Origin of the sequence: Pseudescherichia vulneris NBRC 102420 (genome assembly GCF_000759795.1) — a bacterium.
Taxonomy (GTDB): Bacteria; Pseudomonadota; Gammaproteobacteria; order Enterobacterales; family Enterobacteriaceae; genus Pseudescherichia; species Pseudescherichia vulneris.
On record NZ_BBMZ01000021.1, the window covers coordinates 57672 to 114404 of the forward strand.

A 56733-nucleotide genomic window follows, 5' to 3' on the forward strand; every position below is an offset into this window, starting at 1 on the left:
GCCCTCGGCCTGGAGCTGATCGACGTAAGAGTCCATTCGCCCTGCCGTGGTTGGGCCGAGTGAGCCAGAGGCGTAACCGTCTGGCGTTTTCGCCGGGCCGGCGTAGTAGATCGGGTGATCTTTGACGTACTGCGGCAGGCCTTCGCCACGATCCATCCGCTCTTTCAGCTTGGCGTGGGCGATGTCGCGGGCCACGATGATGGTGCCACTCAGCGACAGCCGGGTCGATACCGGATACTGAGAGAGCTGCTGCAGGATGTCACGCATCGGACGGTTAAGATCGACGCGCACCGCTTCTCCCTCGCCCGCCTGGCGCAGCGATTCCGGAATGTATTTCCCCGGATTCTGCTCCAGCTTCTCGATCCAGATCCCGTCGCGGTTGATTTTGGCTTTGATATTGCGGTCCGCCGAGCAGGAGACGCCCATCCCCACCGGGCAGGATGCGCCGTGGCGCGGCAGGCGGATCACCCGTACGTCGTGGGCAAAGTATTTGCCGCCGAACTGAGCTCCGAGACCGAGATCCTGCGCGGCACGCAGCAGCTCGTTCTCCAGCGCCACGTCGCGAAACGCCTGGCCGTGCTCGTTGCCTTCCGTAGGCAGCCCGTCGTAATACTTGGTTGAGGCAAGCTTCACCGTCTTCAGGGTCGCCTCGGCCGAGGTGCCACCGATCACGAAAGCAATATGGTAAGGCGGGCATGCCGCCGTCCCCAGGGTGCGCATCTTATCGACCAGGTAATCCTTCAGCTTGCCCGGCGTCAGCAGCGCCTTGGTCTCCTGATAGAGATAGGTCTTATTGGCCGAGCCACCGCCCTTAGCGATGCAGAGAAATTTATACTCGTCACCATCAACGCTGTAGAGATCGATCTGCGCCGGCAGGTTGGTGCCGGTGTTGACCTCGCGATACATATCCAGCGCCGCGTTCTGCGAGTAGCGCAGGTTATCTTCGATATAGGTGTTATACACTCCGCGTGCCAGAGCAGCTTCATCACCGCCGCCGGTCCAGACCCGCTGGCCCTTCTTGCCGCTGATGATGGCCGTACCGGTATCCTGGCAGGTCGGGAGGATCCCCTTTGCCGCGATGTCGGAGTTGCGTAAAAATTGCAGCGCCACGTAGCGATCGTTCTCGCTGGCCTCCGGGTCGGCGAGGATGTCCGCCACCTGCTGCTGGTGCGCTGGGCGCAGCATAAACGAGGCGTCGTGGAAGGCCTGCTGCGCCAGCAGGGTCAGCGCCTGCGGTTCAACCTTGAGGATTTCGTGGCCTTCAAATTCCGTTACGGAGACGTGGTCTCGGGTAAGGAGATAGTATTCGGTATCATCCTTTTTGAGGGGAAAAGGATCCTGATAGTGAAAAGGTTTTGTCGACATTTTGCTCTCACTTACTGCGCGGTCTGGTTATGGTCTGGGCAAACGTTCCGTTGCCCTGCTTAAAAGCGAGTCTGCATATCCTACACAATTTTTTAACAAAAACTGAGATAAGGACGACTTTTTGAGTTTAGTGATTACTTACCATGGGTTTATTGGTTTAATACACGCAGATCATTCAACACAGTGCAGGGCTTGATAATGCAAAAACTCATTAACTCAGTGCAGAACTATGCCTGGGGAAGTAAAACTGCGTTAACGGAACTCTATGGGATCGCCAACCCCAACGGTCTGCCGATGGCAGAGCTGTGGATGGGCGCGCATCCGAAGAGCAGCTCAAAAATCGAGAACGCGTCTGGTCAGCCGCAGTCGCTGCGAGAGGTGATTGACCAGGATAAAACGGCGCTTTTAGGCCAGGCGGTCGCAGAGCGCTTTGGCGAGCTGCCGTTCCTGTTTAAGGTGCTGTGCGCCGACCAGCCCCTCTCTATTCAGGTTCACCCTAATAAGCAAGCCTCGGAGATCGGCTTTGCCAAAGAGAACGCGGCAGGTATTCCCCTGGATGCGGCCGAGCGCAACTATAAAGATCCTAACCATAAACCCGAGCTGGTATTTGCCCTGACGCCGTTCCTGGCGATGAACGCTTTTCGCGAATTCAGCGATATCATCTCCCTGCTCCAGCCGGTCGCAGGTGCGCATCAGGCTATCGCCCACTTCCTGGCGCAGCCGGATGCCGACAGCTTAAGCCAGCTCTTTGCCAGCCTGCTCAATATGCAGGGCGAGGAGAAATCACACGCTCTGGCAGTGCTGAAGGCCACGCTGGCAAGCCAGAAGGGCGAGCCGTGGGAGACCATCCGCTTTATCTCTGAGTTCTACCCGGACGACAGCGGTCTCTTCTCCCCTCTGCTGCTTAACGTGGTTAAGCTCAACCCAGGCGAAGCGATGTTCCTGTTCGCTGAGACCCCGCATGCCTACCTGAAAGGCGTGGCGCTGGAGGTGATGGCTAACTCCGATAACGTCCTGCGCGCGGGCCTGACGCCAAAATACATTGATATCCCTGAACTGGTGGCCAACGTGAAGTTTGTGCCGAAGCCAGCGGCAGAGTTGCTTACTGCGCCAGAACAGCGCGGTGCCGAGCTGGACTTCCCTATTCCGGTCGCCGACTTTGCTTTCTCCCTGCATGACCTCTCCACTACGGCGTCAACGCTTGCGCAGTCGAGCGCGGCGATCCTCTTCTGCGTTGAGGGCGAGGCGGTGCTGAGCAAAGGCGAACAGCAGCTGGTGCTTAAGCCGGGCGAATCCGCCTTTGTCAGCGCTGAGGAATCCCCTATTGAGGCGAGCGGCATTGGCCGCCTGGCTCGGGTGTACAATAAAGTGAACTAAGTACTGACCTTTTTGCACCTTATTGCTAAGCTTAGCAAGACCTTACGACTCTCCAGGCGGCCTCTTCCGCCTGGTTTCATTTTTAGGGATAATCGCTATGAAGAAAACGCTTGTCGCTGCGGGCATTATTGTTGCACTGGGCGTCGTCTGGACGGGAACCGCCTGGTACACGGGTAAACAGCTGGAAAAACACCTTGCCGACATGGTTGCACAGGCTAACGCCGAGCTTAAGCGCAGCGCGCCGGGCGCAAACCTGGAGGTGTCCTCGCAGAACTACGAGCGTGGCATCTTTAAAAGCCATCTCCAGCTGCTGGTCAAACCGGTCGCAGGTGGCGAGAACGCCTGGCTGAAGCCTGGACAGAGCGTGGTGCTGAACGAGACGGTGGATCACGGTCCGTTCCCGTTTGCACAGCTTAAATCGTTTAATCTGATCCCGGCCATGGCATCGGTGAAAACCACCCTGGTGAATAACGATGTCTCTAAGCCGCTGTTCGATATGGCTAAAGGCGAGTCGCCGGTAGAGGTGAATACCCGCATCGGCTACGGCGGTGATACCGGCTCCCATATCGCGTTTAAGCCGTTAAGCTATGAGAACGAAGGTGAAAAAGTTGCCTTCAGCGGCGGTGAATTCCAGCTTGATGCCGATAAAGACGGCAACGCTATCTCCCTTAAGGGCGAGGCGCAGAGCGGCCTGGTTAATACCGTTAACGAGTATGGTCAGCATGTGCAGGTCACCTTCAACAACCTGAAAACCGACGGCGACAGCAAGCGCGCGCAGTTTGATGAGCACCTGGGCAACCAGAAGCTGAGCGTTGAGAAGCTGGCCGTTGCCGTAGAAAACAAAGAGATCGCAGTGATGGAAGGCACTGAGCTGAACGTCAAAAACGATCTCGTCAACGACGGCAAAAACATCAACAGCCAGATCGACTACTCGGTTAACAGCCTGAAGATCCAGAGCCAGGATATGGGTAGCGGCAAGCTGACCATGAAGATTGGCCAGATTGACGGTCAGGCATGGCACCAGTTCCGCCAGCAGTACAATGCGCAAAACCAGGCCCTGCTCTCTCAGCCTGAAGTGATGAAAGATCCGGCCATCTACCAGCAAAAATCCACCGAGGCGTTCTTTGGCGCCCTGCCGATGCTGTTAAAAGGTGAGCCGGTGATCACCGTTGCCCCGCTGAGCTGGAAAAACAGCAAAGGCGAGACCACGTTTAACCTGTCGCTGTTCATGAAAGATCCTGCTGCTACCCCTGCCGCCCCTGCACCGCAGACCCTGGCGCAGGAGGTGGATCGCAGCGTGAAGTCGCTGGAGAGCAAGCTGACCATTCCAATGGATATGGCCACCGAGTTTATGACTCAGATCGCTAAGCTACAGGGCTACCAGCAGGCAGATGCCGAAAAACTGGCGAACCAGCAGGTGAAAGGCCTGGCGGCGATGGGCCAGATGTTCCGCATCACCACGGTAGCGGATAACGCCATCAGCACCAGCCTGCAGTACGCTAACGGTCAGATCGTCCTGAACGGGCAGAAGATGAGCCTTGATGAGTTTGTCGGCATGTTTGGTATGCCTGAGCTGGGTATGCCTCAGGCGGCACCTGCGCCTGCGCCGGTCCCTGCTCCTGCTCCGCAGGCAGTACCAGAAGCTGCCCCGGCTCCTGCTCCGCAGGCAGCACCGGAAGCGGCTCCAGTCCCTGCTCCGCAGGCGGCTCCGGAAGCGGCTCCCGCTCCTGCTCCGCAGGCGGCTCCGGAAGCTACGCCACCGGCAGCTGTGCCTCAGCAGTAATCCACAAGCCCCTCTCCGGAGGGGCTATTTTTTGACAATGAGTCGGGCCTTGAGGGTCTGGCTGCGAGCAAGACTGTCCTCCTTCGCAATACGCTGCATGATCCGTTCCGCCAGGGTATATCCCATCTCCCGTGCAGGCGTTGTCACCCAGATAATCGGCAGTTCATCCAGCGCGCTCTCCGCGACGTCCGCAAAGGCGGCCAGCGTCACCTGCTGCTCAAAGTAGCTGTCCATCCCTGCCTCACCGCTCTGACGTCCCGCACGCATTAAGCCGAACCAGGCCCCCCGAGCAATAACGTCGTTGTAACAGACCACCGCGCTGATGGTGGGATTATGCCGTAGCAGCGCAGCGACCGCTTCAGCGCTCTGCTTCTGGCTGGTGTCGCACTCCACGACCCATTCACTGTGAAAGGGTAAGCCATATTTCAGCAGGGTGGCGCAGTAGCCGCCTACTCTCTCGGCCCGCGTTAGCGAGGCGCTGTTGCCCCCCAGCCAGGCAATACGCTGATGACCGCGCTGAATCAGATACTCGGTGAGCATCTGGGCCGCCTGCATGTTATCCGGCCTGACGCAGTCAGCATCATCCAGATAGCTGGCGCGAGAGGCAAACACCAGCGGAATGCCCTGCTCTGCGGCGCACGCCTGCAGCTCGCCACTGACCCCCGCGCCTCCGGCGATGACGACGCCGTCCACCCCCTGTGCTAGCAGGGTGTTAAAGCGCTGGAGGAGCTGGTCGCCGCCGTCGCCACCGTGCAGGAGAAACACCATCCGTCCCTGGGCTTCAAGCGCCTCCGTCAGCCCTGCCGTCAGTTCGGCATAAAACGGTGAAGAGAGGTTGCGTACGATCAGGCCAATCACGCCGCTCTGCCCGCCGCGCAGGGCGGAAGCCTGGCGGTTACGGACAAAGCCCAGTCGCTCGATAGTTTGGTTCACGCGCTCGCCGGTGGCCGTAGAGATACGGCCCTTGCCGCTGAGCACCAGCGAAACGGTGCTAACGGAAACCCCGGCCGCGACGGCCACATCGTTAATGGTTATTTTTTTTGGCGTCATCATAAAAAAGCAAATCCCTGGTACTGGCTTAGATAAAACGATTTATCTATAGGACATATTTATACACTGAGTTATCGCTCAGCATTGTGATTTGTAGCGCATAAAATTTAGGTAAAACGTTTTATCTTTCTCGCACAACAACCTCATCTGCATCTCTTTTCGACAAGGAGTCGTTTATGACGACGAAAACCGTACAGAAAATTACGCTGTGGGAATTTTTCCAGCAGTTGGGCAAAACCTTCATGCTGCCCGTCGCGTTACTCTCCTTTTGCGGGATCATGTTAGGCATCGGCAGCTCGCTAAGCAGCCGTGACGTCATGACCCTGATCCCTGTTCTGGGCAATCCGGTGTTGCAGGCTATCTTCATCTGGATGAGTAAAATCGGCTCCTTCGCCTTTAGTTTCCTGCCGGTGATGTTCTGCATCGCCATTCCGCTAGGGCTGGCGCGTGAGAATAAAGGCATCGCTGCCTTTGCCGGTTTTGTCGGCTATGCGGTGATGAACCTGGCCGTTAACTTCTGGCTGACGGCAAAAGGTATTCTGCCCACCACCGATGCGGCGCTGCTGAAGGCCTACAACATTCAGAACGTGCTGGGGATCCAGTCCATTGATACCGGGATCCTCGGCGCGGTGATTGCCGGGGTGATTGTCTGGCTGCTGCATGAACGTTTTCACACCATCAGGCTACCCGACGCGCTCGCCTTTTTTGGCGGCACCCGCTTCGTTCCGATTATTACCACCGTGGCGATGGGACTGGTTGGCCTGGTGATCCCACTCATCTGGCCCGTCTTCGCCATGGGGATCCGTGGCCTGGGCCAGATCATTAACAGCGCGGGTGATTTTGGGCCGATGATCTTCGGTACCGGCGAGCGTCTGCTGCTGCCGTTTGGCTTACAGCATATTCTGGTTGCCCTGATCCGTTTCACCGACGCAGGCGGCACCCAGGAGGTCTGCGGTCATACCGTCAGCGGCGCGCTGACCATCTTCCAGGCCCAGCTGAGCTGCCCGACCACCCACGGCTTTTCTGAAAGCGCCACGCGCTTCCTCTCTCAGGGAAAAATGCCTGCCTTCCTGGGCGGCCTGCCTGGCGCGGCGCTGGCAATGTACCACTGCGCCCGCCCGGAGAACCGTCATAAAATTAAGGGCCTGTTGATTTCCGGCCTGATTGCCTGCGTTGTTGGCGGCACCACGGAACCGTTAGAGTTCCTGTTCCTGTTCGTCGCCCCGGTGCTCTACCTGATTCACGCCCTGCTCACCGGCCTCGGCTTTACGGTGATGGCCGTACTTGGCGTCACCATCGGCAACACCGACGGCAACGTGATTGATTTTGTGGTATTCGGCATGCTGCACGGTCTGGCCACCAAGTGGTATCTTGTGCCGGTGGTTGCCGCCGTCTGGTTTGCGGTGTACTACATCATCTTCCGCTTCGCTATCCTGCATTTTAATTTGAAAACGCCGGGCCGGGATATCGAAACGGCCACCACCGTGGAGAAGACAATGGCAGGCGCGCTGGGACGCTCCGGCTATAACGTTCCGGCCATCCTCGCCGCGCTGGGCGGAAGTGAAAATATTGTCAGCCTTGATAACTGCATCACCCGTCTGCGGCTGTCCGTTAATGATATGTCGCGGGTGAATGTGCAGGCGCTTAAGGACAATCGCGCCATTGGCGTGGTCCAGCTCAACCAGCACAACTTACAGGTGGTGATTGGGCCGCAGGTCCAGTCGGTAAAAGATGAGATGGAAGCCCTGATGAACTCGGTGCAGGCATAAAGGATAAGGCTATGTTTGATTTTTCAACGGCGATCGATCGGCATGGAACATGGTGTACGCAGTGGGATTACGTGGCCGATCGCTTTGGCGTGGCTGACCTGCTGCCCTTCACTATTTCAGATATGGATTTTGCGACCGCCCCCTGCATTCTTGACGCCATCCAGCAGCGGCTGGCGCACGGCGTGCTGGGCTACAGCCGCTGGAAGAATGAGGATTTCCTTGGGGCGGTGTGCCACTGGTATGGGACCCGCTTTGCCACTGAGATCGATCCCGAGACCCTCGTCTACGGGCCGTCGGTGATCTACATGGCCTCGGAGCTGATCCGCCAGTGGTCCGCGCCGGGAGACGCGGTCGCCATCCACACTCCGGCCTACGATGCGTTTTACAAAGCCATTGAGGGAAACCAGCGTCGCGTCCTAAGCGTGCCGCTGGAAAAAACTGCTACCGGCTGGGTAAGCGATTTAGCGGCCCTGGAGGCCGTGCTCTCCCTGCCGGAGACGAAAATCCTGCTGCTGTGCAGCCCGCATAATCCGACGGGTAAAGTGTGGACGCGTGAAGAGCTGGAGGCGATGGCTATGCTCTGCGAGCGTCATGGCGTCCGGGTGATTAGTGACGAGATCCATATGGATATGGTATGGGGCGAGAAGACGCACACGCCCTGGTGTCAGGTGGGACGAGGCGAGTGGGCGCTGCTCACCTCCGGGTCGAAAAGCTTCAATATTCCGGCCCTCACCGGGGCGTACGGCATTATCAGCGACGCGCGACGCCGTGACGACTACCTCGCTGCGCTCAAGGGCCGGGACGGACTCTCCTCCCCGGCGGTGCTTTCGCTCTGCGCACATATTGCCGCCTACCGGGAAGGTGCCCCCTGGCTGGAAGCGCTTCGCACCTACCTGCAGGATAATATGGCGGCCATCGCCAGCCAGCTGAATCAGGCGTTTCCCCAGCTTAATTGGCAGCCACCCGAGGCAAGCTATCTGGCGTGGATTGACCTGCGCCCGCTTAATCTCGACGATCGTGCGTTGCAGGATGTCCTTATCCACCAGCAGAAAGTGGCGATTATGCCGGGGTACACCTATGGTCCCGAAGGGAACGGGTTTGTCCGGCTGAATGCGGGCTGCCCAAGGGCGAAGCTGGATGAAGGGCTGGGCAGATTGATTGCAGGGGTCAATGCCTTGCTATAACTTTTGCTGCGCAAGGCAAAGTGGCGGAAGACCTTACCACCAGCTTGCCTTGCGCAAATGAATTACATACTGAGCCTCGCTGTTTCAGCGTTGTTATGCCATCAGCGCTGATTAAAACATGGTCCAGAGCAAGGCAGATAGCGTCGCCAGCCCGCCCAGAATGACCAGCCATACCGTCACGCCGCGAAGCTGCGCCAGCACGGGGCGGGTGTATATGAGGTAAGCGGGGATAAGGAACAGGATCACCGCAATCAGAGGTCCACAGAACGTTTCAATCAGGTTGAGCACATCTGGATCCGCGTAAACGATACCAAAGGTCAGCAGGAATAGCGCCAGAGAGGCCATGCGCTTGCTGATGCTCGCCTTTTTACCGGACACGCTGGCGGCCAACTGGCCGAAGGTCTCTGCGACCGACAGACCCACGCCCAGGAAGGATTTCGTCATACCGATGATAGCGATGAGCGGGGCAACATGGTACATCAGGTTGAAATCACCGTTCCCCTTCATCACTGACAGCACATTCAAGTTCTCCGCCTTCGCCCGCAAAAAGCTGTCATGCGGGATACTCAGCACGCAACTCAGCACGAAAAAGATGATACTGGTGAAGATGGCTATATAGGCGATGCGGATCACGAATAACGCCTTGCTTTCACCCTCCGATTTCTTTTCCCTGTAGCTGGCGCTCAGCGGGGACACCATAGGCGCGCAGCAAAACGAGAAGGTAATGAGCGGCAGTGTCAGCCAGATATTTTTCAGCGTCACCGGCAGCGGCGTGGCTTTCATATCAGCGGCCGCGCCGGTCAGGTTTGACAGATGCCAGTGCGGGATGAGCGATACGGCGATCAGCAGCACAGATGCAGCGAATGGCAGCGCCAGCGCACTCATGATGGCCACGACTCTGTCTCGCCCCTTGCTCAGCACCACATACAGGGCAGCGACCACGATAAACGACAACGGCCCACGGTTGATGGCGGTAATGTGCAGATGTTCAACCAGGAAATTATCAAGCGCATTAATCAGCGCGACCCCGTAAACCAGGGTTACCGGGAAGAATGTCACGCAGTAGAATAGCGTGATCAGTTTTGCACCACGACCGCTGAAGAAAGAGCCAAAGATCGGCAGCGTGCCTTTTTCGGTCTGCTCCTCGCGCATGTACACACGGCACAGGAGCAAATGCGGCATCAGGGATAACGGCAGGCCCAGCAGGAGCATTACCAGGAAGATCACCGGGCCGCGCGTGCCGATTTCCACGGGCAGGAACAGCGTTCCCGCCCCGACCGCTGTGCCATACAGGCCCAGCGTCCAAAGGTTGTCCTGCCAGTGCCAGCGACGGTGTGGTGTAATGTTGTCTGGGATAGTTGTGACTTTATTCATCATGTTTTACCGCGTTGATAGTGAGGGCGACGGCGACGTTTCTTAAGGGTTTGTCTTCTTGTAGTCGTCGTTTTGCCATCACATCGCTGGCGGAAAGGATTTGCTTTCGCATACCGTAAACCTTATGAGTATGCCTGCAAACAATTATCGTTATTAGTTGATTATGCTTTAACAGGCGGTTAATTAGGAAAGGCATTTGTTGAATTAACGAAAAAAATAACGCCTGACTTTCCCTGCCTGCACGCCTGTTAATTAAAAAATAAATACCTTTCTTATTAATTACCATAAGCAACAGTGAGAGTGTTACTAAAGGGCGCGCTTATTCGATCATTTTATAGTGAGTGGTAATGTACCTCCCTGCACGGCATTAAAAAAACAGAGTCAAAACAATTCTATAACCCACACGTATCTTTATTATACGCTGCGCCTGATCGGTTAAATGTCCTGTGCCTGAAACGTTGTTCAGGCACAGGACGTTAAGAGGCGGGTAATAGGAGGAATGCCCTGAGTTTATTTATAATGTTCCAGATTGGTTTCAGGACCTGTTTTGGCAATTTCCTGTGCTTTGCCAAAACTTTCAATCAGGCACTTATACTCCGGACATACATGCTCTGCAAGGATCTCGGCGAAGCGGGAGCCTTCAGCACGGTTCCACGTTCTCATTAATTCAGCGACAATGGCAAACGTATCTGTCGGAATCGCGCCAGCCTGCGCCACGCGCGCAATGGTCGTGTCGGTCGCGATTTTAGACCAGTTGCCCGAGGCATCCACAACACAGTAAACCTTATACCCCTCCTGAACTGCGCTAACCGCAGGGAACGCCATGCAAACGCTGGTGAGTGTGCCGGCAATAATCAGGGTCTTTCGGCCTGTCTTTTCGACTTCTTTCACAAACGCCGGATTGTCCCACGTATTAATCTGTCCGGTACGCGGAACATAAACGGCGTGGGGAGCATACTGGTGAATCTCTGGGATCAGCGGACCATTGGGACCGTCAGGAACAGAGGCCGTTGTGATCACCGGGATATTTAACAGTGTGGCAGTCTTGGCAATCGCTGTAACATAATTGCGCAGGTCAGGGACAGGCATATCACGTACCGTATTGAATAATCCACTCTGATGATCAATGAGTAAAATTACAGCATCATCAGCATCAATCATACCGTTGGTTGCAGCCATATTTATATCCTCATTATTACTGTTTAAATGCCGTCAGCTATCCCGGCACCGTGGTTAAATATCCCTTCACCAGGCCTTTAATCCATTGATATACCAAAATTAATAGTAGCCTGATTCAGAAAAAATGCAGCCTATTATCAGGGCAATGTCTGTCATGATATTTCCTGTGTTGCTGACCATCATCGCAGACTGGACGGTTCGGCATAAAAGTTCAGGAGGCAGAAGAGGAGACTGCAAAGCATGTCCATTATAGGTATCCCGCGTTACTGTCCGCTATGTGCCAGAAGTAGGCGTTTCAGTAAGAACCCCATCGGTGCCGTCTTAGAAAGATGACGTATGATGTTTATTTTTGTATGGTAACTGACGATTTCAACAACACTGCGGGAGTAACATGGGTAGTATTCATGGAAGGTTAAAAATCGCAGCAGGACAGTTTGCTCCGATTCGCGGCTGTATTGAAGAAAATCTGCATTATCACGAATTACTGATTACGTCAGCAGCATCGGCTGGCGTTAACCTTATCTTTTTTCCGGAGCTCTCTTTAACGGGTTATGAACCAGAGATGGCTGAAAGCCTGGCTCTTGCTGATGAGGCCTGCCTCCGGCCACTGCAGGCGTTAGCTGAGAGGCATAATATGGCGATTATTGCGGGTGCGCCTTTGAACGTTGAAGGCAGTAAGCCAGCCATTGGCGCATGCGTAATTTCTTCGAAGCACCCTATTTCCTTTTACCGAAAAATGCATCTTCACCCTGGAGAGTCTGATTACTTTTCAGCCGGTGACGAGGAGTGTGTTTTTACGGCACACACGTTTAACGTTGGCGTGGCTATATGCGCAGATGCAGGACAGCCGATGCATGCAGAAAGAACGGTGCATCTGGGGGCAGAAATTTATCTTAATTCAGTTTTGAGCGCAGGTGGCTATGAGAAAGATGCCGGCCTGCTGAAAAGTTATGCTAAACGTTACGCAATGCCTACGCTGATGGCGAATTACTGTGGCCCGTCAGGCGGCTGGAAGCCGGTCGGGAAAAGCGCTGCATGGAATGAAAAAGGTGAACTTATTGCTCAGGCGCCAGAGGATCGTGCCGCCCTGGTCATCATGGATTTACAGGATGGTAAGTGCTCCGGGCAAGTGATCTGCCTCAGTAAATAAAAAAGTTTGGGCCATTGATGTTTATGGGATCGTCAGTTGATCTTTATACTGATCAAATACGGCAATTAAATGATCTGCGACAGCCCTGACTCGCCGTGAGCCCGCTAAATCTGAATGCATAACCAGCCATAACGTTTGGTCCACACCGGTTTCAGGCTGGACGCATTGCAGGCCGCTGGCCCTCGCCATAAAGTGTGGCAGGATACCTAAACCCAGACCGGATGAAACTGCGGAAACCTGTGCGCCTAGCGTATTGGCTTCAACTCGGCATGGTCTACCCCGAAGCATCTTCGTGACCCAGCGCGCAGCAGGTAAGTGCTGGTGCGACTCAGACCACCCTACATACTGAGCATTGTTTAGCGCCAAACCCGCGGGTACGCCTCCCAGCTCATCGATATACGTTTTTGCGCCATAGACACCAAAACCTACCGTTCCCAGTCGCTTTAACGTCAGATTACCGCTGTCTGGCTTTACCATGCGGATTGCCATATCTGCATCTCTACGATGCAGATTGACTGACTGCACACCGCTTAATATCTCTACCCGCAGGTCGGGATAGGTATCCAGGATCCCTTTCAGGGAAGGAAGTATAAAATGCGTGGCCAGATTATCCGATGTGGCGAGTCGGACAAGCCCGGCCACATTGCCTTGTAGATTCGCCGTCTCGCCAAAAGCAAGGCCAGCATATTCCAGCGCCTCTGCCCGCTCCAGCAGGGCTTCGCCATCATCTGTTAGCCGATATCCGCTCTGATGCCTGCTAAAAAGCGGTACTCCCAGCGATTGCTCAAGCCGATCTAACCTTCTGGAAATGGTTGCAACCCCAATACTCATTGCCTCAGCGGCGCCACTCAGCGTACCCGAACGGGCGATCGCCAGGAAAACACGCGTGTCATCCCAATTGAACTCAGTTTTCATCTTATTTCCGATTATGGAAAACGACTCTCCGTTTTCAGCTCTTTTTTATCACTTTCGTAAGGATGATACTTCAATCCACACAAGGCGATAAACATGCAAACATCTTATCTCGGGTGTTTCAGACCGTTTTCCGCAAGATCGTCCACCCTTTTTGAAGAGTATTAATTTATGAATGACACCGTTTTACATGTAAGCCCGGTGCCCACCCGCGCCTGGCTGGCAGTCGCTGCGCTCGGGATAAGCGCATTTTCGATTGTGACCAGCGAGCTTGCTCCCGTTGGCATGCTGAGTACGCTTGCCAGCGATCTGAATCAGACTGAGTCTGGGGCGGGTCTTGTCGTGACAGCATATGGATGGGTTGGCGCGCTTGCAGCGCTTCTTTCCGGAGTCATACCGGCGCGCATTTCCCGTAAGGCTCTGCTTGTGAGCCTGATGCTGATCCTTGCCCTTTCCTGTATGGTGGCGGCCCTTTCCCACTCAATGACCGCATTTATGGGTGCGCGCATGGCAGGGGCACTGGCACACGGTGCTTTCTGGGCATTAATTGGTGTGGTGGCGGCACAGATTGTTCCAGCAGAGAAGCTTGGCCTGGCTACATCAGTCATTTTTGGCGGGGTGTCGGCTGCCAGCGTTCTTGGTGTGCCCCTGTCCAGCTTTATTGCAAATATGGCCGGATGGCGTAGTGCGTTTGCAGTGATCTCCCTGCTGTCGCTTGTCACCGCCTGTGCTTTATTCTGGACGCTCCCCACGCTGGCGGCGCCTCAGCCTCCAGGACTGCGTGCTTACTGTGGGATATTTAAAAACCCGGTGATCCTTTCCCTCTATGGTGCCACGGCCTGCATTATTTCAGCTCACTTCGCGGCATTTACCTACGTTGAACCGCTGCTGACGAAGGCACAGGGCGTGCCGACGGCGTCCATTTCTGGTCTGCTGCTGACATCAGGACTTTCCGGTCTGGTGGGAAACATCATTGCCGGTAAGCTGATAGATCGTCATGTAAAAGGGTTGATACTCATCTCTCTGCTACTGAGTACGGGCGCGCTCGGCATCTTTGGGACAAAGAGCATCGCCCCCCTTCCTGTTTGGTTGTCAGGCATGCTGCTTGCTATATGGGGTGCGGGTATCGCCATTGTATTCGTTGGGTTGCAGACATGGCTGCTTCGTAGCGCCGGAGATGCTGCACAACCGGCGTCAGCCATATACGTTGCCATTTTCAACGCAGCCATCGGTACCGGTGCGCTTGCCGGAGGTCAGGCGCTCACTGTATTAGGTTTTCAGGGCATAGCCGTACTGGCTGCAGGCATCATTGGGTGCAGCATCATCCTTGTCGCAGTGCTTAAAAGCCCTGGACGCGTTGCAGGAGAAGTTCGCTCATAACCTCGATTTGATTAGAACACTGTAAAGCAAGTTCAAGAGCAAGCTAACGAAGCCTGCATTGATGTCCGCTTTGTACCAGAGGCGGACGTTTCCTGGATTGTGTAATAATCATTTTCTTGATAATGTTAATGCATGTGGTTAACTTCTACACTCCCGCAATATGGCGCGTATCTATTTTTAACTGCTTACGCCATATCCGATTATGTAATGCCAGGACTATTGACCGGTAGAAAATTGAAGAATTCATCCACATCACATTGAGGCATAAAAATCCCAATCCTAAAGCAGACGTTATTTGCGGCGTGTAATTATCAATAGAGCCGAATACGAATAAAGACCAAGCATAGATAAAATAAACAACAGCTATCATTCCTGTTAAAGCAATAATCGCAAGGTATAATTTATATCCGATCAATGAACCGCGCGCGGTTAGTAGCATAGCACTCATAATCACTACACAATAAACAACCGCCGCAAAAAACACGCCCATCAATACCTTATACTCGGGTAGATTTAACCAACTAAATAGCAGCATCCAGACAGAAACCTGTGGCATTGCATAGCAAGCTACTGCAAGTATCATACTGATACCTAAAGGAATTCCCGTCATATATATTCCAACAGGTGCGCCGAGTCGGCTTTTTAACCGATCTTTTAGTAACTCAAGCCGTTGCAACTCGTTAGTCGCCATTTTTTTTGTTATGACAGCACTTAACGCAAGACTCTTTTTGATATATCTCATCATAACCAGTCACTAATTTCCTATAAGTGAGAAAGACTGAATTAAACCAAAAACGTATTTGCCGGATTGAGTGATGTTCTGAGGATTCCTGATATTTCCCGAAATAGCACTGCCGACAAATGCGGAAGAGTTAGCAACAGCATTCATCAGTTCACGTTGTAAAAGTAATTGTAATCCTTCCGAAGGATAGCGCTTAGGGTAAATGCCAGATTTCATCGCCGCTTTAATACCTGAGTTGGAGATTCCAGGATTTTGAATGCGAATGATTTCCTCTGTCATGCGTGTGCGATCGGCTCGGCTCATTTTTTGTAATAAGGAAAGTATACTCTCAGAGGTTGAGCGATTAAGCAGGCGGTAGGTTAACGAAGCGCTTTTTAAACCTGCAGCCGCTCCGGCAAGTGAAATTGCATCAAGGGCAGTATTGGTTGCCGTGTACCATTCCTGAGAATCTATCCATATGACATAGTCATCATGATTCATAGCAATTAGTGAAAGCCGACCAAGCCCGTTTGCACATTGTATTCCTGTGGCTACACCACCAGCGATAATCATAGCGGCAACGGTAGAGGAAGTACCGGCGGTGACAGGAATGGCCATACCTGCTCCCGCAGCAAGTACAACAGTAAGAATTGCGGCCCCGCAGGAAATCGCCGTTGAGCCAATTTCAGTCGCTAATGAAGGCGACTGAATCGTATTAGTTGTCGCTTGAACAGCATTATTTGATGAAGCATTGACTTTTGTTACTACCACATGGCTGACCGAGCTTTCGTTTGGTGTCGCGATCCGCCTTGAGGGCCTTACTAGCCACTGACGCGCACCGTCTGAGTAAATAATCCCGACCTGACTAAAGTTTCGACTACAATCCAACTGATTAGCAAGAGCAGTAAAATCAATATCGTCGCCAGAGGCTAAACCAAGACTTCGGGCAAATGCGTAATCGGGAAGATATTTTGAGTTCTGTCCTAAGAATGTCATTTTATCCCTCTTATGTATAAATTGTTATATCATTGAGAAGTCAAGAGTAAATGCCTTAAGATTTTAGAAAGTTAGGAAAATTCCGAATAATATCCACTTGTGTCATGTAGCGGGAAAAGTGTAACCGATACTACATTTACCCGATTGATACCTTTATTTTTTCGCCTCTATTGCCAATAAGCAAGTGCTTTACTCGTAACGAACCATGGCATAAGCATATGACCTCTCCTTTCTTACATATGCCAACTCAGAGTGGCAGATGCCTCATAAGAGAAGCTCGCTCATAGCCTCGCCACTGATTTCCGGAATCAATGCTTTATGATGATTTATATTGCGCAAAACAAATTTTCCTTGCGCAATATAGCTTTCCGTAGCGTTTTATTTTTATAATGCTCTGCACTTTATCTAAAAAAGAGTGCAACCATGATTGACGCTAACCTTCCTTTGACCGACATTCACCGCCACCTTGATGGCAACATCCGGGCGCAAACCATTCTTGACCTTGGCCGTGAGTTTTCCCTTACCCTGCCCGCCGACTCGCTTGAATCGCTGCGCCCGCACGTCCAGGTGACCGCTAACGAACCGGATCTGGTGAGCTTCCTCGCGAAGCTGGACTGGGGCGTCAAGGTGCTGGCCTCGCTGGACGCCTGCCGCCGCGTGGCGTTTGAGAATATGGAAGATGCCGCACGCAACGGGCTGCACTATGTTGAGCTGCGCTTCTCCCCCCGCTATATGGCAATGACCCACGGCCTGCCGGTCGCGGGCGTCGTTGAAGCGGTCATTGAGGGCGTGCGCCAGGGCAGCGAGGCCTTTAACGTCCAGGCTCGCCTGATCGGTATTCTGAGCCGCACCTTCGGTGAAGACGCCTGCGTTGAGGAGCTGGAGGCGCTGCTGGCTCATCGCGATGCCATCACCGGGCTGGATCTGGCCGGTGACGAGCTGGGCTTCCCCGGTAGCCTGTTCCTGACCCACTTTAACCGTGGCCGTGACGCAGGCTGGCACATTACCGTTCACGCCGGTGAAGCCGCCGGGCCGGAGAGCATCTGGCAGGCGATTCGTGAGCTAGGCGCGGAGCGTATCGGCCACGGGGTGAAAGCCATTGAGGATCGGGCCCTGATGGATTTCCTCGCCGAGCAGCGCATCGGCATTGAGTCCTGTCTGACCTCCAACATCCAGACCAGCACCGTCGCATCGCTGGAGGTGCATCCGCTGAAAACCTTCCTTGAGCACGGCATTCTGGCGACCATCAATACCGACGATCCGGCGGTTCAGGGCGTAGATATTATTCATGAATATCGCGTGGCGGCCCCGCAGGCAGGCCTGAGCCAGGCGCAGATCCGCCAGGCGCAAATTAACGGTCTCGAGGTCGCGTTCCTCAGTGCGGCAGAGAAGCAGGCGTTAAAAGATAGCCTGCGCACCGCGTAAAAAAATGCCGCCCAGGCGGGCGGCACATTCGTTACGTCGGTTACGTCAGACAGCGTTATGCCAGGCAGAGCGTCGAGCGGTGCTTAGCCGACTCCATGCCTAACTCAATCAGCTCCATAATCTGAATCGCCTGGCTGGCGGGAACCGGGTTCTCGCCCACGCCGTTCAGCGCATCGCGAATGCCGGCATAGTAAGCCGGATAGTTCCCCGGTACGGTGAGCCAGCTCTCCTCGACCACCTCCTCACCCTGCACCCGAGTCAACACGCCGTCGCGCATATCATAGCCCCAATCCTCCTGCGGCAGTCGCTCGCCGTTTTTCAGCCGCTCCTCCTGCGGGTCGAGGCCATACTTGACGTAGCTTCCGCGAGTGCCGTGCACGATATAACGCGCCGACTCGGCCGCCGCCAGTAGCGTTCCGTGCAGCACGATACGGCGCTGGGGATAGCTCAGCACCGCATGGAAGTAGTCCGTGGCCTGCGCACCTGGACGCAGCTGGGCCAGATCGACGGTCAAACTCACCGGCAGGCCAAACAGGTTTACCGCCTGATCGAGCAGGTGCGGGCCCAGATCGTACCAGATGCCGCTGCCCGGCCCGGCCAGCTCGCGCCAGCGGTTACGCACCTGCGGACGGAAGCGATCGAAATGAGACTCAAAATAGGTCACCTCACCCAGCGCGCCGTCGGCCAGCAGCGCCTTCACCGTCAGGAAATCACTGTCCCAGCGGCGGTTGTGGAACACCGAAAGCACCCGCCCCAGCGATTTCGCCAGCGCATCAAGCTCACGAGCCTGTGACAGTGTCACGGTGAAGGGTTTATCCACCACCACATGCTTGCCCGCCTCCAGCGCCGCCTTAGCAAGCGGAAAGTGGGTATCGTTGGGCGTCGGGATGACAATCAGATCGAGAGTCGGATCGTTGAAAAGGTGTTTAGGTTCGGAGACGACCGGCACCGTTGGCCAGTCCGCCTTCACTTTCGCCTCATCGCTGCTGGAGATCGCGGCCAGCTCCATACCCGATGTGCCGTCAATCAGCGGGGCGTGAAATGTCTTGCTGGCGTAACCGTAGCCAATTAATCCGACCCGAATTTTATCATTCATCGTGCTGCCTCTCATCAGTGCGTGGAGATATTTCAATCCTAAAACATACTGTTCACAATAATATGCATTTTATAACTTATCTAAAACATCCTGTAGCACACTTTAACGTTCCAATTGCGAATAGGCCGAAAATATGGTTTGTTACTTGCTGAGGCTTTTTTGCATCGATACTATGCCATTTCTATATACAGGGAGAAATAGAAAAGTATGTCTGGAATAATGAACCGAATCATTGAATTAGCTGGGTGGGTTGTGCTGGGCGTGAGCGCCATACTGCTGGGGGTTGCCAGCCATATTGATAACTACCAGCCGCCGGAACCTGCTGCTACCGTTCAGGCAAAATAGCGCACGCCCGCGTTATTTTTAAACGCTTGCCGCGGCGGTGATTTGTCGCCGAGTGCGGTAGGAAATAGCGCGGGTAGCATTCGCTGTATAATCCTTTATACTCTCGCCCTGCAAAAGAGATTGAGCCACGCCAGGGGAGAGAATGATATGACCGCAACGCCTGTTGAACGCCCTGCTGAACGCATTGGTGGATGGTTGCTCGCCCCGCTCGCATGGCTGCTGGTCTCTTTGCTGGGAACGCTGCTGGTGGTAGCGCGATTTTCCGCTGTGCTGCTGACGCCTGAGATGGCGGCCGTGCTGAATGCCCAAAGCGCCGGAGATAAAACGCTGTGGTATACCTCGTTTATCTTTGCTATCGCCATGGGCGGTTACACCCTGTGGCTGACCGTCGCGTTCTTTAAACGCCGTCGGCTGGTGCCGAAGCACTATATTATCTGGCTGCTCATCACCATTCTGCTGGCGCTGAAGGCGTTTGCATTTTCGCCGGTTTCGGATACCCTGGCGCTGCGCCAGCTGCTGTTTCCGCTGCTGGCTGCCGCGCTGATCGTGCCCTATTTCAAGCGATCGCAGCGGGTCAAGAAGACCTTCGTAAACCCGTAATTAACCCTATTCGTTGTACTGTTGTCGCCCGGATCGATTTATCCGATAATAGGCGGCTACTCTTTTTCAGGCTGAATAATGACTGATTACCTGTTGCTGTTTGTCGGAACCGTACTGGTTAATAACTTCGTGCTGGTTAAGTTCCTGGGCCTCTGTCCGTTTATGGGAGTCTCCAAAAAGCTGGAGACGGCCATGGGGATGGGGCTGGCGACGACCTTTGTGCTCACGCTGGCCTCTATTTGCGCTTGGCTGATCGACACCTTTGTTCTTATTCCGCTGGATCTCATCTACCTGCGCACCCTGGCCTTTATTCTGGTCATCGCCGTGGTGGTGCAGTTCACCGAGATGGTGGTACGCAAAACCAGCCCGGCGCTCTATCGCCTGCTGGGGATCTTCCTGCCCCTGATCACCACTAACTGTGCGGTGCTGGGCGTGGCGCTGTTGAATATCAACCTCGGTCATAACTTTTTACAGTCGGCGCTGTACGGTTTTTCTGCTGCCGTCGGCTTCTCGCTGGTGATGGTTCTGTTTGCCGCTATTCGCGAACGTTTGGCGGTGGCGGACGTACCGGCACCGTTCCGCGGTAACGCCATCGCGCTGATTACCGCGGGTTTAATGTCTCTGGCCTTTATGGGCTTTAGTGGTCTGGTGAAGCTGTAATGTCTGCTATCTGGATAGCCATTGCGGCCCTGAGCGTGCTCGGGCTGATCTTTGGCCTGATTCTCGGCTACGCCTCGCGCCGTTTTGCGGTGGAGGACGATCCGGTCGTCGAAAAAATTGATAACCTGCTGCCGCAAAGCCAGTGTGGCCAGTGCGGCTACCCCGGCTGTCGCCCCTATGCCGAGGCCGTAGGCAGTCAGGGCGAGAAGATCAACCGCTGTGCGCCAGGCGGCGAAGCGGTGATGCTTAAAATCGCCACGCTGTTGAACGTCGACCCGCAGCCCATTGGTGACGATGCCGAAGCCGCTGAGCCAGTACGTATGCTGGCAGTCATTGACGAGCCTAACTGCATTGGCTGCACCAAGTGCATCCAGGCCTGTCCGGTTGATGCCATCGTCGGCGCAACCCGCGCCATGCACACGGTAATCAGCGATCTCTGCACCGGCTGTAATCTCTGTGTTGCTCCGTGCCCGACGCAGTGTATCGACCTGCGTCCCGTAGCGACAACGACTGAAAGCTGGAAATGGGATCTGCAAACCATTCCGGTACGCATTATTCCTGTGGAACAACATGCTTAAGCTATTCTCCGCGTTTAAAAAAGATAAGCTCTGGGATTTCAACGGCGGCATCCATCCGCCGGAGATGAAAACTCAGTCAAACGGTACGCCGCTGCGCCAGATCCCGCTCGCGGGGCGTTTCGTCATTCCTTTGAAGCAGCACATCGGTGCCGAGGGCGAGCTGTGCGTCGCCGTGGGCGATCGCGTCCTGCGCGGCCAGCCGCTGACCCACGGTCGCGGACGTATGCTGCCGGTACACGCCCCCACCTCAGGAACGGTTGTGGCGATTGCCCCCCACTCTACCGCGCATCCGTCGGCGCTGGCCGAGCTGAGCGTCATCATTGATGCTGATGGCGAAGACCGCTGGATCGAGCGCGACGGCTGGAGCGACTATCGCTCCCGCTCCCGCGCCGAGCTGATTGAGCGTATCCACCAGTTTGGCGTAGCGGGCCTCGGCGGCGCAGGCTTCCCGACCGGCAATAAACTGCAGGGCGGCGGGGATAAAATCGAAACGCTGATTATTAACGCCGCCGAGTGCGAGCCGTATATCACCGCCGACGATCGCCTAATGCAGGACTGCGCCGCGCAGATCGTTGAGGGCATTCGGATCCTTGCGCATATTCTTCAACCGCGTCAGGTACTGATTGGTATTGAAGATAACAAGCCGCAGGCTATCTCGATGCTGCGGGCGGTGCTGGCGAATGCGCACGACATCATGCTGCGCGTTGTCCCCACCAAATACCCCTCCGGCGGCGCGAAACAGCTTACGCAGATCCTTACCGGCAAGCAGGTTCCACACGGCGGCCGTTCGTCAGACATCGGCGTGCTGATGCAAAACGTGGGAACCGCCTTTGCCGTTAAGCGTGCGGTTGTCGATGGCGAACCCCTGACCGAGCGCGTTGTGACCCTGACCGGCGAAGCCGTTGCGCAGCCGGGTAACGTCTGGGCGCGCCTGGGCACGCCGGTGCGCCACCTGCTTGATGCCGCCGGTTTTTGCCCCTCCGGTGAACAGCTGGTGATCATGGGCGGGCCGCTGATGGGCTTCACCCTGCCGTGGCTGGACGTGCCGGTGGTCAAAATTACCAACTGCCTGCTGGCCCCTTCGGCCAGCGAAATGGGCGAGACGCAGGAAGAGAAAGGCTGCATTCGCTGTAGCGCCTGCGCCGACGCCTGCCCGGCGGATCTGCTCCCGCAGCAGCTCTACTGGTTTAGTAAAGGCCAGCAGCACGATAAAGCCACCGCCCATAACCTGGCGGACTGTATCGAGTGCGGGGCCTGCGCCTGGGTCTGCCCAAGCAATATTCCGCTGGTGCAGTATTTCCGCCAGGAGAAGGCCGAGATCTACGCTATCACCCAGGAAGAGAAGCGTGCCGCCGAGGCGAAGATCCGTTTTGAAGCGCGTCAGGCCCGTCTGGAGCGCGAGAAAGCGGCACGTCTTGAGCGTCATAAGAAATCCGCTGCTCAGCCAGCCGCCAAAGATAAGGATGCGGTGAATGCTGCCCTGGCCCGCGTGCGTGAGAAACAGCAGCGCGCCACCCAGCCGGTGGTGGTCCAGGCCGGTGCCGAGCCGGATAACAGCGCGATGATTGCCGCGCGCGAAGCCCGCAAGGCCGAGGCCCGTGCGCGTCAGGCTGAAAAAGCCCAGCAGCCAGCCGCAGAGACCACAGCCGAGCCCGTCGATCCGCGTAAAGCGGCGGTCGAGGCCGCTATCGCTCGTGCCAAAGCGCGTAAAGCCGCCCAGACAGCTGTGCCGGAAGCGGCGCCTGAACCCGCCGCCGTTGAGCCAGCCGCCGCGGTCGATCCGCGTAAAGCCGCGGTTGAAGCCGCTATCGCTCGAGCGAAAGCGCGTAAGGCACAGCAGCAGGCTGCCGAGAAGGTCGTGAATAAAATAGTAGATACCCCGGCAGCCAATGACGATCCGCGTAAAGCGGCCGTCGCTGCGGCGATTGCCAGGGCTCAGGCTAAGAAAGCCGCAAAACAGGCTGTTAACGAGGAATAGATGGTTTTTCGAATCGCAAGCTCCCCCTATACGCACAATCAGCGCCAGACATCACGGATTATGATGCTGGTTCTGCTCGCGGCCCTGCCCGGTATCGCCGTGCAGACGTGGTTCTTTGGCTGGGGGACGCTGGTGCAGATCGTACTGGCAGGCATCAGCGCCCTCGTCGCTGAAGGGCTAGTTCTTACGCTGCGTAAACAAAATGCAGGCGCCATCCTCAAGGATAACTCTGCTCTGCTGACCGGCCTGCTGCTGGCGATCAGTATTCCGCCGTTTGCCCCCTGGTGGTTGGTGGTGCTGGGCACCGTTTTTGCCGTGATTATTGCCAAGCAGCTCTACGGCGGCCTTGGGCATAACCCCTTTAACCCGGCGATGATCGGCTACGTCGTGCTGCTGATCTCCTTCCCGGTGCAGATGACCAGCTGGCTGCCGCCGCATGAGATTGCCGCCAACGTGCCCGGTTTCATGGATGCGCTTCAGGTTATCTTCACCGGCCACAGCGCGGGCGGTGCCAATATGGACACCCTGCGAATGGGCATCGACGGGGTTAGCCAGGCTACTCCGCTGGACACCTTTAAAACCTCGCTGCACGCCGGTCACAGCGTCGATCAGATTATGCAGTACCCCATCTACAGCGGCGTGCTGGCTGGCGCGGGCTGGCAGTGGGTCAACCTTGCCTATCTGCTCGGCGGGGTGTTCCTGCTGGGAAAAGGCGCTATTCGCTGGCATATTCCGGTTAGCTTCCTTGTGGCGCTGACCCTCTGCGCCACGCTGGGCTGGCTGTTCTCGCCGGAGAGCCTCGCCTCGCCGACGCTGCATCTCTTCTCCGGCGCGACCATGCTTGGGGCCTTCTTTATCCTCACCGATCCGGTCACCGCCTCGACAACCAACAAAGGCCGCCTGATCTTTGGCGCGTTGACCGGGGTGCTGGTGTGGCTGATCCGCAGCTTTGGCGGCTACCCGGACGGCGTGGCCTTTGCGGTGCTGCTGGCGAATATCACCGTGCCGTTAATTGACTACTATACGCGTCCGCGCGCGTATGGCCATCGCTGAGGAGCCGCCATGTTAAAGACCATGCAAAAACACGGCGTAACGCTGGCCCTTTTCGCCGCCTGCTCTACCGGCCTGACGGCAGCTATCGCCCAATTGACCAAATCCACCATTGCCGAACAGGCCGCGATCCAGCAGAAGGCGCTGTTTGATCAGGTGGTGCCGGACAATATCTATAATAACGATCTCAGCCAGAGCTGTTTTCTGGTAAACGCCCCGGAGCTGGGCAAGGGCGAACGGCGGGTTTACATTGCCCGTCAGGACGACAAGCCCGTGGCGGCGGTGATGGAAGCTACCGCACCGGACGGTTACTCCGGCGCTATTCAGCTGCTGGTTGGCGCAGACTTTAACGGCACGGTGCTGGGGACGCGGGTTACCGAGCATCACGAGACGCCGGGACTGGGCGACAAGATAGAACTGCGCCTCTCCAACTGGATCACCTCTTTCAGCGGCAAGACGATTGCCGGCGCGTCTGATAGCCACTGGGCGGTGAAGAAGGACGGCGGTGATTTTGACCAGTTTACCGGCGCGACCATTACCCCCAGGGCGGTGGTGAACGCTGTTAAACGTGCTGGCCTGTATGCGCAAACCCTGCCCGCCCAGCTTAATTCCTTACCGTCTTGCGGAGAGTAGACCATGAGCGAAATTAAAGACGTTATTGTTCAGGGATTGTGGAAAAACAACTCGGCGCTGGTGCAGCTGCTGGGCCTCTGCCCGCTCTTGGCTGTCACCTCCACCGCCACTAACGCCCTGGGCCTTGGTCTGGCAACCACCTTCGTGTTAACCCTGACTAACCTGGCCGTTTCCATGCTACGCCGCTGGACGCCCCCGGAGATCCGTATCCCGATCTACGTCATGATCATCGCCTCGGTGGTGAGCGCGGTGCAGATGCTGATCAACGCCTATGCCTTTGGTCTCTATCAGTCGCTGGGGATCTTTATCCCGCTGATCGTCACCAACTGCATCGTGGTAGGCCGTGCGGAAGCCTTTGCGGCGAAAAAAGGCCCGGCGCTCTCGGCGCTGGACGGCTTCTCTATCGGCATGGGGGCCACCTGCGCCATGTTCGTACTCGGCTCCCTGCGCGAGGTGCTGGGTAACGGCACGCTGTTTGACGGCGCGGATGGCTTGCTGGGCAACTGGGCGAAGGTGTTACGCATTGAGGTGTTCCATACCGATTCACCTTTCCTGCTGGCGATGCTGCCTCCAGGCGCGTTTATTGGCTTGGGCATGATGCTGGCAGTAAAATACCTCATCGATGAGCGGACTAAAAAACGTCAGGCAGCCGCCGCCGCTTCTTCTGCCGTCGATACTGCTAATGTAGAGACCCCTGCCACGCCCGGGAAGGCCTGATGAACAAAGTAAAACGTCTGGAGATTTTGACCCGTCTTCGGGACAACAATCCGCACCCCACCACCGAGCTGAACTTTAACTCACCGTTTGAGCTGCTGATTGCGGTTCTGCTCTCGGCCCAGGCCACTGACGTCAGCGTCAACAAGGCGACGGCGAAGCTCTATCCTGTCGCCAACACGCCAGAGGCAATGCTCTCCCTTGGCGTAGAGGGAGTGAAGTCCTATATCAAGACCATCGGCCTGTTTAACAGCAAGGCGGAGAACGTTATTAAAACCTGCCGGATCCTGCTGGAGCAGCACGGCGGCGAGGTGCCGGAGGATCGTGCCGCGCTGGAGGCGCTGCCAGGCGTTGGACGCAAAACCGCCAACGTGGTGCTGAATACCGCCTTTGGCTGGCCGACCATTGCCGTCGATACGCATATTTTCCGCGTCAGTAACCGGACGCAGTTCGCGCCGGGTAAGAACGTTGAGCAGGTGGAAGAGAAGCTGCTGAAGGTCGTCCCGACGGAATTCAAGGTTGACTGCCACCACTGGCTGATCCTCCATGGCCGCTACACCTGTATTGCCCGTAAGCCCCGCTGCGGCTCCTGCATTATTGAAGATCTCTGCGAGTACCGGGAGAAGGTTTACGAGTGATCTTTTCCCCGCCCTGCTTTTCCTCCATATAACGCCAGCTTATGTTTTCATGCCGACACAGGGCGTGATAAAACTCGGCTGGTTATTACTTTTTAAGGTTAATCGTTTTTTTAATACAAAAAATTTCTATACATTTGTGATAGAGATCACTCTACCCGCCAAACGTTATAAAAATGTTTCAATAGTGAGACCCGCACCTGCACCAGCCTGCATCCCATAAGCAATCAGCGGTAGATTAAACCACTGTTTTTAGCAATAGCGGGCCATTACGCTGCTTATAGCGCAAAATAGCAGAACATATCGCCATAGCCCCGGTGGCGCCCATTTTTCTTAGTGGAAAAAACTATCAAAATGCTAAAGCCGAAATTTAACGCTGAATAACATTCTTCCAACTGGCGCTTTATAGCGATCGGTTTATATGTAACAGATTATTACAAAGGTATTGCCTCAGCGTGCTGGATAGGGAACATTACCCGCCGTTTCCCCTCCCTTATAACTATAAGCTCGATGGACTCTGGCCATCGCGCACTGAACACCCCCGTTAATATGGGATGTAAAAAAAGAGGTATATGTGTCGACTGCAAACAACAAACCAACTGAGAGCGTCAGCCTGAACGCTTTCAAACAGCCCAAGGCGTTTTACCTGATCTTCTCCATTGAGCTGTGGGAGCGTTTCGGTTTCTACGGCCTGCAAGGGATCATGGCGGTGTACCTGGTGAAACAGCTGGGTATGTCAGAATCCGACTCAATTACGCTGTTCTCCTCCTTCAGCGCCCTGGTATACGGCCTGGTGGCCATCGGCGGCTGGCTGGGTGATAAGATCCTCGGTACCAAACGCGTTATCCTGCTGGGCGCGATTGTGCTGGCGATCGGCTATGCGCTGGTGGCCTGGTCCGGCCATGATGCGGCCGTTGTCTATATGGGTATGGCGACCATTGCGGTAGGTAACGGCCTGTTCAAGGCGAACCCCTCTTCGCTGCTCTCTACCTGCTACGCGAAAGACGATCCGCGTCTTGATGGCGCTTTCACCATGTACTATATGTCCATCAACATCGGCTCATTCTTCTCCATGCTGGCGACGCCGTGGCTGGCAGCGAAGTTTGGCTGGAGCGTGGCCTTCTCGCTGAGCGTGGTCGGGATGCTGATCACCGTCGTAAACTTTTTATTCTGTAAGCGTTGGGTAAAACAGTACGGATCGAAGCCGGACTTTGAACCGCTGCGCGTCGGTAGCCTGCTGGCCACTATCGCTGGGGTTGTCGTCCTGATCGCCGCTGCCACCTGGCTGCTGCACAACCAGGGTATCGCCCGTATGGTACTGGCGGTCGTGGCGCTGGGTATCGTGATTATCTTTGCCAAAGAGACCTTCTCAATGCACGGCGCGGCGCGTCGTAAGATGATCGTGGCCTTCATTCTGATGCTGCAGGCGATTGTGTTCTTCGTCCTCTACAGCCAGATGCCGACCTCGCTGAACTTCTTTGCCATCCGCAACGTTGAGCACTCTATTCTGGGTATCGCCTTCGAGCCGGAGCAGTATCAGGCCCTGAACCCGTTCTGGATCATCATTGGTAGCCCGATTCTGGCCGCTATCTATACCAAGATGGGCGACACGCTGCCGATGCCGTTTAAGTTTGCCTTCGGGATGGTGCTCTGCTCAGCCGCGTTCCTGATCCTGCCGCTGGGCGCTAAATTTGCCAGCGACGCCGGGATCGTCTCCGTGAGCTGGCTGATCGCGAGCTACGCCTTCCAGAGCATCGGTGAACTGATGATCTCCGGCCTTGGTCTGGCAATGGTGGCCCAGCTGGTTCCACAGCGTCTGATGGGCTTTATCATGGGTAGCTGGTTCCTGACCACCGCAGGGGCAAACCTGATCGCGGGCTACGTGGCTAACATGATGGCTATCCCGGAAAACGTGACCGATCCGCTGATGTCGCTGGACGTCTATGGCCGCGTGTTCCTGCAGATTGGTATGGTGACCGCCGTTATTGCGGTGCTGATGCTGCTCGCCGCGTCGAAGCTGAACCGTATGACGCAGATGGATGAGAAAGACTTAGCCGAGTCTGAAGCAGCCTCCGCGTAACGGTACTGGGAAACGCAAGCCAACAAAAAAACCGCTGAGAAATCAGCGGCTTTTTTTGTTTAAGCTGCAACGCCGGGCGGCACGTTGTTTGCCCGGCCTACATTTAAGCCCGGTTATACTTCTACAGCGCGGAACAGATGTTCGGGGCGGGCGATGCGATCCTGGGCAGCCACCACCTGCAGCTCATACTCCCCCATCTCTTTGGTGGTGAGCATGATTTCATACACCGCCGCCGTCACGTGCTCCAGCGCATCGCGCAGGGATGTCCCCTGAAGGAGTTTAACCAGCAGCAGACCGCTGGTGACGTCGCCCACGCCGACCGGCTGACGCATACCGAAATCCACCAGCGGACGGCTAATGTGCCAGGCTTCGCGCTGCGTAACCAACAGCATCTCAAAGCTCTCCATACTTTTAGCAGCACGCGCCAGGTGCTTAACGAGGACAATCTCCGGCCCCTGCGCAATCAGCTCGCGGGCGGCGGAAACGGCCTCGCTGATGCTGTTAACCGGGTGGCCGCAGAGCATTTCCAGCTCAATCAGGTTTGGGGCAATGATATCGCTGGCAGGCAGAGCATAGCGCGCGTGAAACTCCGCGACGCCGGGCGCAACGATGCATCCCTTCTCCGGGTGGCCCATCACCGGATCGCAAAAGTATTTCGCCTGCGGATTGGCGGCTTTAACCTGGCGCACAATGCCAAGAATATGCTCGCCCTGCTCGGCAGAGCCGAGGTAGCCGGTTAACACCGCGTCGCAGGTCTTCAGCTTGTCGATATCGGCAATGCCCTGCACGATCTCGGTCAGATGTGCGGGCGGCATTACGCAGCCGGTCCACTTGCCGTATTGAGTGTGGTTAGAGAACTGAACCGTATTCAGCGGCCAGACGTTGGCACCAAGGCGGCGCATCGGGAACTCAGCGGCGCTGTTACCGGCATGACCAAAGACGACGTGAGACTGGATGGCGAGGATATTCTTCATTTTCTTACCCGGACATAAAAATAAGGGAGTGATTTCTCACTCCCTGTGCTTAGTGCATTACTTCCAGCAGATCAGACAGTAATTTTTCTTACCACGACGCAGCAGCGTATAGCGACCAAACAGACGATCGCTGTCGGTAAAGGTGTATTCCGCGTCGGACTGTTTTTCACCATTGATGGTGACGGCGTTAGAGGCGATGGTCTTGCGTGCCTGACCACGAGACGGCTGAAGATCGGAATCTACCAGCGCCTGCATCAGATCCGCGCCCTTCTCCATTTCAACCATTGGGACGCCGTCCTGGGCCAGCTGCTCGAAGTCAGCTTCGCTCAGATCGCTCAGGGTACCGTTGAACAGGCTGGCGGTGATGCGTTTCGCCGCTTCCAGTCCCTCTTCGCCGTGTACCAGACGGGTCACCTGCTCGGCCAGCACATACTGGGCGCGCGGTGCTTTACCGCTGTTCTTGTCTTCCTCTTCCAGGGCGTTGATCTCCGCGATATCCATAAAGGTAAAGAACTTCAGGAAGCGGTAGACGTCGGCATCGGCGGTGTTGATCCAGAACTGGTAGAACTTATACGGGCTGGTTTTCTTCGGATCGAGCCAGACCGCGCCACCCTCGGTTTTACCAAACTTGGTGCCGTCGGCTTTGGTGATCAGCGGAACGGTCAGGCCGAAGACCTGGTTCTGATGCAGACGGCGGGTCAGGTCGATACCGGAGGTGATGTTACCCCACTGATCGGAGCCACCAATCTGCAGCGCCACGCCGTGCAGCTCGTTCAGGCAGGCAAAATCGTAGCCCTGCAGCAGGTTATAGGAGAACTCGGTAAAAGAGATGCCCTGATCGTCACGGTTAAGACGCTGCTTTACCGCCTCTTTGTTGATCATCTGGTTGACAGAGAAGTGCTTCCCGATATCGCGCAGGAAGGTCAGCACGTTCATGCCGCCAAACCAGTCGTAGTTGTTTGCCGCAATGGCGGAGTTGTCACCGCAGTCAAAGTCGAGGAAAGGCGCAACCTGTTTGCGGATCTTATCTACCCACTCCTGGACAGTGTCTTCCGTGTTAAGTTTACGCTCGGCGGCTTTGAAGCTCGGATCGCCAATCAGGCCCGTTGCGCCACCCACCAGCGCCACAGGCTTGTGGCCTGCCTGCTGGAAGCGTTTCAGGCATAACAATGGAACCAGATGCCCCAAATGCAAGCTGTCGGCGGTGGGATCGAAGCCGCAATAGAGCGCGATCGGGCCTTGCGCCAGTCGCTCTGCTAACGCATTTTCGTCCGTCACCTGGGCCACGAGGCCCCGCTCTTGCAATTGTTTAATCAAGTTACCGCTTGCCATCAAATTCTCCATGTATCTAACGCTGCACCTCTGCCGGTACACGACTTTTCGCTCGTTACGAAAGAGGGATAGAATAAAGCGCTGGAACCCGGAGTACCAGCGCTTAAATCAACATTTTTCAGCCATTAAGGCGCGAGACGATCGATTTTCCAGCCGCTATTTTCACGCTGGTATAAAAAACGATCGTGAAGGCGGTGTTGCCCCCCCTGCCAGAACTCCATCTGCTCGATGCTGACGCGGAATCCACCCCAAAAGCTCGGCAATGGCACTTCGCCCTGCTGAAACTTCTGCTTAAGCTCAAGGAACTTGCTTTCAAGGACGCCACGGGCGGAGATGCGGCTGGACTGCTGCGAGACCCATGCGCCGATCTGGCTGTCGCGTGGGCGGCTGTGGAAATACTTCACCACTTCCAGCGTCGAAAGACGCTCTGCTTTGCCAATGACCATCACCTGGCGCTCCAGCATGTGCCAGGGAAACAGCAGGCTGAGCTGCGGGTTATTTTCAATATGATGCGCCTTGCGGCTACCGAGGTTGGTATAGAACACCAGCCCCTTTTCATCATAGTGTTTGAGCAGAACGATACGCTGATAAGGCTGGCCTTTCTCATCCACCGTCGCCACGACCATCGCCGTGGGATCGGCAAGACGGGCCTCGCAGGCCTGGGCGAGCCAGCGTTCAAAGAGGTCTAGCGGTTGAGCAGGAAGATCGGCGCGGCGCAGGCCGCCTTTGATGTACTCGCGGCGCAGGTGCGCAATGTGCTGCAGATCGCTGTTATTTGCATCGTGGTTGTCTGACATGGCGTTCGCTACGTGAATGTTCAGGTGGCGCTATTGTGCGCCGCCTGGGTAAAAATCTCAACGCTGCGGGGTTTGTAGCTGGCAGTTATTCAAGATAATGCGATCGTGCTTGTAAACCGTGGCGTTATCCCCTTTAGACCAGAAGACGTAGATCCCGTCGGTATAGCGCGCGCCAGAGGCGGAAAGACCCTGCTGTAACGTTAGCGGCGTATCTTCTAGCGTGAAGCTGACCTCTTGACGCGTCTGGTTGAGCTTAACCGTCAGCGGTTTTTCATCATCGCACTGATAGGCCAGCGTGTCGGTGTGCATACGCTCCATAAACTGGTTATAGGTCGTACATCCGGCAAGCATCACGGGTAATAAAGCAATCAATAATCTTTTCATGATCCGTCCTAAAACATATCCCGGGGCAGATCGTATCACGGCTCTGCCCCTGTTTTGTTTCAGTCTAACGTCTCGTTACAAAACAGAATTTAGGTTATGTCTGATTATGTCGTGGATTCGCGGGAAAGATAGCCCCGAGCACGCTGGGCTGCGAGGCTCCCGTCACGGAGGGGAGATTGCCGGGCAGACCGGCAATGGTGCGCCACGCCAGCCAGGCGAAGGCCAGCGCTTCCATATCGTCCCCGCTGATGCCCGCCTCATCGGTGGTGCCGACCTCAATGCCCGGCAGCAGGCTGGCGAGCCGCGCCATCACCAGCGGATTTCGTCCCCCGCCGCCGCAAATCATCAGACGCTCGCAGCCGCCGCTCAACAGCACCTGCTCAGCAATGCTGACCGCCGTCAGCTCTGCCAGGGTCGCCTGCACATCGCTGCCTGAGAGTCCGGGGAAATGGGCGAGCTGACGCTCCAGCCAGCCGTAGTTAAAGTACTCCCGTCCGGTGCTTTTCGGTGCGGGGCGGGCAAACCACGGATCGCTAAGCATCTGCTGCAGCAGCGGCCGGATAACGTTACCGGCTTTTGCCCACCGGGCGTCCTTATCGTAGGGCTGGCCCTTCTGCCGCCAGATCCACGCGTCCATCAGCATATTGCCCGGACCGGTGTCGTAGCCTCTGACCGGCTGGCCAGGAAAGAGCAGAGAGAGGTTGGCAATGCCGCCAATGTTGAGCACCATGCGCCGCTCTACCGGATGCGCCAGCAGCGCCTGATGGAACGCAGGCACCAGCGGTGCGCCCTGCCCGCCGAGGGCGATATCCCGGCGGCGGAAATCGCCTACCACCGTAATGCCCGTGCGGGCGACGATCTGGTTGTTGTCGCCAATCTGTAGCGTATGCGGCGCATCGCCCAAGGGCTCATGCCAGACAGTTTGGCCGTGGCAGCCGATGGCGACAATCTCCTGCGGTCGCAGGTTCTCCTGCTTTAGCAGCGCCAGCACGGCATCGGCAAACAGTTTGCCCAGCCGGCTGTCCAGCTGCCCCAGCTGAGAGAGGGTCAGCTGCTGGCCCTGGCAGATAGCGAGAATGGCCTCTTTCAGCGACACGGGAATAGGCCAGCTCAGGCTTGCCTGCTGCGCCACCATGCGATCGTCAATTGCCGCGAGGACAACATCTACCCCATCCAGGCTGGTGCCTGACATGACGCCAATATAGCGACCCGATTTCATATGCCGTCCTTATCTGTCTGCGTGGCTTTAGTTCACTACACCACCTTAAAGCGGTTGCCCAGGATATGTGTAGTGCTATTTTGTTTTTTCAGTCCGAATTTGTACCGGTTAGGTTGTCCATTTTTGGCTTGTTTAAGTAAAGTTAAGCTCTGCAACCGTACTATTTTCGCATTGTTTTGGCGGAAGGTGTGACCTGTTATCTTTAAATGCCATATAATTTAAAGATGACGGATGCTCGTCCGAGCGTTTTAGGTGAACAGGAGATTCATAGATGATTTTACGTACACTGGCAGTTTCCCTGATTGGTTTCACTCTGGCGGGCTGTGCGAATGACAGCACCCTTTCAGGCGACGTTTACAGCGCATCCGAAGCTAAACAGGTGCAAAATGTCACTTACGGAACCATTGTCAACGTGCGTCAGGTGCAGATTCAGGGCGGCGATGACAATAACGTGATTGGTGCGCTGGGCGGTGCGGTACTGGGTGGTTTCCTTGGTAACACCGTGGGCGGTGGCGCGGGCCGATCGCTGGCTACTGCCGCAGGTGCCGTAGCAGGTGGCGTGGCCGGTCAGGGCGTACAGGGCGCGGTGAATAAAAGCCAGGGTGTAGAGCTGGAGATCCGCAAAGACGACGGCAATACCATTATGGTGGTGCAGAAACAGGGTAATACCCGCTTCGCGGCTGGTCAGCGTGTGGTTATGGCCAGCAACGGCAGCCAGGTCACCGTCTCTCCACGCTAAGTCTTCTTACAGGGGCCGCTACAGCGGCCCTTTTTCTTGCTATCCAAAACGTCCCGCCATAAAAAAAGCCCTGCTTTCGCAAGGCCCTTGTCAGCGTCAGTCACGCGATTGTAATTCAATAATATTATGCTCAAGGCGACCCACCAGGCTGATGAGCTGCTCCAGCTCGCTGGCAGAGATACCCGCGAGGATCTCCCCCCGGGTTTTGTTGATGACGGACTCCATCTCATCAATGATCGGAGCGGCCTTCTCGGTGAGCTTGATACGTTTTGCACGCCGATCGCTGGCACAGGTTTGACGGGAGATAAGCCCCTTCTCTTCCAGCTGATCCAGCGTACGCACCAGCGACGGCTGTTCAATGCCGATCGCTTTTGCCAGTTGAATTTGCGACTGTTCGGGCGGCAACTGATGAATATTATGCAGCGTTACCCAGTGAGTCTGCGTCAATTCCAGAGGTTTTAGGCGATGGTCAATCAGTGCACGCCAGATACGTACTAAACGTGCTAGATCAGAACCCAATGGCGATTCCAATTTCATCTCCTTATAATTAGCTTGCTAAGTTATTATGCTGATTTTAGAATAGTGTGCAATATTTATATTTTCAAAACAAACGTATTGCCGGTTTTCCTTATAGCTGACGCGATCAGCTTAGAGCAGAAAAGGAGTGCGTTGCCGAGGTTTTTGCTAAACCTATAAACAATGATAGTTAATGCAAAGGATTACGATTTGTGACGCTTACGCTTAATGCAACAGGATTGCCCTTACAGGATCTGGTGATCGGCGCATCTCTCTATTTCCCCCCATTTTTCAAGGCGTTCGCCTGCGGATTCATTATCTGGCTTGTGGCGCATCGTCTGTTGCGCGACTGGATCTATTCGGGGGAAATATGGCATCCCCTGCTGATGGATCTGTCGATCTTTACCCTTTGCGTCTGCCTAAGTTTCGTATTTCTGGTTGCGTGGTGAGTATGTCGCTAAAAACAATTAAATATTTTTCAACCATTGCGATCGCCGTCGTCGCGGTGCTGGCAGGATGGTGGTTGTGGAACTACTACATGCAGTCCCCATGGACTCGCGACGGCAAAGTTCGCGCGGAGCAGGTGAGCATTACGCCCCAGGTTTCCGGCAGCATTACCCAGCTCACGATTAAAGATAATCAGTTCGTCAACGCTGGCGATCTGCTGCTGAGTATAGATAGAACGCCTTTTAACATAGCGGTACTTAATGCGCAAGCCGAGCTGGCTAAAGCGCGATCGGACCTCGCAAAAGCCACTAACGAAGCCAAGCGCCGCCAGCATTTGTCGCGCAACTATATCTCCGCGGAGGATATGGATACCGCGAATCTGAATGTAAAAGCGGCTCAGGCCACCGTTGAGGCAGCCGAGGCGGCGTTAAAAAACGCACAGTGGCAGCTTGCGCAGACTGACGTTCGCGCCCCGGTGGCAGGCTGGGTAACCAATCTTTCAACCCGTACAGGGGACTACGCCACCACAGGCCAGCCGTTGTTCGCCCTCGTCGACAGCCACTCTTTTTATGTAATGGGTTATTTTGAAGAGACAAAGCTGCGCCATATTCGTGAAGGTGCACCGGCCGTTATTACGCTATACAGCGGTAACGTAAAGTTACAGGGTCACGTCTCCAGCATTGGTCGCGCCATCTACGATCAAAGCGTAGAGAGCGATTCGGGCCTGGTACCCGACATTAAGCCCAATGTTCCCTGGGTACGCCTGGCGCAGCGCGTGCCGGTGCGAATAGCGTTCGACTCGCTTCCTCGGGATGTCACGCTAATTTCCGGTACGACCTGCAGCGTTGCGATTGGTCAGCGCTAATGAATGTTTCGTCGTTGGGATGGCGTAATACGCCCTGGTTTAAGGCGACAGCCGGGCAATGGCGATATGCATTACGTAACGCCATTGCCATGTGCCTTGCCCTAACGCTTGCCTACTGCTTTAACCTGGATGAGCCCTACTGGGCAATGACCTCCGCTGCCGTGGTGAGCTTTCCAACGGTGGGCGGCGTCATCAGCAAGAGTCTTGGCCGTATTGCCGGCAGCCTGCTGGGCGCTACGGCGGCGTTGATCATTGCAGGTCATACCTTAAATGAGCCGTGGCTCTTCTTAGTCAGCATGGCGGCCTGGCTCGGCCTGTGTACCTGGGCCTGCGCCTACTTTACCAATAACGTCGCTTATGCTTTTCAACTGTCGGGCTATACCGCCGCCATTATTGCCTTCCCGACCGTTAATCTCATTGATACCGTCCAGCTGTGGGATATTGCTCAAGCCCGCGTTTGTGAGGTCGTGCTCGGTATACTTTGCGGCGGAGTGATGATGATGATCCTGCCCAGCACCTCGGATGGCACCACCCTGCTCACCGCGTTGAAAAACATGCATGCACGCTTGCTGGAACACGCCAGTCTGCTCTGGCAGCCTGAAACCAACGATGCCATACGGTCCGCGCATGAAGGGGTCATCAACCAGATCCTGACGATGAATCTGCTACGCATTCAGGCGTTCTGGAGTCATTACCGCTTTCGTCGCCAGAATGCCCTGCTCAACGCGCTGCTGCACCACCAGCTGCGGCTGACCAGCGTTATCTCCAGCCTTCGGCGCCTGCTGCTGAACTGGCCCAACCCGCCTGCGCAAGCCCGTGAGATCATAGAACAGCTGCTCTCTGCGCTGGCCAGTCCCGGTACGGACGCTTATCACATCGCACGCATTATCGCCCCGCTACGTCCCTACGATGATAGCGACTATCACCACTTCGCCTTCTGGCAACGGCTACGCTATTTCTGCGCGCTCTATCTGCAAAGTAGTCGCTGGCTGCGCGCACTGGAAAACGGCGCGCCCGTCTCGTTGCAAACCGCCAGTCGTCGCTCAGGCCTGGCGCGTCATACCGATAGTATGGAAGCCTTATGGAGCGGTACGCGGACCTTCTGCACATTAATGATGGTGGGTGCATGGAGTATTGGCACCCAGTGGGAGTCCGGTGCGAGTGCGCTATCGCTGGCGGCGATAAGCTGCGTGCTCTACTCCATCGTCGCTACCCCGTTTAAATCGCTCACCTTACTGATGCGTACCCTCGTGCTGCTCTCATTGTTCAGCTTTGTGGTGAAGTTTGGCCTGATGGTGCAAATAACCGACCTCTGGCAATTTTTGCTGTTTCTTTTTCCCCTGCTGACTACCATGCAGTTACTAAAGCTGCAAATGACGAAGCTGGCGGGGTTGTGGGGGCAGCTGATTGTTTTTATGGGATCGTTTATCGCCGTGACCAACCCGCCCGTATATGACTTTGCCGATTTTCTTAATGATAACTCGGCAAAAATTGTCGGGGTGGCGCTTTCGTGGCTGGCGTTCGCTATTCTGCGCCCCGGCTCGGACGCCCGTAAAAGCCGCCGCCGCATACGTGCTCTGCGCCGTGACTTCGTCGATCAGCTCAGCCAGCGCCCATCGTATAGCGAATATGAGTTTGAATCGCTGGCCTATCATCACATTAGCCAGCTGAGTAATAGTCAGGATGCGCTCGCGCGCCGCTGGCTATTACGTTGGGGAGTGGTACTGCTCAACTGCTCGCATGTGGTCTGGCAGCTTCGTGAGTGGGAAACCCGCTCCGATCCCCTTTCCCGGGTCAGAGACATTTGCATAGCTCATTTACGCAACGTGATGAGCGAGCGGGGAGTCAACCAACGTCAATTGGCCAATACGTTGCAGCAGCTACAGCGTATCTGCGACACCTTATCGCATCACCATCAGCCCGCCGCCCGCGAGCTGGCGGCGCTTGTTTGGCGGCTACAGATCTCACTGTCGCAGCTTGTACAAGCGCCACCGCCGGGGATGCTAACGTAATGAATTAATAACAGTTAGTGAATCACGCCACAGGCGTAGCGTGCTCCACCGCCGCCTAACGGCTCTGGTTTGTCGGCGTAGTTGTCGCCCCCGACGTGGATCATCAGGGATCTGTTTTTCACCTCATCCAGCTTTTTCAGACGCGGAGAAACCACGGGCTGGGTGGCTTTGCCGTCGTTATTGACCTGAAGCACCGGCAGATCCCCCGTATGGCCTGCGCCCTCTGGCCCTTCATGTTTGCCCGTGGTGTGCGGATCGAGGTGCCCACCGGCTGCTTCAGCCGCCGAGGCTTTGCCGTCCTTCATGGCAGGCTCACAGGTTCCCTTAGCGTGAACATGAAAACCGTGATCGCCAGGGGGAAGCGCTTTCAGATCGGGCGCAAATTCCAGCCCCTTATCCGTTTCAGTGATCTTCACCGTCCCGATGGACTGACCCACGCCCTGAGAAGTGACAAGGTTCATTTCAACCTCTTCACTGGCAGCCTGCGCACCGGTGCAGGCTAACAGTGTTAATACGGCCAGGCTTAATCGCTTCATATGATCTCCGGTTATTGGCTGTTATCCCTGAAGTTTAAACCAGAGATGCAGATACCACCGGAGAATCAGATAATCAGCTATCAGGGTACGTCGTACCCAAGCGCGGCTTTGCGGATGCGGAACCATTGTTGGCGGGAAAGCGTGAGCGCTTCAGCGGCAATGGCCGCACGCACGCGCTCGATTTTGCCGGAGCCGATAATCGGCAGCGGCTTCGACGGCAGCGCCATCACCCAGGCATAAACCACCTGTTCAATGGTTTCAGCACTGATCTCCTGAGCAACCTGAGCCAGCTCGTCGCGCAGTGGCTGGAAAGCCTCATCGCTAAACAACCGCCCACCGCCGAGGCAGGACCATGCCATCGGGCGAATGCGCAGCTGCTGAAGCTGGTCGAGCGTGCCGTCAAGCAGCAGCGGCTGATGCACCGGGGAGATCTCAACCTGATTAGTCGCGAGGGTGAACGGCAGACGCGACTGCAACAGCGCAAACTGTGCTGGCGTAAAGTTAGAGACGCCGAAGTGGCGCACCTTACCGCTCTGGTGGAGCTGAAGAAACGCCTCGGCAATGTCGTCGGCATCCATCAGCGGATCGGGACGGTGGATAAGGAGCAGATCGAGGCGATCGGTCGCCAGGTTCGCCAGAGAGTGCTCGGCGCTGCGAATAATGTGCTGTTTATCGGTGATGTAGTGGCCGATAACGTGCTCTGGACGCGCGGTTGTGGCAATGCCGCACTTAGAGACCACTTCCATACGCTCACGCAGGTGGGGAGCCAGCTTAAGCGCTTCGCCAAAGGCGGCCTCGCACTGATAGCCGCCGTAGATATCGGCGTGATCGACCGTGGTGACGCCCAGATCCAGATGCGCTTCAATAAAGCTGACCAGCTGGCGGGGGGACATGTTCCACTCCATCAGACGCCAGTAGCCCATGACAAATCGGGAGAACTCTGGCCCCTGGGGCGCGAGGGTAATACGCTGAACCATAACCGCTTCCTTTCTTTGTAAAGAGATAGGCACAGAGTATACGGAAATCGGCCCTTAAAACAGTGAGGGCTGCTGCGGTTCTTCGCCTGCCGGTTGGCTACCCGCACGCTTTTTACGCAGGGCTCGCTGATGGCAGAGACGTAAAACGTTCTGCTTTTCGCTATCGCTCATGCGCTGCCAGTTAAAGCGCTCATCCCGGCTGCGCAGGCAGCCCCGGCAGTAGCCCTGCTCATCGGTCTGACAAATTCCCCGGCATGGGCTTACAATGGGGAAAAACTCCAGCTGTTCCGGCACGTCCTTCCTCCTGTTAACGATCGATAACAACTATTGAAGACGCCCCCGGGCCAGAAAGCAACCCTTGCATTAGACCGAATGGTCTATTAGAGTGATCTTATGAACAGAGATACCGAACACGATACCCGTGAACACCTACTGGCAACCGGCGAGCAGCTCTGCATGCATCGCGGGTTCACCGGCATGGGTCTCAGCGAGCTATTAAAAACGGCAGAAGTGCCGAAGGGCTCGTTTTATCACTATTTTCGCTCGAAAGAGGCGTTCGGCGTGGCCATGCTTGAGCGTCACTATGTCGGCTACCACCAGCGGCTGGCGCACCACTTTGCTCACGGCAGCGGTAACTACCGCGATCGGCTGATCGCCTATTTCCAGCAGACGCTGAATCAGTTCTCGCAGAAGGGCATTATTAGCGGCTGCCTGACGGTGAAGCTTTCGGCTGAGGTGTGCGATCTCTCTGAGGATATGCGCAGCGCCATGGACAGAGGCGCAAGTCGCGTCATCGCGCTGCTGGCCGAGGCGCTGGAGAACGGACGTCGTTCCCGCTGCCTGGCGTTTGAAGGCGATGCCCTGACCCAAGGGCAGGTGCTCTATGCCCTGTGGCTGGGTGCCAATTTGCAGGCTAAGATTTCCCGCAGTGCCCTACCGCTGGAGAGTGCGGTGGCACATGCTAAAACAATACTTATCACGCCTGAGTAATACAGGCGTTTTATTTGACCTTTAACTAGTCGACCGGTCTATTCAGGAGATGTTATGTCGAACAAACTGTTTACCCCGCTGAAAGTGGGTGCGATTACTGCGGCGAACCGCGTTTTTATGGCACCGCTGACGCGTCTGCGCAGCATTGAGCCAGGCGATATCCCTACTCCGCTGATGGGTGAATACTACCGTCAGCGCGCCAGCGCCGGGTTAATCATCAGCGAGGCAACGCAGATCTCTGCCCAGGCGAAAGGCTATGCCGGTGCCCCTGGCCTGCACAGCCCTGAGCAGGTAGCGGCATGGAAAAAGATCACCGACGGCGTTCACGCTGAAAATGGCCACATGGCCGTGCAGCTCTGGCATACCGGCCGTATCTCCCACGCCAGCATCCAGCCGGGCGGCAACGCGCCGGTGGCCCCGTCGGCCATTAACGCCGGGACCCGCACCTCGCTGCGTGACGAAAACGGTAACGCTATTCGCGTCGATACCTCTACGCCGCGCGCGCTGGATATCAGCGAGATCCCGGGTATCGTTGACGACTTCCGCCATGCCGTTGCTAACGCACGCGAAGCTGGATTTGACCTGGTCGAGTTGCACTCCGCCCACGGCTACCTCCTGCACCAGTTCCTCTCTCCGTCTGCCAACCACCGTACCGACGAATACGGCGGCAGCGTTGAGAACCGCGCCCGCCTGGTGCTGGAAGTGGTCGACGCCGTAAGCAAAGAGTGGAGCGCGGAGCGTATCGGCATCCGTCTCTCCCCGATCGGTACGTTCCAGAACACTGACAATGGCGATAACGAAGAGGCCGATGCGCTCTACCTGATCGAAGAGTTAGCTAAGCGCGGCATTGCCTACCTGCACCTCTCCGAGCCGGACTGGGCCGGTGGCCAGCCTTACACCGATGCGTTCCGTGAAAAAGTGCGTGCCCGTTTCCACGGCCCTATCGTTGGTGCCGGTGCTTACACGCCTGAAAAAGCAGAAAACCTGATTGCCAAAGGGTTGATCGATGCAGTGGCCTTTGGTCGCGACTACATCGCTAACCCGGATCTGGTCGAGCGCCTGCAGCGTAAAGCCGAGCTGAACCCGCAGCGTCCGGAGAGCTTCTACGGCGGCGACGCTGAAGGCTATACCGACTACCCGACGCTGTAACGGGTTCTGTCACTGGCATTGATAGCGGCAGGGATCCGCCGCTATACTAAAATAGACTTTATGACTTAAATGCCTGAGCAAAAAAACGAAAGAGGATATTATGCGCTTACTTCACACCATGCTGCGCGTTGGCGACCTGCAACGTTCCATTGAGTTCTACACCAAGGTTCTGGGCATGCAGCTGCTGCGCACCAGCGAAAACACCGAGTATAAGTACTCGCTGGCCTTCGTTGGCTACGGCCCGGAGAGCGATGAAGCGGTGATTGAGCTGACCTACAACTGGGGCGTGGATAGCTACGATCTGGGCAACGCCTATGGTCATATCGCCCTGAGCGTGGATAACGCAGCCGAAGCCTGCGAGCGCATTCGTCAGAACGGCGGCAACGTGACGCGCGAAGCCGGTCCAGTTAAGGGCGGCACCACCGTTATCGCATTTGTTGAAGATCCAGACGGTTATAAAATCGAGCTGATCGAAGAGAAAGACGCGGGCCGCGGCCTGGGTAACTGATCCCTGCGGGCGCACTCTGCGCCCGTTGTTTTATCTGCGCTATGCAATCCCCACTTAAGGTACACTCCCTACTTAAAGTTTGCCATAATGCGCGCTGCTTTTTCCTGTATTAAGAGATCCTATGTCCGATAACGCACAGCTCACCGGTCTTTGCGACCGTTTCCGTGGTTTTTACCCTGTCGTGATTGATGTTGAAACCGCCGGGTTTAATGCCAAAACCGATGCGCTACTGGACATTGCCGCCATAACGCTAAAGATGGATAGCGACGGCTGGCTGATGCCGGACAGCACCCTGCACTTCCAGGTTGCGCCCTTTGAAGGTGCCAACCTTGTCCCCGAGGCATTGGCGTTCAACGGTATCGATCCTAACGATCCGCTACGCGAGGCGGTCAGCGAATACGATGCGTTGCACGCCATCTTCAAAATGGTGCGCAAGGGAATTAAAGATTCCGGCTGCAATCGCGCCATTATGGTGGCGCATAACGCTACCTTCGATCACGGCTTTTTGATGGCGGCAGCAGAGCGCGCCGCGCTCAAGCGCAACCCGTTTCACCCCTTTGTAACCTTCGATACCGCTGCCTTAAGCGGGCTGGCGCTGGGTCAAACCGTTTTGTCAAAAGCCTGTACGGCCGCTGGCCTGTCGTTTGACAGTACCCAGGCGCACTCCGCGCTGTACGATACCGAACAGACCGCCCTGCTGTTTTGCGAGATCGTCAACCGCTGGAAACGGCTCGGCGGCTGGCCGCTGCCGATGGTTGCTGACGAGGCGTAACGCCGCGCGTTAGGGCGAAATAGTCGGTAATAAGCTGCTGTAAGTGCTGCCTGGCCTGACGTTTTTGCGCCTCCGGGATCGTTTCAGGCGTTTGCTGCTCCGACATCAGACGGAGCTGCTCCTCTACCGGCACCGTCTTGTTAAAGGCCAGCGTGGCGGCAAACACCTGTGATTTCAACTCGCTGACGGTAAGGTATTTTCCCTTTTGACCATCAAGGGCATTGAGCCGCTCACTCAGGTTTTGCAGCGTGAGCATCCCCTGATGCCATCCCGTAAGCGACGCATCCGGCGTCCTGCTCAGCGCCCGATCGTCCGGCAGCGCAGAGAGCGCATCCGGACGGGCCAGGGAGTACCATCCCGCAAAGCCAACGGCACTCAGCACAAAGGCAGTCAGCATCCCGCTCAGGAAAGCACCGGCACGTTTTTCTGTAGGTACTATTGCGTGGATCGTCTCAACGTTTGCGCCCTGCGCCGGCGGGATGGCATATACCCGCTGAGGCTCGGAAGCATTCTCTACGTGCATCAACGCATGGCGTACCTGTTGCAGCAGAGGCGCTATCTGGCTTACCTGTTGCAACGCCTGTCGGGCCAGAGTGTCGCTCAGGGTATCCAGCGTCGACTCCAGCTGCCGTAGCTGGGGGTAATCCTCAGCGTTCAGAGTAAAGGTGCGAAACACCTTATGCAGCCGCTGAAACAGCCCGCAGAGAATGTCCGCACGCGGGTGATTGCCCTGAGGCCAGACCTGAGCCCACCGATGGCCCAGCATTGCCGCAATGATATTCACGCCTTCGTGCATGCCTGCCACCCGCGCCAGATGGCTGCGCGCCAGGGTATACCAGGCCGCTGTCTGCAACTCAACGCCATTTTTTTCAAACAGGGAGAGGGAGAGCTGCCCTACCCGCTTCCAGTCAATATCCGGCCTGGCCGGATGCGTCAGCTTGCTCATTTCATTGCGCAACGCAATGAAGTCAGGGAACGGACGCGGATCGTCGCCCGTCCTGAGATGTCGGGGTTCTATGTGTTTCATGATCGATGTATCCGTGAATTGACAGACAGGGATTTTCTAACTGACTTGTGTTTTAACTGACATAGTTCTGTTGCTTCAGGTGGCGGATCAGCACCCGCCCTTCCGGCATAAACTCGGTGCCATAGCGCACAAGTCCGACACCTCTGAGTTCGGCATCAATGGCATAACGCAGCTCGCCGGGGATCGTCTGGTCCAGCAGGACGACCTCAATCTTCTTCAGCCGGGGCTCATAGTTAAGCAATACGGCTGACAGGGTTCCCATCAGCTGATGTGCGGTTCCCGGCATCCCCTGCAGGATTTTGGTCATATCCGGCAGACCGTAGTCCGGCAGGTGCGCCAGCGTCCCGGCGCGACAGTTCAGAATACGCTGCATGTTGTCCAGCACTGACAGGATCGTCTGGTTCTGCTCACTGACCTGGTTCAGGTCGAGGTCGCCGGTGAAATTGCCGTAGAATATTTCGTAGAGTGAGGGGGCGCTATGGCGTGCCGACATAGTCAATCATCCTTCAACGGTTGCAGGATCAGCCGGTTCTGCTCGGCTTCAATCACGCGGGGCCTGTCTGGATCGAGCTCGTCGCGAGACAACACCCGTTTCCAGCTATTTTTCGCCATCTCCGGTGCGCGGAACAGCGCCACCACGGCGACAAACTGCGCCTTGTCATCCAACGGCATATCCAGGCTGACATCCTCCCCTGGCTTCACCACCAGACTGCGGCTGGCAAGCAGATCCGCGCCCGGCGCCTCATCGCCCTGCGTCAGCAGCTGCTGGTAGACGGTTTTATCAAAGATCTTACGGTCCTTAAGCTGGTAGACCCGCACCATCAGCGGTTCCGACAGGGAGGTATTCTCCTGGCCGTCGGTATTCAATGCCTGGCGGGCGGTGATGTCCAGATGCAGGGTTTTCACCTGCTTATAAAAAACAGACTTCACTACGGACGCCGTGCCGTCGCTGACGCTCTGCGTCAGGCCGCACCCCGCCAGCAACGGTGGCAGCAGCAGCAAAGAGAGTCGTTTAATCAACAGAGTACGCAACACGTCGGTTTCCTTGTGATGTAACGGCGGGTGACATACCACGGTAGTTCCCCGCCTCGATGGTGAAGGTGGCAGGCAGATCCGGCGGGACGTCATCGCCCTCCATGCCCAGAACGCCGGTCATGCCGAGGACAAAGGGCGTCTCGCCCAGCACCGGGGCGGGCAGCAACTGCGTGGGAACGGTCAGCTGGATAAGCGCCCTATAGCGCCAGCCGAGGTAGACCCGCAGCAGCACCAGAAAATCGTCATAGGTCTGCCCCGCCGGCAGCCAGCTCTGCGCCTCCGCGTGGTCTTCGGTATACAGGGCAATCAGCAGTTGGCTGCCAATCTCTGTCGTTTCATCGCCAAGCACCGTATATCCGTCGAGCTGGAAATCGTCATCGCCGTAAAAACCCAGCGGACGATCGATGTAAACCGGGCGCGGAGAGTGCGGCGTGACGGTCACCTGCGTGCGAGGAGCCAGCAGCCGCACCAGCGCCTGAATCCCCTCTTCGGTACGACCCGGCAGTCGCATCACGCCAAGGAGCGCCAGAAAACGCGATACTGGGGTGGCGATATGGTTATCCGTGCCGGGAATGCCCAGGCCAATCAGCCCCAGCAGACTCTGGGAGGTGCGGTCCCTGCCCCCGGCCTCAAAGGTTGCCGGGTAGGAATACTTGCGCCAGATACGGTAAAACTGCGTCAGAATGCGGTGGTTAAAGATATCGAGAAACGCTTCCTGCGCCTCATGCCCCTCCCGCCGCTGCGCAATGTCATCCAGCCAGGCGGTGGGCAGCGGCGAATCCACGCCGTACAGCCCCATAAAGGTCGTGCGCACCGTCGGCGGCGCGTCAGGGTTATCCTCATCATATTCCACTGCCTTTAGCTCGCTGACCGGGAAGCCCATCCCCGGATGCGGGCGAAAGCGCACCGGGTCGTCCGCCGGGCTCAGCGTGATACCGAGCGCGGGTGCCTCAGGGCGCGATTTCTCCAGCAGCTGACAGAAACGGTAGAAGTTGATGCGGTGGATATCCCGCTCAAGCCTAAGGCTTAACCGGGAATGCGGCGGTTGTGGTTCTCCTGCCATTCAAGACGTTCTCCGGTAGGTTGCAGTATCAGGATCAAACGGTTAAAGAGGTGGATATCGGTGTACAGGGCAAAGAAGCGGTTGAGCATCTCACCAAACAGGCAAATATCGCCGTGTCCAGCAAAACCGTTGCTGTCCAGGGTCACCTCTATCTGTACGCCCCGCATAAAGTGCCCCTGTTCAAATCGCTCAACCTCGCCGTGTTTAACATCGACAATGGCCGCCAGACGGCGGCGATTCATCTCGTTATCCGTCCAGTCATACAGCGCCAGCGCGCCGCGCAGAACATCGGCGTTATCCATCATCCACAGAAAGCTGCTGCCCAAATGGCTGAGCACCCGCCAGTGAAAGCGGTCCCGATCCGGCGGGTAACACGGCAGCGTGGGCGCACAGAGATTGCGCACCTGGATACGCGAGGTGGTGGACTTGACCACCGTATCCAGCAGCGTACTTTGCAACGCCCGACGCGGTAGCTGGCCGTTCGTTCCGGTCAGACTGAGGGAGAGTTTTTCGTCCTCCGGTACGGTGTGGTTATCGAACGCCTCCCCACCGAGGATCAGCCAGGTATCGTGCAGCCCGGAAGCACCGCGCTTCACTCGCGTGTGGTAATAGTATTCCGGCGCGTCGTGGCGCAGCATGCCCCCTTTATGGCGAAAGCTGGTGAACGGCACATACAGCTGGTGTCCGGAGTGGCGCGAGGAGGTGACGGAATCTACAGAGTAAATTTCCGTATGCCCGTCCTGAATGCGCATCGGACGCAGCAGGTACTCGGTCTGGAGCATGTCCAGCTGCAGCGGGTCAGATTCGAGCGGGAAGAGGTTAATCACCGGGGCGCAGTGCAGCCGGATCTGCTTCGCTGAAAAGGAAAACTCGTGGGGCCACGCTTGATCCAGCACCAGATCGATTTCAAACCAGGGGAGGTTCTCCGGAAAGACGACGTTTTCCAGCCCGCGCAGTGCCACAGACATAAACTTCTCGCGGAAGGTGAAATACTCCAGCAGTAGTTGGTAGCTGCTAAAGCCACCACTTTCCGGCAGCAGCGCCTCGTCCTTGCCAAAGCCGCAGACGGCAAAATGGGCGTCCAGCGGCCTGCGGTCGATATCGCCGGGAAAGCGGATACCCACTTTCGCTACATTGAGCGTGAACGCTTCGTGCAGCGCACAGGCCAGCGCGGCGTCGGCATTCAGGTACAGCGGGAGGCGGCTTAAATCAATAGTGCGCCAGTCTGCCAGCGGTCCGCACTCAAAACGCAGGCGGATCAGCGAACGCCCGTCCGGCTCGGTGGTGATACCTGCATGAGAAAGCGACAGCGGCAACAGGGTCAGCGGCTGGGTGGTGGTATAGCGGCAGCGGGTTCGCTTTTCACCGATGGGCTGCGAGCGCACCTCAAACCCCTTGGCCACAGTGACCGGCTCCTTCATCTCCCGCCAGTCGGTAGAAAACTCTACGATGGAGAGGGAGGGAATGGTGCGCAGATAGTGCGGCCAGATCATGCTGACCAGCCCGCCAGTCAGCTCCGGCAGGTCGTCGTCCAGCTTTTCGCGCAGCCGCCCCATCAGGAAGGCAAAACCTTCGAACAGCCGTTCCACATAGGGATCGCGGGCACCCGCTTTGTCGAGGTTTAACGCTGCGGCTCGGTCAGGATGGGCGCGGGCAAACTCCTCACCCGCTTCGCGCAGATAGCGCATTTCAGCGTCAAAATAACGCAGGGTTAAGTCGTCCATTGCATATCTCAGATATCAGGATGTGAATAAAAGCGTCAGCTGCACAGCACGGCAGCTCTTGAGGGATCGAGGGCGATCAGCCCAGCCAGCAACGTCTCCATCTCCGGCTGTAGGCGGATCTTCTCTGCTTCACTGCGTCCGGCCTTCATGCGCAGCAGTTTCAGCCTTCTTGCCTTCACCTCAAACAGCAGGCCCGGCTCCCATTGCGTCAGGGTCAGGGTTGCCGACAGGCAATCCAGCTCCGCCAGCAGGTGCAGGGCCAGTTCGTTTTTGCCCGTCTGTTCGGCAATGCGCGCCATCAGTAAACGCAGCAGCCAGCGGCTGCGTGGCGTGGCGATCCCAGGACGGGCCTGCAACCAGGCCAGCGCCGCATCAGGACCGTCGCTGTCGGCCAGCGTGAGCGCTTCCGGCTCCAGGAGCAGAATATCGTCGTCGCCGGATACCCTCGCAGACGCGGCCGTAGTATTGTCCTGCCAGCCCGCAGGGTTATCCTTTACCTGCTGCTGGATCCAGTTGAGGGTCACTTCATCAGCGAACGGCGTGCCGTCGTTAAAAGCCAGCGTCTCCAGCCCCGGTAGACGCGAGAGCACGCCTTTTAGATCAGCCTGAATAATGGCGGCCTCGGCCTCCCGCCCGGATTTCACCAGCGCCTGGTGCAAATACCACTGCACGTCCAGCCATAGGTGATTAGCGCCGCGCGACAGCAGGCTGTCCGCCTCCTCCATCAGCTCACGCCAGCTCTGTTGCAGGTATAGCCGTTTCAGCTGGGCTCGCTGTTCCGGCTTGGGCGGTTCGATGCGGGTTTTACCGTCGGCTGAGAGCGGCGGGAGCTGATGCAGGGTGTCATGCCGGATATTTTTAATCAGCCGATGGGCGGCCAGCCAACCGTCCGGCTGGCTTCTCAGGTAGTCTGCCAGGGTACGTGCCTGGGTCAGCAGCTCCTGCCCTGATGCAATGCCCGCCAACGGCGGCACGCTGCCGAACGGGGGCGTGGTGTGGCTGCCCTCGCTGACGTTCTGTGGCACGACCGCATCCATACCGCCGGATTTCAACAGACGGGTTTCCAGCGCGCCATACAGAGCTCCGAGCTGCGGGGGATCGTCTGCTGCCATCTGTTCCACTGCTCGCTCAATCAGCCACAGCGCCCCGACAATGCGTCCGGCGTCGGTTTTGGTCACCTCCGGGTAGAGCAGCAGACTGTCCAGCATCCGGCTGCTGGCCAGCCACTCCAGCGCCGCTTTCCGGCTGCGCTCCCGCTGCGGATGGAGCCGTGTAGCAAAGCGCTGCATCAGGCCAGCCAGCAGTTCGAGTCCATCCGCCAGCCCCGCTTCCCCATCACGATGCAACCGCGCCCAGGTGTAATACGTCGCAACGCGGATATCCTTGCTGGTGGTGGTCAGCAGTTTTTCCGCGAGCTGGCAAATCAGCGCCGTGTCTGCGCCGGAGAGCTTGTTAACCTCCTCACGCATCTGCTGAAAATCGTCGTCATAGCCGGGATCGCCGCCGGTGGGATTGTCATCAGAGATGGGCTTCAGCCAGTTTTCCCACAGGGCAAGGCGGGACTGTGCCTCCTGCGCCTGCGCGTCTGCCCGTAGCTGACAGGCGGCCAGCAGGGAATCAACGGACGCCATTATTCACTCCTTTCATTTGCATCGAGTTCATTGTCATTCGTCCGTTTTGCGTTCAGCGTGTCTACGCTAAATATCTGCGCCGGAAGCGTGAAGTTGCGTAGCTTCAGCAGCGCCAGCGGGCCGTCACCAAGCTCCGTGCGCAGTAGCCACTGAAGCTGTCGGTTGTCCGGCGCGGTAAGGGTCAGACGGTACAGGCCGTTGCTCTCCTTTTGCCGCTTCATCCTCTCTAGCAGACGGATAACGCCCCAGGGACCGCTGTCGTTAGCAAACAGCCGTGCGCCTGCCGCCGTGGAGGTCCAGGTCAACATCGCACCCGGTTTGTTAACCACCCCCGGCCAGCGGAAGCTCTGCCAGTCGGCAAGCTGGTTGAAATAGTGCAGCGTCTGCCCGTCGAGGGTCAGCTGGGTCTCGACAATCTCCGGCATGGCCACGCCCTGCATCTCAAAACTGATGCCCTGGCTGCCGTCGGTAAACAGAATGTCAGATAACTCGCTCAGCTGATTAATCGCCCTGAGGAATGCCGGACTAAACGCCAGCCCCTGGCTGTGGGTGCTGTCTGCCACCCAGCTACTGCCCTCCCGGTGCAGCACACCACCCAGCTGGCTGGTAAGGAAACGGTCAATACGACCGCTGTCGCGACGGATAAATGCCGCCAGCATCGGCAGCGAGGCGTCATTTTTGCCTGCGGAAAAGGGATAGCGCCCGTCAAATGCCGCATGCCAGTTAGCGACAATAGAGCGCTGCCACGCCTCGTTCAGGCTAGCCGCTGAGGGCTGTAACACCGTCTCCCAGGCCTGGGTCAGGGGCTGGACAAACATTGTCTGTCCAAAACCACTCCACTCTTCGCCCAGGCTCGCCGCCATCAGGCTGCCGTATTCCCGGGTATCGGTGAGATCCACGCTTTTTCCCTGAAATACGGTCTGCGCCAGCTGCTGCATCATCGCCTGCGGATCGGGCGCGCTTGCCACCTGTTGAAGTCGGAGGCGCACGCGGGTCAGGCGGGTTAAATAGGTCTGTAAGCTGAGCGAACTGTCCGCCGCCATCACGTTTTGCGCGTTGTTTTTCCCCATCAGAGCAAGGAGTGGTCCGAACGTGCCGTCTAGGGGGCTGACAGGCCCGGCAGCCTGCTGGTCAATCACCGGTTTATCGCCCTTACCCAGCAGGTTTTTTGCCGACTTTACCAGCGAGTCAGATATTGCCTCTCTCTGCTGGCCGGTCTGCCCCTGGTACGCCAGGGTATTCATCAGGGCAATCAACGGCGACTGGCGAACATCGCTGGCCAGCGTTAACTGGTCGGTGACATCCGCAATAGTATGCGCCGGGTTAAGCCGGATACTGTTTAAGACGTTCAGCCACGCACCGGCGAAGTCGGCGAAATAGCGGTCCGTCAGGCGCTGCTTCAACGCCTCCGGGGAGACATCCCCTGAGACGCTTTTCCGGTTATCGCTCAGGACCCAGTCAATCTCGTCGCGCCGGGAGGCCACCGCTTTATCAATTGCATCCTGGATGCCGCCCTCCCATGCCTGGCGGGTAAACATTCCCGGCACCACCTCCCGGGTGGTAAAGAGACGGCTTGCATCGGTCTGCGGGGTCATATCCTCAAGGGTCATGTCGGCATAGTTTCGGCGCACCTGAGTGAGCATGGTCTCGTACAGAGTGCTCTCAGCATTACGCTGACCGATTTGCTCCAGTAACACCTGCCGCGCCTGCGTCACCAGCGCGGCATCCGGCGTTATTGTCCAGGCAGGCTGTGACGGCAGGTTCTGCATGTACCAGGCCCACAGATCGGGTGCGATACTCTGCCATATCGCCGAAGAGATGCCGTCACGGGCAGGCTGAGCGCCTGTCATTACCCGCGTGTAAAACGCCGCATCTGCTTTGTCCGGACGCGCCATCATCAGGTACGCTTTCAGCTGGTCATAACCGGCTTTTGCACGCCGTGCCCGTTGCGAACTGCGCGGCGGTAGGTTCGTCAGCGCCGTCAACTGCTGCGTGAGCGCCTGCACTGCCGCATCGCGTATCAAGCGGTTATTCGCCTGCGTGTACCAGGGCATCAGCGCAGCAAAAAGCTGCGCACTGTGGTCGAGACCGAAACGCTGATACCAGGGCGCGCCGTGCGCCTGCTGGCGCTGTAAACGTGCGAGATCGTTAAGCAGCACCTGCAAGGCCACCAGCTGCTCATCACTGACTACCGGATGGTTAACCAGCTGCTGCGCCCGTTCCGTGGCGGTCACAATATGCTGACGGTTAATGATAAAGGAGAGCAGGCTGCCCGCGCCCCACAGGACCACCAGCGTCAGCAGGGTAACGCCCAGCGTACGCTGCCACGGCATCCCTACCTGCACGCCGCGAGCTCGTTCACAGTCTGTCATCACCCCCTGCCACGCTGCCGGGGCGGACCAGCTGTGAGGGTGAAGCGCCTCATCCGTTACTTTTTCCCCTGCCTGCGCCGGGCTGAACATCAGGCCACGCAGCGGAATACGCTTTAGGTGCTCCGTCAGCCACGGCATCAGCAGCGCACGCCAGCAGGCAATGCCGCTCTCCTCAAGAGAGTGTCCCACCCGCAGCAGAAAATCATGGGTCGGGTTGGCGCACAGCTGTTGCATGCCCTGCTGACGCAGGGAGGGCAGAATGGCGCGAAGCTGCCGTTCAACCGTCTCTGGCGTGGCCCGCGCCGGAAACAGCACCCCCACCGTCTGGCTGGCACGGTTATCCTGGGGCCACAGCGTGTCGCATACCTGCCACAAATAGACCGGTGGCTGGTAGTGCAGCGCCTCTCCGAACTGTTCGAGCGTGCGAAGAGCATTGTCAAGCGTACCGGTGGTGGCCTGTGCCTCATCAAGCGCCAGCACAATGCCGTCCAGTGGACGGTTGCGGCGTAGCTTACGCAGGGCGTTCAGACGTTCGGCATCAGGTAAAGCAGACAGGCTGCCGCCGTAAATCAGCACCGTCCGATGCCCCTCCAGCCACTGTTTTTCAGCAAGGCCAGGGGCGATGGCGGCGATGTGTTTGTCCTCTCCACAGACCAGTAAAAGGCGGACTTTGTAGCGCCAGAGAGAGGTATAGCGGCGGCGGAGGTGTTTTTTTAGCAAAAAAAGAGGGGCATTTCCTTCCTGCGTATCAGCCACCGCGCCTGTTGAATAACTCTCCAGTGGGAGCACCGGCGTATCGTTTTTCAGGAAAGGAATAAGGAAAAAAATCAGCGTACACAGCGTACCGGTCAGAAAAACCGTCCCCAGTAACGCTATCCAGGATGCGTGTTCGCCTACGGTTGCAAAGAAAGGTGATAGCTGTGCCAACAAAAACAGCAGTGCCGACAAAACGGCAAGCACAAAGAGGGCTGCCCCAAGTATGTGTAAAAACCTTTTCATGGTGGATTATTCCTTTCGGGCCAGTCCGGCAGCCTGAATAAAGCGCGGGCGTTGCAGAGAAGCGAGGGTGCGGCGCAGAAGAAACACGCTTCCCGGCAGCGTAACGATCAGCGACAACAGCATACTGAGCACGCCGTACCAGGAAAAAAGCCAGCCTGTAGAAAAACGAGCTAAAGCACTGAAAGCCGCTATGTTGAGCAGTATCGCCAGGCAGAGTGACCCTGCTGGATAAGGCAGTGGAGAAAGCCTCACCTCTTCATCACGGATCACCGGCAGACTATTACCCACGACCATTGCGAAAGCCTGCTTATTATCCGCCTGTAATAGCCAGTGACTCCCCGGACCGTAATTGACCATCTCTGTTGCCGCAGCCATCATCAGCCATCCGGTCAGATAACCGTAATCTGCGCTGATTTTGGCAAAATCGATAATGCCAGCGGTGGCGATATCCGCATGCAGAGGCAGAGGTAGTTCATTTACCACCCGCCCCAGCGCCTGTGCAGATGATGCAGATAACCCGCTGTACCAGACCAGATGCTTTATCCCGGCTGGCTGCTGGGCGATATCGCGCAACTCGGCTAGCTCACGAGGTAACGCACTTGCATTCAGCGGCATGGCGCGAAATACTCGCACCGCATCCCGTCGTTCTGCGGGTTTCAGCATCGCCTCAGGGAACAACATCAGCGCACAGGCAAATTCAGGTAAATTTTCCTCCGGCTGGCGGTAATGCAATGCCAGCACCAGTACGGGAGTACGTGTAGTCTGTAAACGTCGATTCCAGCCATGACACAACAACTCGTCAGGCAAACACTGAATCGTTGGCGTCCACGGCAACCCTTCGGCGGCCCATAGGCGGGAAAAGGCCTCCTCTTCCCTCTCCTTATCCATAGAGGCCGTCTGTATCAGCACCGTCAACTGGCCGGAAGAATACCGCTGAATAAACGACGCTCTGCACTGCTGGATTAACTGCTGGCAGAGCTGCTCAAAACGGAAAATACCAGGGATCACAGGCTTATCTGTGGCCAGCGTCAGGGGAGAAACGTCATCCTGATGCTCGGTCACACCACCCGCCAGGCGGGGAAGCAGCTGAGGATCCGCAGTCAGTACCGCGTGCCGGACGACGCAAAGATGCTGGTGCGCATGATATTGCCAGGCCAGGCGCGTACCCTGACGCCAGTTATTCCAATTGCAAACCCAATAAGACTGGGTTTCCCACCATAATAGATACAACGTTATGGCCGCCGCGATACCTACCAGAGTATAGGCAGTCAGCGGTAGCCAGTAGCCGCTAGCAAGCGTGGGAAATCCGCCAGCAGGCGAATGCATCACCGCCTGAACCAGTGCGACAAATAGACCTGCGACAATGATTAACAGACAAATCCAGGGTGACCAGGCGGGGGCTTTATCCCTGGCGGGAATATTGGGTAAGGACCATCCCATTAATCAATCTCCATATCCGGCAGGCTGGCATACACCACCGAACCACAGGCGCTCTTACAGCCATGCACGACAATTCCTCTACCGTTTTCCTCATAGCTCATATCGCATTCCACGATCGGATTGGAACCGTGCTCTGGACAGGACACGGTGTCATTCAGCAGCGCCGCATTTTTCCCCATAATTTCAAACGTGGATGATGTAGAAATCACCCGACCACCGTGGGAGGTGGCATCGTTAAGGACTACAACACGTTTAGGCATATCCACTCTCTGTTAATGATGGCCCTGCTGAGCTTCCATTTTCTTCATCTCGGCCATCTCTTCCGGCCCGATGCATCCGGCGCTCTCGGCATCCACTTCCGCTGGCCTACTGTATTTCGGATGTTTGCCAGTGTGGAAATAGGGATCCGAATACTGCCAGTCCGCCATCCGGCGTAGCTGTTCGAGGAAGCTCTTATCGTTTGAACTTTCGCAGATGCCAATTGGCAGGTCGTACGCTACGACCTGTCTCATAAAAAAAGGATTTGAAGGAAGAGAACTGTGATCGCTGGGCTGGGAGACAAACATCCGCAGCCGGGCATCTTTTTCCGCACGGGTTTCCCGGCGACGATTCTGCCGCGCATCTTTTGAATTCTGCGGATACCAGCCCATGGTTCCTTTGTCCGTTACCCACTGCTCCGGGTACAGCGAGGCATACCAGCGGAAGGTGTTGTCATGCCAGGTCCTGTTACCATCCCTAGTGACTGAATATTGTCCCCAGCCGTAGCCCTCTTCACCGGTATTTTTCTCATTCTTTTTTTGCAACCCCACCCGGGTGGCATCAAACCCAACCATCTCCTTGGCAGTAATCGGTTTGGGAACTTTTTCGCCGTTGATGTACAGCGTCTGTTCAGGCGGCGGCGCATCATAGACGCCCAGCTGCCCGCCATCATCCCAGAACGGCGCTCCCGCTGGCGGGAGACGGCCAAAGGGTGTATCCTGGCGGGGCGTATCCCCACAGGACGTTTCGCGGGCCATCATCCGCTGGAACAGATGTCCCTGGTAAGTAACCAATAATCGGTTGGTTACCCCACACTCATCGTTGGGCAATCCCTGCCAGCCAATACTGAGCAGCGCGCTCATCCCCATCACCCGATCGTGGGCATTACAGTAGATCCATGTGCGTCCATGATTATCTCGCTCGGGTATACCGTTATCGGCCATGCCGGTGGGTTTCCAGCTCCTACCATCGGCATCTATACCCACTACCAAACGCCCATAGTCGGCTTCTGAGAGATGACCGGCCTGCTTTGCCACCTTTTCGACAATGGTGGCAAAGGTCTTCTGCCGCGCCCTGGTGGAAATACATTCCGCAAAAGGATACGAAAACCGATCTATGGCTTTATGTTCCATGGCATAGGGCGAGTTCATGACAAACAGGGCATCCGGCGCTTTATCCGCCAGCAGCGTTGCGGCCATAGCAATCATCGTGCCCTGACTGTGCGAAACCAGCGTCACCGTATCTTTCGGGTAAGTGCTGCGGATAGTATTCAACAAATCCGCCAGCCGCCGAGCGGCATGAGCGTAATAGTGGCGGGCAGGCGCATTGGCCAGCAGGCGATCCAGCTCGGTATTAACAAACTGAACACTGAACGGGATCGGCGTCTGTTTTAGCCATTTACTGAAACCCTGGTCGCTCCACAGCGATACCAGCTGGTTACAGCCGTTTTGGAACGGACCGCCCCCCCAGTACCATGGGCCGCGAGCAGCAATTTGTGCATCGGGCAGCTTCTGATATTTTTTCAGGTCGTGATAATCGTCGCCTGCCAGGTTACGCAGCGGGATCTGATACTGATCTTCGTCACCTGGTTCTGCGCTATATCCCCAGTAAAAACGGATCACCGGAGAACGACTGGCATCAAGATTAGCTACTTCCCGGAGCTGATTTTCACCCGTCTGATAAATATTAGGAGCTAATAACATATTCTCCGGTAGATATAACCTTTTATTTAAACCTATACATAAGTTTTTTTCAGCCGAATCATACCATTCACCTTCAGAATTGACCCCATGAACAAAAATAATCAGCCCTGGAAATTGAATCGGATGATAGCAGGCAGAACGTACTTTGATATTTTTATACGAACACTTTCCCTGCCAGCTTGGTTTACCATTATCATCAATACTCATTGGCGCATCGCGTAAGGGCTCTGACTGTAGTTTATTCATATTGAGGGATCCCTGTGGCATCCGTAGCATAAACCTGTTCCGGTGTTACGCTGACATTCGTGGGCCTTATTGACATGTCGCAGGTAAAGCGTATAGCACCTGATGGCGTCTTTACTCTCTCTGGTATTTTTACATCATAGTAATCTTCATTACCAGAAAATGGCAGTTTATAATCCACAACTTCAAAATGCTTGCTAAAGGGTGGGGAGCCTTTAAGATAAACATCATTATCATTGATAAAAACAGTAAGATCGTCTCCTCGGTAATAGTCAGTTGACAAATATATATTCATCTTATAACCATTATTAGAGTGATACAAATAAACACCGTTATTTAACTCTCTATCGCTATAACTATGATGCACCTCTGGATAAGCTATCACATTAGGTGAAGCAGCATAAACAACCCCTCCCTTCCAAAATAACGTAGGGTTCGGTTCGAGAATAGAGTTACTATCCGAGCCACCATTGATATACTCTTTTATGTTTTTATTCGTATCATGGTAATAAACAATGCCCCCATGATCGCAATCCTTATAATTCTCCAATGTGAAAAACCGATGATCGTCAATCCGGTAAATAACCTGCGGTGGTACATCGAAAAGGTAATATTTGAAATCATTGCCAACACCTTTTGCCTCCATCGCCCCCGATGCAGCGCCGAAAGCGGCCCCTGATGTTACGATACATCCAGAAAGCGAAAAGCAAGACAGCAGCAGTCCACATATCCCTACAGCCCATCTTAAATTACTGGCGGAGCGTACTTTAATGTTTTTATACGAGCACATCCCCCGCCAGCTTGGTTTACCATTATCATCAATACTTATCGGCGCATCACGTAGGGGTTCTGGTTGTGTATTACTCATGATGAGGGATTCCTTTGGCATCAGTAGCATAAACCTGTTCCGGTGTTACGCTGACGTTAGTGGGCCTTATTGACATATCGCAGGTAAAACGTATAGCGCCAGAAGGTGTATGGTCATTA

Annotated in this window: 54 protein-coding genes (2 of these 54 running past the window's edge); 25 read left to right on the plus strand and 29 right to left on the minus strand. The window is 56.2% G+C overall.

Translation table 11 applies throughout. The annotated features are described in order from the left end of the window. Nucleotides 1–1365, minus strand: the 5' portion of a protein-coding gene (gene fumA / locus EV102420_RS16170; protein ID WP_042393694.1) for a class I fumarate hydratase FumA. It extends 282 nt beyond the left edge of the window; only the first 1365 of its 1647 coding nucleotides appear in the window; the start codon lies at nt 1363–1365; its stop codon lies off the left edge, out of view. Between the two features lie 198 nt (nt 1366–1563). On the opposite strand from fumA, the gene manA reads away from it, so the two are divergent. Together manA and EV102420_RS16180 are read left to right on the plus strand one after the other, a co-directional pair. After that, a complete protein-coding gene (manA, locus tag EV102420_RS16175; protein ID WP_042393696.1) occupies nt 1564–2742 on the plus strand; it encodes a mannose-6-phosphate isomerase in 1179 nt (392 codons plus the stop codon). Nucleotides 2743–2839: 97 nt separating this feature from the next. Next, entirely contained in the window at nt 2840–4525 is a 1686-nt protein-coding gene (locus EV102420_RS16180; RefSeq protein WP_077776549.1) for a YdgA family protein, read from the plus strand. A 24-nt stretch (nt 4526–4549) separates the two neighbouring features. On the opposite strand, the gene EV102420_RS16185 is transcribed toward EV102420_RS16180, so the two are convergent. Beyond that, nucleotides 4550–5578, minus strand: coding sequence for a Mal regulon transcriptional regulator MalI (locus tag EV102420_RS16185; protein WP_042393699.1), 1029 nt, complete (start codon nt 5576–5578; stop codon nt 4550–4552). 173 nt (nt 5579–5751) lie between these two features. Between EV102420_RS16185 and malX the strand changes: the two genes are divergently transcribed. Beyond that, a complete protein-coding gene (gene malX, locus EV102420_RS16190; RefSeq protein ID WP_042393702.1) occupies nt 5752–7344 on the plus strand; it encodes a maltose/glucose-specific PTS transporter subunit IIBC in 1593 nt (530 codons plus the stop codon). Nucleotides 7345–7355: 11 nt separating this feature from the next. Beyond that, nucleotides 7356–8528: a MalY/PatB family protein gene (locus tag EV102420_RS16195; protein WP_042393705.1), complete on the plus strand. Its 1173-nt coding sequence runs from the start codon at nt 7356–7358 to the stop codon at nt 8526–8528. Between the two features lie 111 nt (nt 8529–8639). On the opposite strand, the gene EV102420_RS16200 is transcribed toward EV102420_RS16195, so the two are convergent. Together EV102420_RS16200 and EV102420_RS16210 are read right to left on the minus strand one after the other, a co-directional pair. After that, nucleotides 8640–9902 (minus strand): amino acid permease, encoded by a 1263-nt coding sequence (locus tag EV102420_RS16200; protein WP_077776550.1) that lies wholly within the window; start codon nt 9900–9902, stop codon nt 8640–8642. Between the two features lie 510 nt (nt 9903–10412). Continuing rightward, nucleotides 10413–11081: an isochorismatase family protein gene (locus EV102420_RS16210; protein WP_042393712.1), complete on the minus strand. Its 669-nt coding sequence runs from the start codon at nt 11079–11081 to the stop codon at nt 10413–10415. A 391-nt stretch (nt 11082–11472) separates the two neighbouring features. Here EV102420_RS16210 and EV102420_RS16215 point away from each other — a divergent pair, with 391 nt between their 5' ends. After that, complete coding sequence (locus EV102420_RS16215) at nt 11473–12231, plus strand: carbon-nitrogen hydrolase family protein (protein WP_042393716.1); 759 nt, start codon at nt 11473–11475, stop codon at nt 12229–12231. A gap of 21 nt (nt 12232–12252) precedes the next feature. On the opposite strand, the gene EV102420_RS16220 is transcribed toward EV102420_RS16215, so the two are convergent. Then, nucleotides 12253–13146, minus strand: coding sequence for a LysR family transcriptional regulator (locus EV102420_RS16220; protein WP_042393719.1), 894 nt, complete (start codon nt 13144–13146; stop codon nt 12253–12255). 168 nt (nt 13147–13314) lie between these two features. Here EV102420_RS16220 and EV102420_RS16225 point away from each other — a divergent pair, with 168 nt between their 5' ends. Then, entirely contained in the window at nt 13315–14523 is a 1209-nt protein-coding gene (locus tag EV102420_RS16225; protein WP_042393721.1) for an MFS transporter, read from the plus strand. Between the two features lie 145 nt (nt 14524–14668). Here EV102420_RS16225 and EV102420_RS16230 read toward each other — a convergent pair whose 3' ends face one another. Together EV102420_RS16230 and ssp4 are read right to left on the minus strand one after the other, a co-directional pair. After that, nucleotides 14669–15268, minus strand: a complete 600-nt coding sequence (locus tag EV102420_RS16230; protein ID WP_042393726.1) for a hypothetical protein — start codon at nt 15266–15268, stop codon at nt 14669–14671. Between the two features lie 9 nt (nt 15269–15277). After that, nucleotides 15278–16240 carry an Ssp4 family T6SS effector gene (ssp4, locus tag EV102420_RS22540; protein WP_042393728.1) on the minus strand — a complete coding sequence of 321 codons (963 nt, stop codon included), beginning with the start codon at nt 16238–16240 and terminating at the stop codon, nt 15278–15280. 423 nt (nt 16241–16663) lie between these two features. On the opposite strand from ssp4, the gene add reads away from it, so the two are divergent. Further along, nucleotides 16664–17665, plus strand: coding sequence for an adenosine deaminase (add, locus tag EV102420_RS16240; protein WP_042393730.1), 1002 nt, complete (start codon nt 16664–16666; stop codon nt 17663–17665). 55 nt (nt 17666–17720) lie between these two features. On the opposite strand, the gene EV102420_RS16245 is transcribed toward add, so the two are convergent. Further along, a complete protein-coding gene (locus EV102420_RS16245; RefSeq protein ID WP_042393733.1) occupies nt 17721–18761 on the minus strand; it encodes an oxidoreductase in 1041 nt (346 codons plus the stop codon). Between the two features lie 219 nt (nt 18762–18980). Between EV102420_RS16245 and blr the strand changes: the two genes are divergently transcribed. The 10 genes from blr to dtpA all read left to right on the plus strand — a co-directional run bounded on the left by blr (nt 18981) and on the right by dtpA (nt 28034). Continuing rightward, the gene (gene blr / locus EV102420_RS16250; RefSeq protein ID WP_042393736.1) at nt 18981–19106 is read left to right on the plus strand and encodes a division septum protein Blr; all 126 of its coding nucleotides are present in this window, start codon (nt 18981–18983) and stop codon (nt 19104–19106) included. 147 nt (nt 19107–19253) lie between these two features. Continuing rightward, the gene (locus EV102420_RS16255; protein ID WP_042393737.1) at nt 19254–19706 is read left to right on the plus strand and encodes a DUF2569 domain-containing protein; all 453 of its coding nucleotides are present in this window, start codon (nt 19254–19256) and stop codon (nt 19704–19706) included. 78 nt (nt 19707–19784) lie between these two features. Next, on the plus strand, nt 19785–20366 hold the full coding sequence (gene rsxA / locus EV102420_RS16260) for an electron transport complex subunit RsxA (protein WP_042393740.1): 582 nt from the start codon (nt 19785–19787) through the stop codon (nt 20364–20366). Continuing rightward, complete coding sequence (gene rsxB / locus EV102420_RS16265; RefSeq protein WP_042393745.1) at nt 20366–20944, plus strand: electron transport complex subunit RsxB; 579 nt, start codon at nt 20366–20368, stop codon at nt 20942–20944. The genes rsxA and rsxB overlap by 1 nt, the downstream gene beginning before the upstream one ends. Next, nucleotides 20937–22922 (plus strand): electron transport complex subunit RsxC, encoded by a 1986-nt coding sequence (gene rsxC, locus EV102420_RS16270; protein ID WP_042393746.1) that lies wholly within the window; start codon nt 20937–20939, stop codon nt 22920–22922. Before rsxB ends, rsxC begins: the two co-directional genes overlap by 8 nt. Next, on the plus strand, nt 22923–23975 hold the full coding sequence (rsxD, locus tag EV102420_RS16275) for an electron transport complex subunit RsxD (protein WP_042393750.1): 1053 nt from the start codon (nt 22923–22925) through the stop codon (nt 23973–23975). A gap of 9 nt (nt 23976–23984) precedes the next feature. Beyond that, a complete protein-coding gene (gene rsxG / locus EV102420_RS16280; RefSeq protein WP_042393752.1) occupies nt 23985–24605 on the plus strand; it encodes an electron transport complex subunit RsxG in 621 nt (206 codons plus the stop codon). A gap of 3 nt (nt 24606–24608) precedes the next feature. Further along, nucleotides 24609–25322 (plus strand): electron transport complex subunit E, encoded by a 714-nt coding sequence (locus EV102420_RS16285; RefSeq protein ID WP_042393755.1) that lies wholly within the window; start codon nt 24609–24611, stop codon nt 25320–25322. Then, nucleotides 25322–25957 (plus strand): endonuclease III, encoded by a 636-nt coding sequence (gene nth, locus EV102420_RS16290; RefSeq protein ID WP_042393759.1) that lies wholly within the window; start codon nt 25322–25324, stop codon nt 25955–25957. The genes EV102420_RS16285 and nth overlap by 1 nt, the downstream gene beginning before the upstream one ends. Before the next feature lie 571 nt (nt 25958–26528). Next, nucleotides 26529–28034 (plus strand): dipeptide/tripeptide permease DtpA, encoded by a 1506-nt coding sequence (gene dtpA, locus EV102420_RS16295; protein ID WP_042393762.1) that lies wholly within the window; start codon nt 26529–26531, stop codon nt 28032–28034. A gap of 113 nt (nt 28035–28147) precedes the next feature. On the opposite strand, the gene pdxY is transcribed toward dtpA, so the two are convergent. The 5 genes from pdxY to anmK all read right to left on the minus strand — a co-directional run bounded on the left by pdxY (nt 28148) and on the right by anmK (nt 32740). Beyond that, nucleotides 28148–29008, minus strand: a complete 861-nt coding sequence (gene pdxY, locus EV102420_RS16300) for a pyridoxal kinase PdxY (protein WP_042393764.1) — start codon at nt 29006–29008, stop codon at nt 28148–28150. A gap of 57 nt (nt 29009–29065) precedes the next feature. Then, a complete protein-coding gene (gene tyrS, locus EV102420_RS16305) occupies nt 29066–30340 on the minus strand; it encodes a tyrosine--tRNA ligase (protein ID WP_042393767.1) in 1275 nt (424 codons plus the stop codon). A gap of 125 nt (nt 30341–30465) precedes the next feature. Beyond that, nucleotides 30466–31137 carry a pyridoxamine 5'-phosphate oxidase gene (gene pdxH, locus EV102420_RS16310; protein ID WP_042393769.1) on the minus strand — a complete coding sequence of 224 codons (672 nt, stop codon included), beginning with the start codon at nt 31135–31137 and terminating at the stop codon, nt 30466–30468. Between the two features lie 57 nt (nt 31138–31194). Further along, the gene (mliC, locus tag EV102420_RS16315; RefSeq protein WP_042393772.1) at nt 31195–31521 is read right to left on the minus strand and encodes a C-type lysozyme inhibitor; all 327 of its coding nucleotides are present in this window, start codon (nt 31519–31521) and stop codon (nt 31195–31197) included. A 94-nt stretch (nt 31522–31615) separates the two neighbouring features. Further along, nucleotides 31616–32740, minus strand: a complete 1125-nt coding sequence (anmK, locus tag EV102420_RS16320) for an anhydro-N-acetylmuramic acid kinase (RefSeq protein WP_042393779.1) — start codon at nt 32738–32740, stop codon at nt 31616–31618. Between the two features lie 271 nt (nt 32741–33011). Here anmK and slyB point away from each other — a divergent pair, with 271 nt between their 5' ends. Then, nucleotides 33012–33479 carry an outer membrane lipoprotein SlyB gene (gene slyB / locus EV102420_RS16325; protein WP_042393782.1) on the plus strand — a complete coding sequence of 156 codons (468 nt, stop codon included), beginning with the start codon at nt 33012–33014 and terminating at the stop codon, nt 33477–33479. Nucleotides 33480–33575: 96 nt separating this feature from the next. On the opposite strand, the gene slyA is transcribed toward slyB, so the two are convergent. Continuing rightward, the gene (gene slyA / locus EV102420_RS16330) at nt 33576–34016 is read right to left on the minus strand and encodes a transcriptional regulator SlyA (RefSeq protein ID WP_042393785.1); all 441 of its coding nucleotides are present in this window, start codon (nt 34014–34016) and stop codon (nt 33576–33578) included. Between the two features lie 191 nt (nt 34017–34207). Between slyA and EV102420_RS16335 the strand changes: the two genes are divergently transcribed. From EV102420_RS16335 to EV102420_RS16345, 3 genes are read left to right on the plus strand one after another with little or no spacing between them, the layout of a single operon-like run. Then, complete coding sequence (locus EV102420_RS16335; RefSeq protein ID WP_042393786.1) at nt 34208–34444, plus strand: DUF1656 domain-containing protein; 237 nt, start codon at nt 34208–34210, stop codon at nt 34442–34444. A 2-nt stretch (nt 34445–34446) separates the two neighbouring features. Beyond that, entirely contained in the window at nt 34447–35307 is an 861-nt protein-coding gene (locus EV102420_RS16340; protein WP_042393789.1) for an efflux RND transporter periplasmic adaptor subunit, read from the plus strand. Continuing rightward, on the plus strand, nt 35307–37319 hold the full coding sequence (locus tag EV102420_RS16345) for an FUSC family protein (protein ID WP_042393799.1): 2013 nt from the start codon (nt 35307–35309) through the stop codon (nt 37317–37319). The genes EV102420_RS16340 and EV102420_RS16345 overlap by 1 nt, the downstream gene beginning before the upstream one ends. A 14-nt stretch (nt 37320–37333) precedes the next feature. Here the strand turns inward: EV102420_RS16345 and sodC are convergent, their stop codons facing one another. The 3 genes from sodC to EV102420_RS16360 all read right to left on the minus strand — a co-directional run bounded on the left by sodC (nt 37334) and on the right by EV102420_RS16360 (nt 39126). Next, a complete protein-coding gene (gene sodC, locus EV102420_RS16350) occupies nt 37334–37855 on the minus strand; it encodes a superoxide dismutase [Cu-Zn] SodC (protein ID WP_042393801.1) in 522 nt (173 codons plus the stop codon). 80 nt (nt 37856–37935) lie between these two features. Then, nucleotides 37936–38832 (minus strand): aldo/keto reductase, encoded by an 897-nt coding sequence (locus EV102420_RS16355; protein WP_042393802.1) that lies wholly within the window; start codon nt 38830–38832, stop codon nt 37936–37938. Nucleotides 38833–38886: 54 nt separating this feature from the next. Then, entirely contained in the window at nt 38887–39126 is a 240-nt protein-coding gene (locus EV102420_RS16360; protein ID WP_042393803.1) for a DUF1289 domain-containing protein, read from the minus strand. Nucleotides 39127–39225: 99 nt separating this feature from the next. Between EV102420_RS16360 and EV102420_RS16365 the strand changes: the two genes are divergently transcribed. The 4 genes from EV102420_RS16365 (at nt 39226) to rnt (ending at nt 42251) form a co-directional block, all read left to right on the plus strand. After that, the gene (locus EV102420_RS16365) at nt 39226–39822 is read left to right on the plus strand and encodes a TetR/AcrR family transcriptional regulator (protein WP_042393804.1); all 597 of its coding nucleotides are present in this window, start codon (nt 39226–39228) and stop codon (nt 39820–39822) included. A 54-nt stretch (nt 39823–39876) separates the two neighbouring features. After that, on the plus strand, nt 39877–40971 hold the full coding sequence (locus EV102420_RS16370) for an alkene reductase (protein WP_042393807.1): 1095 nt from the start codon (nt 39877–39879) through the stop codon (nt 40969–40971). Nucleotides 40972–41071: 100 nt separating this feature from the next. After that, on the plus strand, nt 41072–41479 hold the full coding sequence (gloA, locus tag EV102420_RS16375; protein WP_042393810.1) for a lactoylglutathione lyase: 408 nt from the start codon (nt 41072–41074) through the stop codon (nt 41477–41479). Between the two features lie 121 nt (nt 41480–41600). Next, entirely contained in the window at nt 41601–42251 is a 651-nt protein-coding gene (rnt, locus tag EV102420_RS16380) for a ribonuclease T (protein WP_042393813.1), read from the plus strand. Here rnt and EV102420_RS16385 read toward each other — a convergent pair. The 12 genes in view from EV102420_RS16385 to EV102420_RS16440 are tightly spaced (at most 52 nt apart) and all read right to left on the minus strand, a layout consistent with a single transcriptional unit that may run on beyond the window. Next, nucleotides 42193–43278 (minus strand): VasL domain-containing protein, encoded by a 1086-nt coding sequence (locus EV102420_RS16385; protein WP_072015287.1) that lies wholly within the window; start codon nt 43276–43278, stop codon nt 42193–42195. The genes rnt and EV102420_RS16385 overlap by 59 nt on opposite strands. Before the next feature lie 52 nt (nt 43279–43330). After that, nucleotides 43331–43771 (minus strand): type VI secretion system baseplate subunit TssE, encoded by a 441-nt coding sequence (gene tssE, locus EV102420_RS16390; RefSeq protein WP_042393821.1) that lies wholly within the window; start codon nt 43769–43771, stop codon nt 43331–43333. Between the two features lie 2 nt (nt 43772–43773). Continuing rightward, on the minus strand, nt 43774–44313 hold the full coding sequence (tssJ, locus tag EV102420_RS16395; RefSeq protein WP_042393823.1) for a type VI secretion system lipoprotein TssJ: 540 nt from the start codon (nt 44311–44313) through the stop codon (nt 43774–43776). Beyond that, nucleotides 44291–45376 (minus strand): type VI secretion system baseplate subunit TssG, encoded by a 1086-nt coding sequence (gene tssG / locus EV102420_RS16400; RefSeq protein ID WP_042393824.1) that lies wholly within the window; start codon nt 45374–45376, stop codon nt 44291–44293. The genes tssJ and tssG overlap by 23 nt, the downstream gene beginning before the upstream one ends. Continuing rightward, on the minus strand, nt 45340–47100 hold the full coding sequence (tssF, locus tag EV102420_RS16405; protein WP_042393826.1) for a type VI secretion system baseplate subunit TssF: 1761 nt from the start codon (nt 47098–47100) through the stop codon (nt 45340–45342). The genes tssG and tssF overlap by 37 nt, the downstream gene beginning before the upstream one ends. Before the next feature lie 35 nt (nt 47101–47135). Then, a complete protein-coding gene (gene tssA / locus EV102420_RS16410; protein ID WP_042393835.1) occupies nt 47136–48731 on the minus strand; it encodes a type VI secretion system protein TssA in 1596 nt (531 codons plus the stop codon). Beyond that, nucleotides 48731–52102, minus strand: a complete 3372-nt coding sequence (locus tag EV102420_RS16415) for an ImcF-related family protein (RefSeq protein ID WP_042393838.1) — start codon at nt 52100–52102, stop codon at nt 48731–48733. The genes tssA and EV102420_RS16415 overlap by 1 nt, the downstream gene beginning before the upstream one ends. A 6-nt stretch (nt 52103–52108) precedes the next feature. After that, nucleotides 52109–53542, minus strand: a complete 1434-nt coding sequence (locus EV102420_RS16420) for a KPHS_23130 family T6SS system protein (protein ID WP_042393840.1) — start codon at nt 53540–53542, stop codon at nt 52109–52111. After that, nucleotides 53542–53802 carry a PAAR domain-containing protein gene (locus tag EV102420_RS16425; RefSeq protein ID WP_042393844.1) on the minus strand — a complete coding sequence of 87 codons (261 nt, stop codon included), beginning with the start codon at nt 53800–53802 and terminating at the stop codon, nt 53542–53544. The genes EV102420_RS16420 and EV102420_RS16425 overlap by 1 nt, the downstream gene beginning before the upstream one ends. A 12-nt stretch (nt 53803–53814) precedes the next feature. Beyond that, a complete protein-coding gene (locus tag EV102420_RS16430) occupies nt 53815–55749 on the minus strand; it encodes a T6SS effector phospholipase Tle3 domain-containing protein (RefSeq protein ID WP_042393847.1) in 1935 nt (644 codons plus the stop codon). Then, nucleotides 55742–56614 carry a T6SS immunity protein Tli3 family protein gene (locus tag EV102420_RS16435; protein WP_131406020.1) on the minus strand — a complete coding sequence of 291 codons (873 nt, stop codon included), beginning with the start codon at nt 56612–56614 and terminating at the stop codon, nt 55742–55744. Before EV102420_RS16435 ends, EV102420_RS16430 begins: the two co-directional genes overlap by 8 nt. Next, nucleotides 56607–56733, minus strand: the 3' end of a protein-coding gene (locus EV102420_RS16440) for a T6SS immunity protein Tli3 family protein (RefSeq protein ID WP_042393855.1). It continues 659 nt past the right edge of the window; only the last 127 of its 786 coding nucleotides appear in the window; its start codon lies beyond the right edge, outside the window — the gene reads right to left on this strand; the stop codon is at nt 56607–56609. The genes EV102420_RS16435 and EV102420_RS16440 overlap by 8 nt, the downstream gene beginning before the upstream one ends.

What these genes read in the sequence shown, in the direction of transcription:
- manA (WP_042393696.1), top strand. Translation starts at nt 1,564, where the DNA reads ATGCAAAAACTCATTAACTCAGTGCAGAACTATGCCTGGGGAAGTAAA.
- EV102420_RS16180 (WP_077776549.1), top strand. Translation starts at nt 2,840, where the DNA reads ATGAAGAAAACGCTTGTCGCTGCGGGCATTATTGTTGCACTGGGCGTC.
- EV102420_RS16185 (WP_042393699.1), bottom strand. Translation starts at nt 5,578, where the DNA reads ATGATGACGCCAAAAAAAATAACCATTAACGATGTGGCCGTCGCGGCC.
- malX (WP_042393702.1), top strand. Translation starts at nt 5,752, where the DNA reads ATGACGACGAAAACCGTACAGAAAATTACGCTGTGGGAATTTTTCCAG.
- EV102420_RS16195 (WP_042393705.1), top strand. Translation starts at nt 7,356, where the DNA reads ATGTTTGATTTTTCAACGGCGATCGATCGGCATGGAACATGGTGTACG.
- EV102420_RS16200 (WP_077776550.1), bottom strand. Translation starts at nt 9,902, where the DNA reads ATGAATAAAGTCACAACTATCCCAGACAACATTACACCACACCGTCGC.
- EV102420_RS16210 (WP_042393712.1), bottom strand. Translation starts at nt 11,081, where the DNA reads ATGGCTGCAACCAACGGTATGATTGATGCTGATGATGCTGTAATTTTA.
- EV102420_RS16215 (WP_042393716.1), top strand. Translation starts at nt 11,473, where the DNA reads ATGGGTAGTATTCATGGAAGGTTAAAAATCGCAGCAGGACAGTTTGCT.
- EV102420_RS16220 (WP_042393719.1), bottom strand. Translation starts at nt 13,146, where the DNA reads ATGAAAACTGAGTTCAATTGGGATGACACGCGTGTTTTCCTGGCGATC.
- EV102420_RS16225 (WP_042393721.1), top strand. Translation starts at nt 13,315, where the DNA reads ATGAATGACACCGTTTTACATGTAAGCCCGGTGCCCACCCGCGCCTGG.
- EV102420_RS16230 (WP_042393726.1), bottom strand. Translation starts at nt 15,268, where the DNA reads ATGATGAGATATATCAAAAAGAGTCTTGCGTTAAGTGCTGTCATAACA.
- ssp4 (WP_042393728.1), bottom strand. Translation starts at nt 16,240, where the DNA reads ATGACATTCTTAGGACAGAACTCAAAATATCTTCCCGATTACGCATTT.
- add (WP_042393730.1), top strand. Translation starts at nt 16,664, where the DNA reads ATGATTGACGCTAACCTTCCTTTGACCGACATTCACCGCCACCTTGAT.
- EV102420_RS16245 (WP_042393733.1), bottom strand. Translation starts at nt 18,761, where the DNA reads ATGAATGATAAAATTCGGGTCGGATTAATTGGCTACGGTTACGCCAGC.
- blr (WP_042393736.1), top strand. Translation starts at nt 18,981, where the DNA reads ATGAACCGAATCATTGAATTAGCTGGGTGGGTTGTGCTGGGCGTGAGC.
- EV102420_RS16255 (WP_042393737.1), top strand. Translation starts at nt 19,254, where the DNA reads ATGACCGCAACGCCTGTTGAACGCCCTGCTGAACGCATTGGTGGATGG.
- rsxA (WP_042393740.1), top strand. Translation starts at nt 19,785, where the DNA reads ATGACTGATTACCTGTTGCTGTTTGTCGGAACCGTACTGGTTAATAAC.
- rsxB (WP_042393745.1), top strand. Translation starts at nt 20,366, where the DNA reads ATGTCTGCTATCTGGATAGCCATTGCGGCCCTGAGCGTGCTCGGGCTG.
- rsxC (WP_042393746.1), top strand. Translation starts at nt 20,937, where the DNA reads ATGCTTAAGCTATTCTCCGCGTTTAAAAAAGATAAGCTCTGGGATTTC.
- rsxD (WP_042393750.1), top strand. Translation starts at nt 22,923, where the DNA reads ATGGTTTTTCGAATCGCAAGCTCCCCCTATACGCACAATCAGCGCCAG.
- rsxG (WP_042393752.1), top strand. Translation starts at nt 23,985, where the DNA reads ATGTTAAAGACCATGCAAAAACACGGCGTAACGCTGGCCCTTTTCGCC.
- EV102420_RS16285 (WP_042393755.1), top strand. Translation starts at nt 24,609, where the DNA reads ATGAGCGAAATTAAAGACGTTATTGTTCAGGGATTGTGGAAAAACAAC.
- nth (WP_042393759.1), top strand. Translation starts at nt 25,322, where the DNA reads ATGAACAAAGTAAAACGTCTGGAGATTTTGACCCGTCTTCGGGACAAC.
- pdxY (WP_042393764.1), bottom strand. Translation starts at nt 29,008, where the DNA reads ATGAAGAATATCCTCGCCATCCAGTCTCACGTCGTCTTTGGTCATGCC.
- tyrS (WP_042393767.1), bottom strand. Translation starts at nt 30,340, where the DNA reads ATGGCAAGCGGTAACTTGATTAAACAATTGCAAGAGCGGGGCCTCGTG.
- pdxH (WP_042393769.1), bottom strand. Translation starts at nt 31,137, where the DNA reads ATGTCAGACAACCACGATGCAAATAACAGCGATCTGCAGCACATTGCG.
- mliC (WP_042393772.1), bottom strand. Translation starts at nt 31,521, where the DNA reads ATGAAAAGATTATTGATTGCTTTATTACCCGTGATGCTTGCCGGATGT.
- anmK (WP_042393779.1), bottom strand. Translation starts at nt 32,740, where the DNA reads ATGAAATCGGGTCGCTATATTGGCGTCATGTCAGGCACCAGCCTGGAT.
- slyB (WP_042393782.1), top strand. Translation starts at nt 33,012, where the DNA reads ATGATTTTACGTACACTGGCAGTTTCCCTGATTGGTTTCACTCTGGCG.
- slyA (WP_042393785.1), bottom strand. Translation starts at nt 34,016, where the DNA reads ATGAAATTGGAATCGCCATTGGGTTCTGATCTAGCACGTTTAGTACGT.
- EV102420_RS16340 (WP_042393789.1), top strand. Translation starts at nt 34,447, where the DNA reads ATGTCGCTAAAAACAATTAAATATTTTTCAACCATTGCGATCGCCGTC.
- EV102420_RS16345 (WP_042393799.1), top strand. Translation starts at nt 35,307, where the DNA reads ATGAATGTTTCGTCGTTGGGATGGCGTAATACGCCCTGGTTTAAGGCG.
- sodC (WP_042393801.1), bottom strand. Translation starts at nt 37,855, where the DNA reads ATGAAGCGATTAAGCCTGGCCGTATTAACACTGTTAGCCTGCACCGGT.
- EV102420_RS16355 (WP_042393802.1), bottom strand. Translation starts at nt 38,832, where the DNA reads ATGGTTCAGCGTATTACCCTCGCGCCCCAGGGGCCAGAGTTCTCCCGA.
- EV102420_RS16365 (WP_042393804.1), top strand. Translation starts at nt 39,226, where the DNA reads ATGAACAGAGATACCGAACACGATACCCGTGAACACCTACTGGCAACC.
- EV102420_RS16370 (WP_042393807.1), top strand. Translation starts at nt 39,877, where the DNA reads ATGTCGAACAAACTGTTTACCCCGCTGAAAGTGGGTGCGATTACTGCG.
- gloA (WP_042393810.1), top strand. Translation starts at nt 41,072, where the DNA reads ATGCGCTTACTTCACACCATGCTGCGCGTTGGCGACCTGCAACGTTCC.
- rnt (WP_042393813.1), top strand. Translation starts at nt 41,601, where the DNA reads ATGTCCGATAACGCACAGCTCACCGGTCTTTGCGACCGTTTCCGTGGT.
- EV102420_RS16385 (WP_072015287.1), bottom strand. Translation starts at nt 43,278, where the DNA reads ATGAAACACATAGAACCCCGACATCTCAGGACGGGCGACGATCCGCGT.
- tssE (WP_042393821.1), bottom strand. Translation starts at nt 43,771, where the DNA reads ATGTCGGCACGCCATAGCGCCCCCTCACTCTACGAAATATTCTACGGC.
- tssG (WP_042393824.1), bottom strand. Translation starts at nt 45,376, where the DNA reads ATGGCAGGAGAACCACAACCGCCGCATTCCCGGTTAAGCCTTAGGCTT.
- tssF (WP_042393826.1), bottom strand. Translation starts at nt 47,100, where the DNA reads ATGGACGACTTAACCCTGCGTTATTTTGACGCTGAAATGCGCTATCTG.
- tssA (WP_042393835.1), bottom strand. Translation starts at nt 48,731, where the DNA reads ATGGCGTCCGTTGATTCCCTGCTGGCCGCCTGTCAGCTACGGGCAGAC.
- EV102420_RS16415 (WP_042393838.1), bottom strand. Translation starts at nt 52,102, where the DNA reads ATGAAAAGGTTTTTACACATACTTGGGGCAGCCCTCTTTGTGCTTGCC.
- EV102420_RS16420 (WP_042393840.1), bottom strand. Translation starts at nt 53,542, where the DNA reads ATGGGATGGTCCTTACCCAATATTCCCGCCAGGGATAAAGCCCCCGCC.
- EV102420_RS16425 (WP_042393844.1), bottom strand. Translation starts at nt 53,802, where the DNA reads ATGCCTAAACGTGTTGTAGTCCTTAACGATGCCACCTCCCACGGTGGT.
- EV102420_RS16430 (WP_042393847.1), bottom strand. Translation starts at nt 55,749, where the DNA reads ATGAATAAACTACAGTCAGAGCCCTTACGCGATGCGCCAATGAGTATT.
- EV102420_RS16435 (WP_131406020.1), bottom strand. Translation starts at nt 56,614, where the DNA reads ATGAGTAATACACAACCAGAACCCCTACGTGATGCGCCGATAAGTATT.